Below are 57394 nucleotides of genomic sequence, written 5' to 3'. Positions count from 1 at the left end.
CAGTTCGCGTGGCGATGACGCGACGTGCCGCAAAGCGCTATCACTGGGCTACTTTTCAGGGCTATTTATCAGGGCTGTATATCAGCACTGACTATCAGGACGCCAGTGTATCAAGGCGATGGCGTCAGGTCCCCGGTGTCAGGCTGCTCGATCCTCTATCCCTCTATCCCTCTGTCCCTCTGCCAGTGCCGGAGACGGATGCCTGGTGGCTTTCCGCGACGATTCAGTGGCTATTCATCGTCAGGGTGGCCCTGGCCTGCAAACTTGCCGCCCTGGAAGCGCACCGAAGGGTCATCGGGAGCCAACCGCCCTCCCCTGGCCTCGATCTCGGCACGCCAGGGTTCGGAGCTGTCCCTTGGCACCCAGCCCAGAAAACCTGCTTCGCGATTGTCCCACCATTGTTCGGCGTTGTTGGAGGCGCCGTAGACCACGGTGTAGCCCAGTTCAGGGACGCAGAAGGCGCGCTCGAGCAACGCCATGAAATCCTCGACGCTCATCCAGGTGGCCAGCATGCGGGCATCGGCGGGCTCGGGAAAGCAGGAGCCGATACGCACCGCCAGGGTCTCGACACCGAACTTGTCGAAGTACAGGCTGGCGAGGTCCTCGCCGAAGCCTTTCGAAACGCCATAGAGCGAATCCGGGCGTTTCGGCACCTTGGCGTCCAGCCGCTGATGCTGTGGGTAGAAGCCGATGACGTGGTTGGAACTGGCGAATACCACCCGCGGCTTGTCATGACGGCGCACCGCCTCATAGAGGTGATAGGTGCCCATGATGTTGGCCGGCAGGATCTGCTGCCAGGAACGCTCCACCGATACACCGCCCAGGTGGATAACACCATCGCAGCCTTCCACCAGGCGAGCGACAGCATCGACGTCGGTCAGGTCTGCCGTGACGATCTCTTCATGGCGGGTGTCGTGGGTCACGTCCTGGTCGACGGCGACCATGTCGGACAGGCGGACCTCCTTCGCCAGGCGACTCAAATGAGGTCTCAGAGCGGTGCCCAGGCCCCCGGCGGCGCCGGTGACCAGCAGTCGATTCAACATGTCAGAATTCCTTCTCGGGTGTCGTGTCTCGTGTCTCGTGATACGCGCCTTCAGCGACCGAAGCCGTACAGTTCGGCGGGATTGTCGACCAGGATGCGTTGGCGCTGCTGCTCATTGGCCCAGGCCAGCAGTACGTCGAGTTGGTCAGGGTCGTCGGGGTACTGATCTCGCGGGACACCAACATGGGGCCAGTTGCTGCCCCAGAGGATGCGCTCCGGTGCGTGGTTGATGACCCGCCGGGCGATGGCGCCGACGTCGTCGTAGTCGGGCCCTCCGCTCAGGCTGGTCTCGTAACCGGCGCAGACCTTGAACCAGGCGTTGCCGCGGTCAAGCAGCCTGAGAATGGCATCGACGCGAGGATCATCGGCCGGCACCGGATCGATGAACTTGCCGATATGATCGATGATGTACGGGCACTCGATACGTTCCAGCATCGGCAGGTGCTGGTCGAGCTCGCGGCCATTGAACTGTACCATCAGGTGCCAGCCCAGGGGCGCGATCAACGGCTCGACCTCGGGCAGGCGAGCCAACGGCATGGCGCCTCCGCCCAGGTTCATGATGCGTGCGCCGCGTACACCTCGGCCATGCCAGTCTTCGAGGGTTTTCAAAGGGGTGTCAGGACTGACGGCGGCGACCCCGCGGGCCTTGTCCAGGCCCAATTGGTCGAGCGAAGCAAGCAAGGCGCCATTGTCGAACTGATAGGCGTTGGACTGGGTCACGACCACCCTGTCGAGCCCCATCCAGCGCTGGAAGCGCCGGAGATCCTCGACGGTTGCCAACTCCTTGATCGGCGGCCCGCCTGGCTGGCCTTTGTAGCCATCGAGGAAGAGATGAATATGGCAATCGGTGGCGCCGGCGGGTGCCTTCAGCCTGGGCGCGCGCCCTTCCAGCGGACGGGTATTGGCCGGTATCACTGTCTTGTCTCCTTGAGGGCGAAACGTGTCAGGGCGTCGCGATCGATCTCGATGCCCAGTCCAGGGCCGTCAGGGATATCGACCCAGCCCTGATGATGCTCCAGCGGCTGGGTAACAATTGCCTGGCGGAAGGGATTGTGGGTCCGATCGAACTCCATGATGGGTTCGATCGGCTCACGTCTCGGCGGATTGGGCGGCAGCGCCGCCATGGCCTGAAGGCTGGCGGCGATGCACACGGCGGTGCCCCACACATGGGGAATCAGGCGCACGCCATGAAGCGCCGCCATATCCACGACGCGCCGCATCTCGGTGAAGCCGCCGACGCCGCATATGTCGGGCTGGCAGATATCGATGGCGCGACTGGCCAGCGGCTCCTGCATGGCGTAGCGGCCATGCCAGTTCTCGCCACTGGCGACCGGTAGAGGCTGGCCATCGCGCACCGCGCGATAGGTATGAATCTGCTCCGGTAGTACCGGTTCCTCGAACCAGTCGACGTCGTAAGCCGCCGCCCGCTTGCCGACCTCGAGGGCCTCCAGCAGGTCATAGCCGTGGTTGGCATCGATCATCAGACGCCGATCGGGACCGATGGCCTCGCGCACGGCGGCGATGACCCGAAGATCTTCCTCGACGTTGAAGCCGATCTTGATCTTGACCCCGTGAAAGCCTTCCTCGGCGTAGCCCGCCACCTCCGCGGCGATATCACTGACCCGGTCCACGCCATCGCGACGAAAGGAGCCGGTGGCGTAGGCCTGGACGCGTTCGCGAAAACGCCCTCCCAAGAGCTCCGACACGCTGGCACCGTAGTGCTTGCCCTTGATGTCCCACAGCGCGATGTCGATGCCGCTGAGGGCGGTCATGGTCAGCCCCCGCTGGCCCTGGTCACGCAGCCGGTTGTAGAGCACGAGCCACAGTCTTTCATGCTCCAGCGGGTTGGCGCCGATCAGGGTGTCCGCGTAGGTGGCCACCACCGCGGCGTTGGCCTGGGCCGGACCGAGGCACTCCCCCCAGCCGACGGTGCCGTCTTCGCAGGTGATCTCCACCAGGCAGTGCTGGCGGCGTTCGAAGCGCATGGAAGCACTTTCGAAGGCCTGTTCAAGGGGATGATCCAGCAGATGGGTCTCGACCCTGGCGATCTTCATCGGTGTGCCTCTTTTCCTGTAGGTGGTCAGCGGTGTGTGACGCCTCGTCGAAGGGTGGCTTGGCATGGTCGCCATCACTCCAGCATATTGGGCAGCGCCATGGACAGAGCCGGTACGTAGGTCACCAGCATCAGGGCGGCGAACAACGCCAGGTAAAACGGCCAGATGGTGCGAACGGTCTGTTCGATCTTGATCTTGCCGACCACGCTGCCGACAAACAGGCAGGCACCCACCGGCGGCGTGCACAGGCCGAGCCCCAGATTCATCATCATCATGATGCCGAACTGAATCGGATCCATGCCGAACTGGGCGGCAATCGGCAGAAAGATCGGCGTGCAGATCAGGATCAGCGCCGCCATGTCCATGATCATGCCGAGTGCCAGCAGGATCAGGTTCAGCATCAGCAGGATGGCGAGCGGATTGTCGGTGATCCCGAGCAGCGTGTTTGACAGCAACTCCGGCACGCTATAGAGGGCGAGCAGATAGGAGAACGCCGAGGCGCAGCCGACCAGGATCATCACCAGCGCGGTGGTGCGCACCGACTGGTAGACCGCCTGCTTGAACGATGCCCAGCGCAGCTCGCGATAGACTAGAGCGGTGATGACGATGGCGTAGATGGCCCCGAAGGCGCCTGACTCGGTCACCGTCAGCACGCCTGACAGCACGCCGCCCACGATGATCACCGCGGTCAGCAACCCTGGCAGTGCGGCGGCAAAGCTGATCGCCAGCGCCTGCCAGCCTGGAAAGCGCTCGCCCTGGTAACCACGCTTGACCGCCACCAGATAGGCGGCCAGGGCCAGCAGACCACACATCAGGATGCCCGGCACGATGCCCGCCATGAACAGCTTGGTGATGGACAGGCCGCCGCCGGCCGCCACGGCGTAGAGGATCATGTTGTGGCTGGGCGGAATCACCACCCCGGCCACCGACGAGGTCACCGTCACGTTGACCGCGTAGTCCGCGTCGTAGCCCTTCTCCTTCATCACCGGAATCAGGATGGAGCCGAGCGCTGAGGTGTCCGCCACCGCGGAACCGGAAATGCCGCCGAACAGCATCGAAGAGGTCACATTGACCACCCCGAGCCCTCCGCGCACCCGGCCCACTGCGGCAGAGGCCAGGCGCACCAGGCGCTGGGAAATACCGCCGTGCAGCATCAGCTCGCCGGCGAAGATAAAGAACGGAATGGCCAGCAGGGAAAACACCGAAATGCCCGAGAGGATGCGCTGGAATGCCACGAACAGCGGCAGTCCCTCATAGAGAAAGCCCCCTACTGCTGCCAGTCCTACCGCAAAGGCCACCGGAGCGCCGACCGCCAGTCCCAGGGCAAAGAGTCCAAAAACGATAGCGAGTCCCATGCTCAGTCCTCCTGGGTCGGGTTGTGCCGGCCGCCAAGCCGCTTGACGATGTTGGCCACAGCGAACAGCACCATCAGCGCGCCACAGATCGCCAGCGGCGCGGCACGCCAGCTTTCAGAGAGTCCGAGCATCGGGATAGGTCGTGCCAGGTTGGTCATCATCAACTGCCAGCCCTGCCAGGCCATGAAGCCGCCAAAGGCCACCACGAACAGATCCGCCAGATGGTGCATCAGACCCTTGATGGGCGCCGGCATGTTGTCGCGCAGCAGGTCGATGGACAGGTGGCTGTTGTGACGAACGCCGGCAGCGGCGCCGAGAAAGGTGATGTAGGCCACGCTCAGAAGCGCCGTCTGCTCGACCCAGGTGGGGGTGTCATTGAGCACGTAGCGGCCAAATACCAGCCAGCCAAAGGTGATGATCAGCAACACCAGCAGCACCCCGGCCACCATGATGCAACCATGGGCGATACTGTCGAGGATGCGGTCCAGTCGGCTGGGTGTTTCACGCTTGTAGCGTATGCTTCGTGACTCCGGCGATGCCGGAGGAAAGGCACCACGGCGTACCGTGGCGCCCTCTTGCTCTGACTCGGTTTGCTCGGACCCGACGTCAGAGGTGTCGGTGGGTGCGTTCACGCATCAGCCTCCCCGCCCGCCCCCGGCACCGGGGACGGGGCTCTCGTATCAATGGGATCAGTCGGCCTGAGCCGCGCGAATGTCGTCGACCAGCGAGGCCAGGTCCGGGTTCTCGGCAAGAAAGCCCTCATAGACCGGTTGCATCAGCGCCTGGAATTCTGACTTGTCCGGAACCTCATTGATCTCGACGCCTGCATCCAGCGCCGTTTGCCGACTGGCCGCGGTACGCTCTTCCCACAGTTCACGCTGCTGCTCGGTGGCGACCTGCCCGGCCTCCCGGACCGCCGCCTGGTCCTCTTCGGACAGCTCGTCCCAGGTACTGCGGGCCATGCACAGGCACTCGGGAATGACCAGGTGGTTGGTCAGCGAGTAGTAGCCGGCAACCTCGTAGTGACCGCTGGATTCGTAGGACGGGAAGTTGTTCTCGGCGCCGTCGATCACTCCGGTCGTCAGCGATTGGTAGACCTCACCGTAGGCCATGGGGGTGGCGTTGCCACCCAGCGCATCGATCATGTCGACGTAGAGGTCGTTGTTCATGACCCGAACCTTCATGCCCTCGACATCTTTCGGAGTCTCGACCGGATGGTCGGTGTTGTAGAGGCTGCGCGAGCCTGCCCCGAACCAACCCAGCGCGACCAGGCCCTGCTCCTCCATCGCTGCGGCGAAGCGTTCGCCGATCTCGCCATCCATCAGTTCGTACATGCGCTCTTCACTTTCAAAGATGAAGGGCAGCGAGAGTACGTTGGCCGCCGGCACCATCGGACCCATGGGGCCCATGTTGAAGTTGCCGAAATCCAGAGCACCGTTGCGGGTCTGCTCGATGGCATCGGGCTGATCCCCCAGCACGGCGTTGTGATAGACCTTTGGGGTGATGCGCCCTTCCGTTCGCTCGTCCACCTCCTTGGCGAAGGTCTCCAGCGCAATGCTGTTGGGGTACTCGGGAGGATGAATGTTCCAGCCGCGCCACTGTTCGGCCAGGGCTGGCGTTGCCAGCAAGGCGGTGGTCGCGGCCAGGCCCGCAAGATGGATGGCGCGGGTGAGCTTGCGTGAAGCGGCGGGATTCATGGCGAGTCCTCTGGTTGACCTTGTTGGCGTTGTTGTCATACCCGGTTGGGCAAGTGTCCGGCCCTCTCGTACTGCCATTACATGGCGATGGCCTGAGCCGTTTTCTGGAAACCATGGCATACTATGTATGACAAAGTAGAAGAGAGCACTTCCTGGCTGCAACCCCTTCCTGACACTTTTTGACTAAAGTGCAATGCCACTGTCGAGGTGCGTTAGCCAAGGCGGCCAACATGATCGACATTTTTCGGAAAAGCTCTTTATTTGCGGGCAATAACGATCTGTCCGAAACCTATTTCTGGTGCAAAGACGCCCCGCTGCAGCGGCAGTTGATTTGTAAAATGCTGTCACTTTTGGGCATGGCGCGTGGCCCGCTGTGTCCCTGTGCCGCCTGAGCTGCATAGGCGACGGGAGGTCTCGTGGGACGAGCATGGCCTCGGCTGATAAAGACATTCAGCGCAGACAATATCGATGCAGAACAACGGGAGAATCGGGCGCCGCTGAGCGCCCGAGAACATGACGGAGATTCGTTCGAGGGAAGGATCGAGGCGGCGCGCCAGAACCATCGGATCGGGCGCTGGTCGGGAGTTGGCTAGAAGGCCCAGGCCGCCGACAGCGACACCGTATCGCCATCGAAGCGATTTTCGGATGACACATCGTGAAGCCACTTGCCGATCAAGGTGACCGGCGCCTGGCCGAGTGAGACGCTCTTCATGAAAGCCGGCCCTACCCCCGCCCCGCTACTGCGAAAACCATCTTCCAGGCGATCCGGTACCGGTCCCGAGTCCGACTCGAGCTGTTCGTAAACGTACCCGGCCAGACCCAGTCCGAAGCTTGGCGTCAGGTACTTCGCCGCCAGCACGTCCAGGTGAAACTCGTCGCCGGTGGTGTAGTCGGTGGCATCGTTCTTGAAGTTGAACAGGATGCCCGCGGTCATCGACAGGTCCCATCCGCTTTCGGGCAGCCAACTGTAGGTAATGGTGGGGTCGATCGACCAGTAGTGCCGCCCCAGGTTGATCCGATCATCCTCGTCGTAGCGCCCCACCGGAATATTGATACCCACCGCCGCCGTGGTGTGGTGAGTCCCGTTGGTCCAGTTGAGGGCGACCGGCACCAGGTACGGATCACCGAAGCCGCTGTTGCTTCCGGTGTTGAAGCGTTCCTGGCCTGGAATGCTGGCCTCGAGATCGACGCTGACGTCAAACACGTAGGGAAGATTGATCCCGGCGATGTAGGTGGCGCCGAGCCACTCGACGTCGGTCACCCAGGTCAGCTTGAGCAGGTTGAACCACAGCGTCTGGTCGAGACCCGCCGACAGCCGCCCGCCCAGGGGGCGCGCGCCGATATCGCCCTCGTAGCGCACCAGGTCGTTGCGCGCATAGACCCCGGGTGGCGGGGCCAAGCCTGCGGCAAAGTCGTTATAGGCGCCCGGTACATAGATGCTGCTGCCACCTTCCGAGGCATGAGCCGTCGCTGGGGCCAGCAGTGCTGCACCAAGGATCGGCGCTGCCAGCAGGTAGTGATACATACCGGAGGTCAGGAGTCGGGGGCGACAAATGGCCATGGGGACGGTTCCATTGAGAAGTTTGCTGCAAAGTATAGGTAGCGCTCCGGACTTTTGGGCACAATTTTGACGTGCCTGCCTCCTATGCCCCCACGTCCCCTGCTGCTCTTCCCGTGACGTCTACCTCCAGCGTCGTGCGACTACTTCGGTCAATTGGCCGGATACGACAACGGCGCCTCAAGGGGCGCCGTTGTCGGGTACGGGAAGCGAGTTCCGGTTCAATCCTGGCGGTACGTCCTTACTCGCCGGCGGGCGCGTAGGAGCCATCTTCGCGGTGCACTTCCTTGCCGGTCAGGCCCGGAGTGAACACGCAGGCCAGGTGCATGGTCTTGGAAGCACGCAGCAGGTGCTCGTCATGCTGATCCAGGATGTAGATGTCGCCCGGCTTGATCGGCCAGATCTTGCCGTCGGCCAGGGTCTCCACCTCGCCTTCTCCCTCGATGCAGAACACCGCCTCGAAGTGATGCTTGTAGTGGATGTGGGTCTCGGTACCCTCGAAGATACGGGTGATGTGGAAGGAACACTGACCGCCGTCATCGGCGAGCATCAGGCGGGTGCTGTCCCAGTTACCGTTCTCGGCCTTTACCAGGCGGTCGGTCTGACGGGCTTCTTCCAGGTTGCGAACGATCATCGAATTCTCCGTTGTCGGGTGTCGGGGGCGTCGGCGGTGCCGGGCATCGAAAGGCCCTGTGCGAGGCTTCGAGCGCTGGTGGCGTCCGCAGAAAAAGCGAGGGCGAGCCCTCGCTTTTGATATTGCTCAGGGCAGGATCAGCGGCACCTTGCTGCTGGCGCCTGCCCGCAGATAACCTGCGGGCGTATCCTGTTTCAGCTCAGCGCCTCGTGGGTGCTGCGCTCGAGGATATCGAGACCTTCGATCAGATCCTCGTCGGTGATGGTCAGCGGACACAGGCACTTGACCACCTCACCGTCCTGGCCACTGGTCTCGATCACCAGGCCGTTCTCGAAGGCCTTGGCGGTGATCTTGTCGGCGATATCGCCGCTTTCCACGTCGATGCCGCGCATCAGGCCGCGGCCACGCTCGGATGCCGGATATCCCTTGTCGCTGAGCCAGGCGGCGATCTTCTGAAAGCGCTCTTCCACGATCCGCGCCTTGCGCTGGATGTCACGCTCGAAGGTATCGTCGCTCCAGTACTTGCGCATGGCAGCGGTAGCGGTGACGAAGGCCAGGTTGAAACCACGGAAGGTACCGTTGTACTGACCCGGCTTCCACTTGTCGAGCTCCGGACGCATCAGCACGTGGGCGAACGGCAGGCCGAGTGCGGACAGCGACTTGGAGTTGGTGACGATGTCGGGTGTGATGCCGGCGTGCTCGAAGCTGAAGAACTTGCCGGTACGACCGCAGCCCGCCTGGATATCATCGATGATCAGCAGGATGTCATTGTCGCGGCAGATGCCCTCGAGACGCTTGAGCCAATCCAGGCCGGCCACGTTGATGCCACCCTCGCCCTGGACCGTTTCGACGATGACCGCGGCGGGCACGTCGAGACCGCCGGACTTGTCGCCGAGCAGCTTCTCGAAGTAGTCCAGGGTATCGGTCTCGCTACCCATGTAGCCATCGAAGGGCATGAAGGCTGCACCCTGGGTCGGAATACCGCCGGTCGCCTCGCGGAACTTGCGGTTGCCGGTGGTGGCCAGCGCCCCCATGGTCACGCCGTGGAAGCCATTGGTGAAGGTCACGATGTTGTGACGACCCTTGGCCACACGAGCGAGGCGAATGGCAGCCTCGACGGCATTGGTGCCGGTCGGCCCCGGGAGGTGGACCTTGTAGTCGAGACCACGCGGCTTGAGGATCACCTCTTCCAGGGTCTCCAGATAGTCGCGCTTGGCGGCGGTCCAGAAATCAAGACCGTGGATGATGCCGTCGGTGGCCAGGTAGTCGACCAGCGCCTGCTTCAGGTGCGGGTTGTTATGGCCGTAGTTCAAGGTGCCGGCACCGGCCAGAAAGTCGATGTACTCGCGGCCTTCCTCGTCGGTCAGGCGAGCGTTCTGCGCCTTGGTGAAGACCACCGGGAAGGAACGGGAATAGGTACGAACTTCGGATTCCATGCGTTCGAGGATCTGGGTCTGCATTGCGACCTCCTGTCGGGTTCGTAGGGGAAGTTATCGGGTATCGGTGGCGACGGACGCTGGCGCCCTGTCACCACCCTGGAAGCCGTTAGATACGCGTCGTGTCGAAGGGACCGATGCGCACCAGGTTTTCCGGATCGTGTTCTCCACCCAATTGGTCGGTAGAGAAGTACTCGCGGCTGTTCAACGGCGCCTGCCAGCGATCGGCCAGGCGGCGGAACAAGCCCCAGGAAGCCTGGTTATCCGGTGTGATGGTGGTCTCGAGGTGGTGGACCTCGGCAAATTCAGGGCGGGTCAGAATGGCTTCGACCAGTCTCCGGGCCAGACCGGTACCGCGGGCCTTCTCGCCCACCGCGACCTGCCACAGAAAGTAGGTGTCCGGAGCATTGGACTTCACGTAGCCGGAGACAAAACCGACGATCTCGCCTTCCTCGTTGGTGGCAACGGCACAACTGTCACGGAACTGGGTGGCCAGCAACAGGTAGGCGTAGGCGGAGTTGACGTCCAGGGGCGGGCAGGACTTGACCAGCTCGTAGATGCCCCAGCCATCCTCGGGAGTGGACTTGCGAATAAACAGCGGCGCCGCTTCGTGACCCACCACCGCGTCGGCCACCGTAGGCTTGGCGAGGTCGGCTGATGGTGTGAAGGGCTCAGTGCTTGCGGTCATGTTCGTTATGCTTCGCTGTAGCGAATTTGGACAACCATTATAACAGTCGAGTATGACATTTCAAAATCTGGATTATTCTTAACCCCTGGAAGCATAAAAAAAAATTATGCGAGCGGCGCCAGGCCACGTCTCATGGCGGCTCGGAGCGATCGCTGCCGCTCACCTCCCCTATCCCTTTGGCGTAATCGATTGCCTCTCCAACGAGACGATTTCGTCCGCCTGAAGCAGTATAGTCGGCCCTTTTGGATCGGCGAGAAAAGGCCACAAAAAAGGGCACCCACAGGTGCCCTTTCTGGCGTCGGCCGGTTTCTGACTGTCGTCGTCAGGTACGGGTCGGCGTGCGCATGGTGACGAACTCTTCGGCGCCGGTCGGGTGGATGCCGACGGTGGCGTCGAAAGCTGCCTTGGTCAGGCCCGCACGCACCGCGATGGCGATGCCCTGGATCACCTCGCCGGCCTCCTCGCCGACCATGTGCGCCCCTACCACCACGTCGCTTTCGTCGTCGACGATCAGCTTCATCAGGCAGCGTTCATCGCTGCCGGACAGGGTGTGTTTCATGGGACGGAAGTCGGCGCTGTAGACGCGGACCGCCTTGCACACCTCGCGGGCCTTCTCTTCGGACAGGCCAACGGTGCCGATGTTGGGATGGCAGAACACCGCAGTGGCGATGTTGTCGTAGTTCATCGGCGCCTTGGGCGCGTCACCGTAGTGGTGTGCAACCAGATGCATGGCCTCGGCCAGGGCCACCGGCGTAAGCTCAGGACCGCCGGTCACGTCGCCCAGCGCCAGGATCGAGGGCACCGAGGTCTCGAAGCGATCGTTGACCTGGATGGAGCCGTTCTCGTTGAGCGCGATGTCGAGCTGGTCCAGGCCCAGGCCTTCAAGATGCGGCTTGCGGCCGGTGGCGGACAGCACCGCATCCACCTCAAGGGTCTCGCCGTTGGTCAGGGTGGCCTTGATCCCGCCTTCGACCTTCTCGAGGGACTCGATGTTGGTGTTGAAGTGCAGGTTGACGCCCTTCTTGGCCATCTCGTCGCGGGTGAACTCGCGCACCTCCTGGTCGAAGCCGCGCAGGAACAGGTCGCCGCGATACAGCAGGTGGGCGTCGGCGCCCAGGCCGTTGAAGATGCTGGCGAACTCCACGGCGATATAGCCGCCGCCAAGCACCAGAAAGCGCTTGGGAAACTCATCCAGGTCGAAGATCTGGTTGGAGTTCATGGCCAGTTCGCTGCCGGGGAACGGCGGCACCCAGGGCCAGCCACCCACCGCCACCAGGATCTTCTCGGCGCTGATGGTCTCGCCGCCGACCTCGACATGGTGTTCGTCCACCACCTTGGCGCGACCGTTGATCAGGCGCACCCCGGCGTTGTCCAGCAGCTTGCCGTAGATGCCGTTGAGTCGCTTGATCTCACCGATCTTGTTGTCGCGCAGGGTCGCCCAGTCGAAGCTCGGCGCCTGGTCGAGCTGCCAGCCGAAGCCGCGAGCGTCGTCGAAAGCCTCGTGGAAGTGTGCGGCGTAGGAGTAGAGCTTCTTGGGCACGCAGCCCACGTTGACGCAGGTACCGCCGAGGTAGCGATCCTCGGCGACGGCCACCCTGGCCCCGGTTGCCGCCGCGGTACGGGCAGCGCGGACACCACCGGAGCCGGCACCGATGACAAAGAGGTCATAGTCGAATTGTGACACTTGCGTCTCCTGATTCTGTTGCTGGGGCCCTTGTTGTCGGGACCGCTTTCGGATCATTAGGGGCCTGGCCTACCAGGGACCTGCCTCGAGGCCCACCAGGATGGGAAACCCTCCCATGATACCAGCGGGCTGGCTACCACGGGAGGGTGCTTGACCACCTTGACCGAGGGGGGTAAAAACATGCACCACTTTAGCCATCCACTGCTTGCACGGGGAAAGTTCATGAGTGATATCGACAATCTGCTCGCCAATAATCGGGCCTGGGCCGACAGAATCTGCCAGGAAGACCCTGATTTCTTTGCCCGCCTTGCTCAGCAGCAAAGCCCGGAGTATCTGTGGATCGGTTGTTCCGACAGCCGCGTGCCGGCCAACCAGATCATCGACCTTCCCCCGGGTGAGGTGTTCGTCCACCGTAACGTCGCCAACCTGCTCTACCACAATGACATGAACGCCCTGTCGGTGGTGCAGTTCGCGGTGGACGTGCTCAAGGTACGTCACATCATGATCGTCGGCCACTACAACTGTGGCGGCGTGCGCGCTGCGGTCACCGGCGGCGAGAACGGTATGGTGGACAACTGGTTGCACAGCGTACGCGAACTCTACAGCATGCATCGCTCGGAACTCGAGCATCTGCCGCTGGACGAGCAGGTGGATCGCATGTGCGAGCTCAACGTCAAGTCTCAGGTCAAGACGCTGTGTCGTACCAAGATCGTCCAGCGTGCCTGGCAGCGCGGCCAGGCGCTGTCGGTGCATGGCTGGGTCTATGGCCTCAGTGACGGTCGTGTCACCGACCTGGAATGCAGCGTCCACGGCCTGGATCAGGTCGCCCAGCTCTATCGTATCGATCGCGTCTGCCCGCCCCAGCAGTGACGGCTGGTCTGAACTGACCGATTGACCGCCAGGCGACCCTGGACACCACTGTCGCCTCGGCGCTGTGTCGATTGCCCTTTCGCGCCCCCGAATCTCGTTCGGGGGGCGCTTGCACTTGCGGTTACCTCACTCGTCTCCGCCGGCTACCTCAGCTCCTCTATTTCCCCTTACTTTCCTGTCTGCGCCACCCTTCTCGTCGCTCAGCGCTTGTCTGCCCCTTGAGGACACGCTCCCCGGGCCCATATTCGTTCCTCGCATGGGTGCTGTCACAATTTCGATTGTGTTTAAACGCGACATCTCACTATGTTGATGCAGGACATTGACTAGCCGGCGCTTACAACATTGACCAAGGCGCCCGACTGGCAATTACAACAACCTCAACAAGCAGGAACTCCTTCCATGTTCAAGAAGACCCTTCTGGCCGGTGCCCTCGGTGCCGCCATGCTGACGGCTGCCCTGCCCCAGACCGCACTGGCCGAAAACACCCTGCGCATGGCCTACGACGCCGATCCGGTGTCGCTGGACATCCATGAGCAGCTCTCCGGCGGTATCCTGCAACTGTCGCACATGGCCTTCGATCCGCTGGTGCGCTGGACCAAGGACTTCGAGTTCGAGCCCAGACTCGCCACCGAATGGGAGCAGGTCGACGACACCACCATGCGCATCAGCCTGCGCGAAGGGGTCACCTTCCATTCCGGCAACCCCTTCACCGCCGAGGACGTCGCCTGGACCGTCGAGCGCCTCAAGCGCAGCCCGGACTTCAAGGCGATCTTCGAGCCCATCGAGACGGTCAACGTGGTCGACGAGCACACCGTGGAGATCATCTCCAAGCGGCCCAACCCGCTGCTGCTGAACATGGCCACCTACATCTTCCCGATGGACAGCCAGTTCTATTCCGGCGAGACCGACGGCGGCAAGGCCAAGGACGAGATCGTCAAGAACGGCAACTCCTACGCCTCGCGCAACATCTCCGGTACCGGCCCCTTCCAGGTGACCAACCGCCAGCAGGGCGTTCGGGTCGACTTCGAACGCTTCGATGACTACTGGGACAGCGAGTCCCCGGGCAACGTCGACGCCATCACCCTGACCCCGATCGGCGAGAACGCCACCCGCGTCGCCGCCCTGCTGTCCGGTGACGTCGACTTCATCGCGCCGGTACCGCCCAACGATCTGGAGCGTATCGAGAGCGACGAGGACACCAATCTGGTGACCATGTCGGGCACCCGCATCATCCTGTTCCACATGAACCAGGAGCGGGTCGAGGCCTTCCAGGACCCGCGCGTGCGTCAGGCCTTCAACTACGCGATCAACCAGGAAGGCATCGCCGATCGTCTGATGAAGGGCTTCGCCACCCCGGCCGCCCAGTTCTCGCCAGAGGGCTACTCCGGCCACAACCCGGATCTCGAGCCGCGCTTCGATCTCGACCGGGCCAAGGAACTGATGGCCGAAGCGGGCTATGAGGACGGCTTCTCGGTCAGCATGATGGCGCCCAATAACCGTTACGTGAACGACGCCAAGATCGCCCAGGCGGTAGCCGCCATGCTGGCGCGGATCAACGTCACGGTGGACCTGAAGACCCTGCCCAAGGCCCAGTACTGGGGCGAGTACGATGATCGCGCCGCCGACATGATGATGATCGGCTGGCACTCCGACACCGAAGACTCCGCCAACTTCCACCAGTACCTGACCGAGTGCCCGGACGCCGACAGCGGTGGCGGCCAGTACAACGCCGGCAACTACTGCAACGAGGAGCTCGACCAGCTGATGGTCGACGCCAACCTCGAGGTGGATCTGGAAAAGCGTGGCGAGATGCTGCGTGAACTCGAGCAGGGCCTCTACGACGATGCCGCCTTCATTCCGCTGCACTGGCAGAACCTGGCCTGGGCCTCTGCGGCCAACGTCGACATCGAGCCGGTGGTCAACGTGATGAACTTCCCCTACCTCGGGGATCTGGTCATCGAAGAAGAGTAAGACGACAGGCACCGCCGCGCGGTGCCTGCAAGCTCCCATTCAGCAGCTGCCTCGGCTCCGTGACATGGTCGCGGAGTCGAGCGCCTGTACCCTGGACAATCCCCATGATCGCATTTCTGATCAAGCGCCTCTTTCATGCGCTGCTGGTGATGTTTGTCATCAGCGTGATCGCCTTCGCCATCCAGGACAACCTGGGTGATCCCATCCAGCAGATGGTGGGTCAGTCGGTGCCCGAGAGCGAGCGCGAGGTGCTGCGCGAGGAACTGGGGCTCAACGATCCCTTCCTGGTGCAGTACTTCCGTTTCGCCGTCAACGCCGCCCAGTTCGACTTCGGCTATTCGTACATCTACAACGAGCCGACTACCGAAGTGGTCCTGCGACACCTGCCGGCGACCCTCGAGCTGGTATTCGCCTCGACCCTCCTGATCATCTTCCTGTCGGTGCCGATCGGCGTCTACAGCGCGATCAAGCCCCGCGCCTGGCTGTCCCGTTTCTTCATGGGGGTGTCGATCATCGGCATCTCCATCCCGGTGTTTCTCACCGCTATCGTGTTGATCCAGCTGTTCGCCATCGGCGTGAGCTTCACGCCCTTCCCCGCCGATACCGGCTGGGGCGCCTGGCTCAACGGCCTGCTGTCCACCGAGGGCGGCATGCCGGCCTACGGTCGCGGCGACCCGATCCACGTGTTCGGCACCTGGACCACCAACTTCGCCTCGCTGGAAGGCCTGACCTACCTGGTGCTGCCGGCCATCTCGCTGGCCTCGATCATGCTGCCGCTGTTCATTCGCCTGATCCGCGCAGAGATGCTCGAGGTGATGCAGTCGGAGTACGTCAAGTTCGCCCGGGCCAAGGGCATCTCGATGCGTCGCATCTACTTCCTGCACGCGCTGAAGAACACCATGTTGCCGGTCATCACCGTCGGCGGCGTGCAGATCGGCACCCTGGTGGCCTACACCATCCTCACCGAGACGGTGTTCCAGTGGCCCGGCATGGGCCTGATGTTCCTCGACGCCATCGAGCGCTCGGACATCCCCCTGATCGTGACCTACCTGATGATCGTCGGCCTGATCTTCGTGATCACCAACACCCTGGTCGACCTGATCTATGGCCTGGTCAATCCCACCGTCAAGCTGACAGGTAAGCCCGCATGAGCACCCAGAGCACTGCGACGAGCAGCCGGTGGGAGCGGTTTCGCGACTCCTACCTCTTGTACAGTTTCAAACGCGACCTGATCGCCCAGACCAGTCTTCTGATCTTCGTGGTGATGGTCCTGGCCGCGCTGCTGGCGCCTTGGCTTGCGCCGGCCGATCCCTACGACCTGGCCCAGATCGACATCCTTGCATCCGAGCTGCCGCCGTTCTGGATCGACGGCGCCGACCCCCAGTACCTGATGGGTACCGATTCCCAGGGGCGCGACCTGCTCTCGACCATCCTCTACGGCATGCGGGTGTCGCTGGTCATCGGCTTCGGCGCCGTGGCGCTGCAGGCCACCCTGGGGGTGTGCTGCGGTTTGCTGGCGGGCTATCTGGGTGGGCGCGTCGACGCCTTTCTGATGCGCCTGGCAGATATCCAGCTGTCGTTCTCGACGTTGATGGTGGCCATCGTGGTGGGCGCCCTGTTCAAGGCGATCTTCGGCGGCGCCACCTACTCCGACTATGCCATGTGGCTGCTGGTGCTGATCATCGGCCTGGCCGAATGGCCCCAGTACGCCCGTACCGTGCGTGCCTCGGTGCTGGCAGAGCGCTCCAAGGAGTACGTCGACGCCGCCCGGGTAATGGGCCTGCGCAGCCGGCGGATCATGTTCCGTCACATCCTGCCCAACACCCTGTCGCCGATCTTCGTCATCTCCACCGTGCAGGTGGCCAACGCCATCATTTCCGAGGCGGCGCTGTCGTTTCTCGGCCTCGGCATGCCCGAGACCCAGCCGTCGCTGGGCTCGTTGATCAAGTCCGGCTTCGACTACATCCAGTCCGGTTCCTGGTGGATCACCCTGATTCCGGGCCTGGTGCTGGTGGTGCTGGTGCTGGTGATCAACCTGCTCGGCGACTGGCTGCGCGACGTGCTCAATCCACGACTGTACAAGGGCTGAGGTAGACATCATGGCACTACTCGACGTCAATCACCTCGACGTGCGCTTCGCCCTGCGACAGGGCGACGTGAAGGCACTGCGCGATGTGTCGTTCAGCCTGGATCGTGGCGAGCGTCTGGGCATCGTGGGCGAATCCGGCGCCGGCAAGTCGGTCGCCGCCTTCAGCCTGCTGAATCTGATCGCCAAGCCGGGCTATATCGCCGGCGGCAGCATCACCTTCGATGGCCAGGAACTGACCGGGCTTGGTGAGCGCGCCCTGCGCAAGGTGCGCGGCCACCGCATCTCGATGATCTTCCAGGATCCGATGATGACGCTCAATCCGGTGCTGTCCATCGGTGAGCAGATGGTGGAATGCCTCAAGGCCCACCGCCGTATCTCCAGCAAGGAAGCCCGCGCGATCTCGCTGCGCAAGCTCGAGCAGGTGCAGATCCCGTCGCCGGAAAAGCGCCTGGACCAGTATCCCCATGAGCTGTCCGGCGGCATGCGTCAGCGCATCATCATCGCCATCGCGCTGCTGCTCGACCCGGATATCATCATCGCCGACGAGCCCACCACCGCCCTGGATGTGACCATTCAGGCGGAGATCATGGCGCTGTTGCTGGAGCTGTGCGAGAAGCACAACGTCGGCCTGATCCTGATCACCCACGATCTTGGCGTGGTCAGCCAGGTAACCCAGCGCATGCTGGTGATGTACGCCGGCCGGGTGATCGAGCAGGGCCCGACCCGAGAGATCATCAATGATCCGCAGCATCCCTACACCCAAGGGTTGATCAATGCCCTGCCCCAGATGGCGACCCCGGGCGAGCGGCTCAATCAGATACGCGGCAGCATGCCGTCGTTGAGCCAGCTCCCCAGCGGCTGTCCATTTCATCCGCGCTGCGACTTTACCCAGCGCCAAGACGGCAGCGAACGGACACCCTGCAAGACCGAGGTACCGGCCTTCGTGCGCTCCGGCAACTGTGAGGTGGCCTGCCATATGGTCGCCGAGATGCAGGATGCCGAACGCATCGTGGCCAGGGAGGACAACTCATGAGCCAGACCACTCAGGCAGCCGTCAAACCGCCGACCGAGCCGATTCAGCAGGACGGCCCCGCCGACATGAACCCTGCCGCTGGAGGCGACAGCCTGCTCGAGATCCGCGGGCTGGAAAAGCGCTTTTCGCTGTCCGGGGATTTCCTCGAGCAGCTCAAGTTTCGGCGTGGTCGTATCGTGCGCGAGCAACAGCACGTGCACGCGATCAACGGGGTCGACCTGGACATCCGCCGCGGGGAGTCGCTGTGCGTGGTGGGCGAGTCCGGCTGCGGCAAGTCGACGGTAGCGCGCACCGTAATGGGCCTGCTGCGGCCCAGCGCCGGCGAGATCCATTACGACGGCGAGCGTATCGATCATCTCGATTCGAAAGCATTGCTGCCTTTCCGTCAGCGCATGCAGATGATCTTCCAGAACCCCTACGCCTCGCTCAATCCGCGTATGACCATCCAGCAGACGCTGGAAGAGCCGATCCGCCTTCACCACCCCGACTGGAAGCCACAGCAGGTCGTCGACAAGGTCCACGAGGTGATGGGCTCGGTGGGCATCGCGCCGGACTGGGGCTCGCGCTACGGCCACGAGTTCTCCGGTGGCCAGCGACAGCGCATCGCCATCGCCCGGGCGCTGGCGGTGGATCCGGAATTCATCGTCGCCGACGAGCCGATTTCGGCGCTGGACGTGTCGATCCAGGCCCAGGTGCTGAACCTGTTGATGGAAGCCCAGCGCGAACACCATCTGACCTACCTGTTCATCACCCACGACCTGGCGGTGGTGGAGCATTTCGGTACCCGGGTGGCGGTGATGTACCTGGGCCGCGTGTGCGAGGTGGCGCCCACGGCGACGCTGTTCGCTCGCCCGCGTCACCCCTACACCCAGGCGCTGATGTCGGCGATTCCACGCCTGGAGGACGACCGTCCCCAGCACCTGCGTCTGCAGGGCGAGGTGCCGACCCCGGTGAACCTGCCCTCGGGCTGCGTGTTCCACGGGCGCTGCCCCCACGCCAACGAGCGCTGCCGCCGGGAGATTCCCCGTCTGATCGCCACCGATGAGGGCGGCCAGGTCGCCTGTCATGGCGTCGAGGAAGGTCGTCTGTCTTGACCGCTGCCTTGACCTCCATCGCCTTCACCTGCAACACGCCGACGCCGGGTACGCCCGGCGTCGGGTTATCTGGCACAATCGACGTTTCGCAGGACAGGTGACACTTCCATGGAAATACGTTGGCTGGAAGACTTTCTCGCCTTGGCCCGCACGCGTCATTTTTCCCGTGCCGCCGAAGAACAGAACGTGACTCAGCCCACCTTCTCTCGGCGCATCAAGCTGCTCGAAGAGGAGATGGGCACCACCCTGATCAACCGTCAGACCCTGCCGCTGTCACTGACGCCGGCCGGCGAGGCCTTCCTCGCCATGTGTCACGACGTCACCCGGCGGGTCGACCTGACCCGCCAGCGACTGGCGCAGATGGCCGAGGAACAGGCCGGACAGCTACGCCTGGGGGCACCCCAGAGCCTGCTGGCGCAGTTCCTGCCCCAGTGGCTCAGCGGCTGGCAGTCGCCACCGCCGCTGCAGCCCTACCTGCGTGCCACCGCCTGGCTGGTGGGCGACTATTTCCAGGGACTTGCCTCCGGCGAGATCGATCTTGCCCTGTGCTACTGGCCGACCAGCGGCAATCCGCTGGAGCTGGCCAACGAGGACACCGATTATTGCGTCATCGGCCGCGAGCGCTTTATGCCGGTGTGCCTGCCGGATGCCAGCGGCCAGCCTCGCTTTGCGCTGGAAGGCGGCAAGGGGCGCGCCCTGCCATTGATCGCCTATCATCCCCGGGGCATGATCGATGCCGCCATCCGCTCCCACCTGGACCGACTCGGCGACGCCCCTACCCTGACGGTGCTCAACGAGAGCGTACAGAGCGGCAATATCCGAGAACTCGTCGCGCTGGGCTATGGGCTGGGCTGGTTGCCCGAGCGCAGCCTGGGCGAGGCGCTGGCCTCCGGCGCGCTGGTGGCGGCAGGGCCGCCACGCTGGACGGTGTCCTTCGATATCCGCCTGTATCGCCACCTCTCGACCCGTCGCGCGGCGGTCGACGCCGCCTGGCAGGAGCTGTGTGCTCACGCCCTCGAGACCGAGGCTCAACCATGATGCCCCCGACCACCCAGCGGAGACCTAGCCTTGCCCCAGCCTGACGCCCGTTCAAGCTTGTCCCCTGCCACCTCGGGCCTTCGCGCGGATGCAGCGACACCGGGCGGCTTTCGTGCCGCCCGCTGGCTGTCCAATCCGCATGTCCAGACCCTGCTGCCGAGGGTACTTCGTCCCGCGGAGGTGGACTGGCGACAGGAATTTCTCGACCTGCCCGACGGTGACGAGGTGGAGCTTAGCTGGGTGCTGCCGGAACCCGATGACCAGAGCGCCCCGCTGTTCGTGCTGTTCCATGGCCTCGAGGGGGGAATCACCTCGCCCTACGCGCACGATCTGCTGGCGGCCGCCAGAGACCAGGGCTATCGGGCGTTGCTGATGCACTTCCGTGGCTGTGGCTCACGCCCCAACCGCTTGCCGCGCGCTTACCACAGCGGCGATACCGGCGACGCCAAGGTATTGCTTGAGGTACTGGGCGATCGCTATCCCGAGGCACCCAAGGTCGCCGGTGGCGTGTCGCTGGGGGGCAATATGTTGCTTCGGCTGGTCGCCGAAGAGGACGCTAACTCGTTGGGGCTCGACGCCGCGGTGGTGATCAGCGCGCCGCTGGATCTGGCGGCCTGCGCCCAGCGCCTGGGCGAGGGTTTTTCGCGGGTCTACGAACGCCACCTGCTGGCCTCGCTCAAGCGCAAGGTGATACCTCGGCTCGAACGCGGCGAGCTTTCCCTCAAGGTCAGCGTCGAGCAGGTGCGCCGGCTGAAGCGCCTGCGCGACTACGACGACGTCATCACGGCGCCGATGCACGGCTTCCGGGACGCCGATGACTACTATGCCCGTGCCTCCAGCGGCCCGGTGCTCGATCGGGTGGCCGTTCCCACCCTGATGCTGCATGCCCGTGACGATCCTTTCATGCCGGCCGACCTAATCGAGCGTTTCCCGGCTCGCTCGCCGCTGGTGACCCTCGAAGTCGCCGAACGCGGCGGCCATGTCGGATTCATGGAGCCAGGCCCTCGCCGCCCTCGCCCTTGGCTTGGCCGACGGCTGGCGCGCTACCTGCAGGAATTGTCGCTGACACCAGACTCAGCAGTTATGCAGGACTGCCCATGATGCCACTAGGGTGAATCCGTCTCTGCTTGCAACATCTGAACCGTCGGCTGCGGCTTCTTGCGGGCCTGTGCCAAATCATAGTTTGTCTGCATGGCGAGCCAGGCGTAAGCGGTGCTGACGCCTGCGGTTTCCAGGCGCAACGCGAGCTCAGGACTGATTCCCGCTCTTCCATTCAAGACCCGTGACAAGGCGACGCGTGACATCCCTAGTGGCTCGGCCGTTTCCTTTACCGATAGGCCAAGCTCCTCGATGACATCCTCGCGCAACAGCTCTCCGGGATGCGGAGGTTCATTCATCATGTTCTTGTCTCCTTATCTTGAAGAAACTGAAGACTTGGCGTTCCCCAAGCGGGGAAGTATCCGAGACGTCGATAGCCACGGGCGCTTTTCGGACAGCGCCTAGTGGTAATCGAGATAATTGACCAACTCCACATTTGCGTCCGCGAAGCGAAACGTCACGCGCCAATTACCGTTGACACGGATAGACCAGCAGCCTTTAAGCGCCCCCTTGAGCTGATGCAACTTGAATGAGGGCAGGTTGAGATCCTCCGGCCGACAGGCGACATCGAGCAGCGCCAGGATGCGTCGAAGCTTGGACGCGTGGGTGGCCTGGCCCCGGCCATGGCCGGGGCTCTTGAGCTTTGCGCGGTGTGTTGCGTGGGGTGCTGCGCGCTTGGTCACTGCAGTTCCGGTGGGTCTCCCGGCAGGCTCCAGGTGTAGATCAGGTCCACCGCCTGGGCGGCGCCGGAGACCGCTTCCAGGTAGAGACTCCGCCACAGCTGGTAGGTCAGGGTCAGCTCGGCGATGGGCGAGAAGATGCCGACGCCGTAGCCCACCTCCAAACGGTCGGTGAGACGGCCGCTGACCACCACCTGACTGCTCTCGCCACTGCCGGAGGTATCCAGCGACAGGTCCTGGATGCCGAAGGCCTCACCCATGGCGCCTACCGCCCCCCCGGTCTTGCCCAGGGTCAGGCCGATCAGCGCCGAGGTCAGGGCGCCGCTGGAGTCGCCGCTGTCATCCGGCGCCCGACCGCGCAGCACGTAGGACAGCGCCCGAGACTCGTCCATCGACGGCTCGGAGAAGATCTCCAGATCGGGCTGGCTGGCGGTACCGGTGACCTTGAGACCGGCGATCACTCCGTCTTCGGTGCTGGCCGGGTTACGGATGGCTTCGAAGTCCAGCGTCGGCAGACTCGGCGGGCCGGCGAAGATCAGCTTGCCCTGGCGAATCTGCAGATCCTGTCCGTAGGCGCGGAAGCGGCCATCGACCAGGCTGACGTCGCCGAACAACTGAAGTGGCCCGTTGTTCTGGCGCACCTCCAGATCCCCTTCCAGCTCGGTCTGCAGACCGTAGGCGCTCAGGCGCATGTCGGGTCCCAGCAGCAGCCGTACGCGGATGTCGATGGCCATGCCCGCCTCGGCCATGGCCTCGGCGGTGGATTCTCCGACCGGATCTTCCTGGGCCCGCCGTTCGGCCTCCTTGGCCTCCTCGTCCATCTCGCGGGTGATGATGATCTCGTCACCGCTCGGGGTGACCGCGGACGCCGGAACGTCACCGACCTTGAGCCTGGCCCAGGGGATCCGCACTTCGCCACGAACTCGCAGTCGCGAGGGGTTGGCGGTGATGGTCAGGTCCGGGGCCAGCTTCAGCTTGCCGAAGGCCGGCATGGCGGCGAGCAGTGGATCCTGCACCGCGGACAGCGCCATGTTGGCCTCCCAGCTACCGTCAGGCCAGGCGGCGTCACCGGTGATATTCAGGCGCCCTTCCTCGGCGTCCACATGGCCGGAAATCCGCGCGCTGTCGCCGGACAGTGCGATATCCAGCCGACCATCGGTGACCGCCAGGGGGATATCACCACCGTGGACCCTGAGCCCGGTCAGGCTGATGTCGCCACTGAGATCGGGTGCTTCACGGGTTCCGGCGATACGGATGGTGCCGCCAAGACTGCCCTCGAGTTCATCGAGGCCGGCCGCCAATGGCTGATAGGGTGCCAGGCGCACGTCGGTAATGGTCAGGGTGCCGTCCAGGCCACCGCGTCCCATGGGATCGTCGATGGCCAGGGCCAGGTCGATATCGCCGCTCTGGGCCAGTGACAGCGCCAGGTCCATGTCGATGCGGGCCTCGCTGGCGTCTGCACTGAGCGACATGCTGGTGGCAGGCACCGACCAAGGCTGGCCATAGGCGTCCTCGCCGGTCACGCTGACCTCGCTGTCGACCTGGACGTCGGCCTGCCAGCGACTGCCGCCGGTCGACCAGCCAGCGACGACACGAGCGCCGGTGTCGCCGTCGATGGCCCAGCCCTGAGGCAAGGCCTCGTTGACCAGGTCCATGGGCAGCTCATTGATCTCGAGGGTCAGCGAGCCGGCGTCCGCCGAGGCGCTCAGCGGCTCGCTGATGCAAACGGCGCCGCCCTGGCGACGTGCCAGGCAGAAGGGCTCGGCCTGGACCGACCCCGCGGCCAGGTCGGCCTCGAAGCTCAGCGGATCATCGAGGGCGATATCGCCCTGGGGCAGCGTGACCTCCAGCGGCGACAGGGTGCCCTTATAGCGGTCGCGGGCCTCGTTCATGGCCCCGTCAAGGGCCAGCACCAGACGGTTGAGTGGCCCCTCCTCGCTGCCCTCCACGGTGAGCTCCAGGCGGTGATCCGACAGCCGCCCATCGAGATCCACGGCGATATCGGAGAATCGCTGACCGCCGGCTTCGACCTGTCTTGCCTCAAGATCAATATCGAGCTCGGGGTCGTCGATACCGGCCACACGGCCGGACAGCGACAGTTCGCCGACACGATTTTCCTCAAACGCTACCCCGCTGCCGTTCAGGGCCAGGTCTAGCTGAGGCGCCTGGAGGCTGCCGCTGGCGGTGATGTCACCGGATAGCTGGCCGGCAAGCCCCGGATACAGGCTCGCCATGTCCGGCAGTGATATCTCGGCGTCGACGTCGAGGTTGGACTCGCTGACCTGGCCGACGGCCTGGATGCGATTGTCGCCCTGGCGGAAATCGAGGCTGTCGATGTCCCACTGCATATTGCTGTTGCCGGCGAGCTTGGCCTCCAGCGACAGCGGTCGGCCATCGAGGGTACCCTCGATATCCAGCGCCGGCACCTCCACCCGCCACCCCTCATCGGTCTGGGTGAACGCCACCTGCAGGGTGCCGTCGATATCCCCCGCGAGCCCTTCGACGAAGGGTTCCGGATTAAGGTCCGTGAGGGTCGCTGCCGCCTCCACCGAGACGCCGTCAGACCAATCGACACGTCCCTCGGTGCTGAGCGCGCCGGCACCCTCCGGTGCGACCTCAAGAGGCGCCCAGGCAAACTGTGAAAGATCCCCCTGCCCCTGAAGGGCCAGGGTGGTTGGCGGTACATCCGGACCCTCGGCGGCCAGGGCCAATTTCAGCGTATAGCCGGTCAGGGAACCCTCGATGGCGAGATCCAGATCGCGGGCGATCCACGGCTCCACCTCGGCCGTGGCAGCGGTGGCATTGTCCGCTTCGGGATTACTTGCTTCAGCATTGTCTGGCGCGCTTGTCTCGGCGTCGCTCACCTCGCCAGCCTCTTCGACACCTTCAGGCAGGGGGCTGTCCATGCCAGGCAGCGGCCATTGCAGTCTGGGGCTCTGGAAGGTGGCGCTGAAGGGCAACGTGGGGTCGAGGGCGTCGAGTCGGGCGACCAGGTGGGTGTCCACCGGGCCTGAGGTCTTCAGGTCGATTTCCAGGTCGGCAAGACTGCCGGCTGCACTCAGCTCGACCCGTTCGCCGGACAGCGCCGGAAAGATTTCCGGCAGGTACAGATCGGCGGCAAAATTGAGCTCCAGCGGGTAGTCGCCGCTCAACGTGGCGCGGGCCTGGAGCTCGGCGTCGGCATCGGCGGAGGCCACCGCCAGGGGCTCGATGGTAACGGTCTGGCCGCGGGCATCGAGACTCAGGTCCAGACGCTCGACGTGGTAGTCGAAGGCCCCGTCGACGGTGGTGTCCTCGACCACCAGCTCGGGTACTTCAATGGCCAGTGGCAAGGTGACCTCGGGCAGCACCAGACGCTCACGCTCATCCAGCGGGATGTCATCGGCCTTGGCTGCGGCCCCTTCCATCTCGGCGGCGGCCTCGCTCGGCAACGGCGAGCGCACCGCGATGGCGGCGTCGATGGCCTCGGCGCTGACGATGGGCCCTTCATGTTCGGCGTCGCTCAGGGCCAGCATGGCGCCGGGCGTCAACGGCAGGGTCAGATGAAGACCCGCCAGGCGCGTAGGTCGAACGCTAAGGGTATCGCCCTCGGCCACCGCCGCGGTGGTGAAGCTGTCCCAGGCCAGTCGGGTGCCGTCGGCCAGTTGCACGGCGACGTCCTCGACCGCCAGCTCACGGATCTCGACGGGAAACGGCAGCGCCAGGGGCCCCGGCTCGGCACTGGTCGGCTCGGGTTCGACGGGAGGCTCCTCCGCGGCTTCGCTCTCGCCCAGGCGGACGTCGGTACCCGACGCCCTCAGGTAATCAAGACACAGCCGGCCATCAAGAACGCAGTCCTCTGCCCAGGACAGCGACAACGCATCTACCGACAGCCGCAGACTGCCCATCTCCATGCGAAAGCCATCCAGCGCAAAGGTGTCGAGCAGCGCGCCTTCGACCGCCTCGTACTCGAGAAAGCCCATGCGCTGGCCCTGATCCAGCGCCATTCGGGTACCCCAGGGACTCAGCACCAGGCCGCCAATCAGCAGCACCAGGCCAACCAGGGTCAACGGCAGCCAGATCAGAAGACGTGTCAGGGCCCACAGGGCGCGTCCTTTTCTCATTGAAGCCTCGTGTCAGGGGCCAGCGGCATCGGGTTCAAAACTCGGGCCCGATGGCGAAGTGCAGCCGGAAATTGTCGTCTTCGTCATCGAAGGGATGGGCGACATCGAATCGGATCGGGCCGACCGGAGAAATCCAGCGCACGCCCAGACCCGCGCCCTTGTTCAGGTCGCCCGGCCACCACTCGGAGAAGGCGTCACCGACATCGAAGAAGGCCGCGCCCCACCACTTGCCGGTGATTCGGCGCTGGGCCTCGACGCTGGCGGTGAACTCGTGCTGACCGCCTTCCAGGTCGCCGTTCTCGTCTTCCGGCGACAGCGACTCGTAGCTGTAGCCACGCACGCTGGAGTCACCACCGGTAAAGAAGCGAAGCGAAGGGGGAATCTTCTCGAAATCGTCGGTATTGATCGCGCCGACACCCAGTCGGCCGATAAAGCGGTTGTCGTCACCCAACTTGCGGATCCAGGCGGTATCGCCGGTCATGCGGAAAAACTCGGCGTCAGAGCCCCAGGCGTCGCTGGAGTACTGCAGTTCGAGATTCTGGCGATCGCCCCAGGTGGGAAACTGAGGGTTGCGGGTACGGGTGCGTGACCAGCTTACCCCGGGATAGAGCAGCAGTACCTGGTCGGACTGGTCACCCTGGGTGAAGTCCTCGTAGGTGGCGCGAAGATAGACCGTCTGCTCCCAGTCATTCTCGAACACCCAGTGCCGACCAAAATCGACAGTACTCTCGAAGCTTTCGGTGTCCTCGATGTCCTGCTTGCGCAGCCCGTACTGCAGTCGGTAGCTATCGTTGAGTGGATCCTCCAGCGGGATCTTGTAGGTGCCGCTGAACTGCTGATCCGGTGCCGACAGGTATAGCTGATTGGTCCAGCTATGGCCGTAGCGGTTGACCCAGGGCTGCTCCCAGGAGAACTGCAGGCGCGGCCCCACATCGGTGGCGAAGCCGATACCCGCCTCGAACTGGTGACGATCCGCCGGCGTCACGCTGACATCGATCGGCATGGTCGGGAATTCCGGCGGATACAGTCCAAGCGCCACCGCCAGAGCGTCGCGGCTGATCCGCGGCCCCTGGTACGGCGTCGGGATCTCCGCGACGTCCACCGAGTACCACCAGTTATCGTTCTCGGGCAGCGCCAGGGAGCCCTTCTGGCGTTCCAGGCGGGGGCGTACCGTCAGCGAGCCGAACCATTCGGTCTCGCTTAACTGGTTGTTGAGTTCGGCGACGTCGCTTGCCAGGTAAGGATCGCCGTAGTCGAAGGGCACCAGATTGCGCAGGCGTTCCTCGACGATGTGATGGCCCTTGAAATTGACCCTGCCGAAGCGATAGCGCGGCCCGCTGTCCATGCCCAGGTACAGCCGAGCGCTGTTGGCCCAGGGGCGAATTTCCATGCGCTCATCGGTGAACTGCCAATCGAAATAGCCTCGCTCCACGGTCAGGCCCTGCAGCCTGCCCTTGAGACTCTCGTAGGGGGCGTGTTCGAGGATGTCGCCTTCCTCTTGCGGATAGGCATCGATCGCCAGCTGAAAGGGGGCGTCGTCGCGGGCGTCGCCCTCCAGGGTGAAGTCGATCACTTCCAGCTTGACCGGCTCCCCCTTGTCGATGGTGAGGAAGACTTCCTGGGGCTCGTCATCGCGGTCGAAACGCATCTCGATCTGCGGTTCATAGTAGCCGTAGACCCGCATCGCCTCCTGGGTCAGTCGAACCACCTCGTTGCGCAGCCGCTCCACACGATACTGGCTGCCGTCGAGCCCTTGCAGGTAGACCTCGACATTGTTGGCCATATCCCCTTCGATACCGACGATCTCGGCATCCATGCCCAGGGCCGGCACCGACACCGAGACCAGGCAAAGGGCGGCCCCTGATCGACGGACGAAAGGACCCAGACCCGAACGAGCGGGAACGCGATTTTCCATAATAGACTGGCTTTCCTGACGTGGGTGCTGGATCAACGCAGCGCCTCCAGTTGGGCGCTGAACGCGAGCTGGGACTGACGCAGTTCGCGAAGATCGGCGCCAAGCGACCGGGCGCTGTCATCCAGCGCATCCAGGCGCTGCTCGAGCCTGGCTTCCATTGCGCGACGTTCCTCCGCACCATCTTGGCGCGATTGGCGCAGGCCTTCAACGTCCTCGTCCAGGGAGGCAAGCCGCTGCTCCAGGGTGTCGAACCGCGGCAACAGCTGTCCCAGTCGGGTGTCCAGACGCGTCACCACCTCATCGACCCTGGTGGTCAGCGACCCCAACCGGCCGGCAAAGGACTCGCGGGCATCGTCGAAACGGTCCATGCGGGCCTCCAGGGCACCTCGAGCATTGTCGCCGGCTCGTTCAACGGCACCCAGTGATGTCCGGGTCGCCGCCAGCGTATCGGCGATGGAAGCGACACGCTCTTCGACGTCCTGCAGAGTGTCGGCGTTGTGGCTGTGTTGGTCCAGCGTTGTCTGTGCCTGTTCGGAAACAGTGTTTCTTATATCCTCTGCGGTCGACTCGAGTCGCTGGGCCAGGGCATCGTCACGCTGTTCGAGTTCGGCCACTCGACGCTGGATGTCGGCCACCAGGTCCCCTTCTCCCTGCTCGGCATCGAACCGCGCATGAATGTTGGACAACTCCCCCCTCAAGCGGGTCAGCTCACCCTCGAGCCGCTGACGTTCCTGCCAGGCCAGCCAGCCAGCGGCCCCCACTGCACAGATAATCAACAGCACCAGTAGCCATAACGGCCAAAGTCTAGGCGCCGGGGGCCGGCGATAGCGAGCGGCGGATACACTCTCTCCTGGATCGGGTACGATAGCGCCCGGACGGCCGACTTCCGGTGGATGCCCCATGAAACTCTCCTTGCGGTTCAGCGTGTGGCACTGTGGCACCGGATGGCATCGCTGGCTCAGGGCCGATCACGTGCCACGGGCCTTGGCGGCCAAAGTTGGCTGATAGTGTAAGGTTTTTTACCATATTTACGCACGGCAGACGGATAACGCGTTAGCGCTATCCCTATCAACGCCTTGCTGTGGGGCACCTGCCATACCTCGCTTCACCATGACGTTCACGACCCCGGAGTCCCCATGATCCTTGAATTGCCCGCGCTGCCCTTCGATAGCCACCAACTGGAACCTTACCTCTCGAAGGCCTGGGTCGAGGAGCGCTATCAGGGGGACCATCAACGTCATCTGACAGCGCTCAATCGTTGGGCGAGCGGCTCAGGCACGGCTTCGAGATCCCTCGAAGACGTAATGTCAAAGGCCCATGGTGAGGTCCTCGAACATGCGGTCGAAGCCTGGAACCTTACCCTGTTCTGGCACTGCCTGTTACCGCGCCCGGCAGCGCCGGAGGGTCGACTGAACGAGGAACTGACACAGACGTTCGGCTCCTTTACAGGATTGAGAGAGGCGATGCACGGGCGGGTCGAGGACGAACTCGAGCAAGGGAACCGGCGGCCAGGCTGGCTGTGGCTGTTGCACTCCAACCGTGGCATGAGCCTGATGATCAGTGCCCGTGGCCAGCGGCTTGATGCCGCATCGGGCAGGCCGCTGCTGGTCCTGGATCTTGGCTGTGGAAAGTCTCCGGTGGAGCAACTCTGGCCGCTGATTCACTGGGACCTTGTCGCCCAGAATCTGGGCGACTGTCATTGACCGATGACACCTCGAGCAGCTCGGGTCGGGCCAGGCCTGGTCTGGTCTGGTCTGGTCTGGCCAAGACAGAACAAGACAGAACAAGACACCAAAGCAAAGAGCGCAGTAAATGCTGCGCTCTTTACGGGACAGGCCCGGTGTCGGCCCACGGTTTTGCTGTCAGACCCTGAGCGATATATCAGGTTGCCGGGTCGGCACGTCGGCCGATGCCGCGATAGTGAAAGCCCTGGGCGGCGACGTACTGGGGATCATAGATATTGCGACCATCGAGGACCAGGGCGCCCTTCAGCTGTCGCTTGAGCGCCATCCAATCAGGATTCCAGTAGGCCTTCCACTCGGTGACCAGCATCAGCGCATCGGCGCCATGGCAGGCGTCTAGCGGGTCGTCCTGATGCAGGCTCAACAGCGGGTGGTCACCGACCACCGCACGTACGGCAGGGAGGGCAGCGGGGTCATGCAATCTAACGTGCACACCCTGGGCCCACAGGGCACGCAGCAGCGTCAGTACGGGCGCATGATCGATGCGTGCGGTGCCGGGCTTGAAGGCAGCCCCCCAGATGGCCACGGTACGACCTTCCAGACGCCCCTGATAGTGGGCCCACAGCTTGCGGAACAGCGTCTCCTTCTTGTGCTCGTTGATCTCGAGCACCTGGTCGAGCAACTCGGAGTGGCGGCCGCTGGCCGACTGGACATCCACCAGGCCCACCAGATCCCGGCTGAAATTGGGGCCACCGAAGCCACAACCGGGGTAGAGGTATTCATAGCCGATGCGCTGATCTGCCCCCATGCCCTGACGCACATACTCCACGTCCACGCCCAGGGTGTCGGCCAGACCGGCCATCTCGTTCATGTAGCTGATACGGGTCGCCAGCATGCCATTGATGGCCAGCTTGGTCAGCTCCGCGGCCCGTCGAGGCATCCGCTTGAACACCTCGTGACGCCGATTGAAGGCGCGCATCAATTCGCGCACCTGGCGCTCGGCGTGGTCATCGTCGCAGCCCAGCAGCCAGCTGCGGGCGCGGGTAAAGGTCTCCCAGGCGCGCCCTTCCTCGAGGGTGTCAGGAAGCGCCACCGAGGTCACATTCTGGCCCTCGAGCAGAGACTCGAGCCGCTCGGTGTCCCCCACCGGAAAGGTCGCGTTGTTGACGATGATGGCCCCGTCGGCAAGACGAGAGGCGTTTTCCTCCACCAGACGGCTGGCATCGTCGCGCTGGGTCGGTGACAAGGCCAGCCACAGCACGTCGATTTCCGGGCCGTCGGCCTCGCTGTTCCGCTCCAGGGTCAGATGCCCGGCTTCCATGGCCTCTGTCAGGTGTTGCAGTACCGAAGGCTCGCGGATCAGCCAGTCGCTATCCTTGAGCTCGCTCCAGTGTCGATCCAGCGGTTGCCAGCAGACGTCATGTCCTACCCAGGACAGCGCGGCAGCAGCGGTGGCTGCCGAAAGCTCACTTCCATGTATCACGACCTTCATGACGTCAGTCCTCGGCGGCGTAGCGTTTCAGCAGCTCGGTGAAGCCCTCTCCGTAGCGGGAGTGGCGCCGACCGTAGGCGAGAATCGCCTCCAGGTAGCCGAGCTGATGGCCGCAATCGTAGGTGGTGCCCTGCATGCGATAGGCGTCCACGCCTTCTGCGACGCGCAGCTCCTCGATGGCATCGGTCAACTGGATCTCGTTGCCGGCGCCGGGCGGGGTCTTGGCCAGCAGCGGGAAGATACGACCCGGCAGCATGTAGCGTCCGATCACCGACAGGTTGGAGGGCGCCTCCTCGACCTTGGGTTTCTCGACCAGGCCGGAAAGCTCACAGGACTCACCGGGCTCGGGAGACTCGCCCTTGGGTGCGACGATGCCGTACTTGTAGACCAGCTCGCGTGGAACTTCTTCCACCATCAGCTGGGAGCGCCCGGTGCGTTCGAAGGCATCGATCATGCCGGCAAGGTCATTGCGCTCAAGGCCATCATCGTCGACCAGCACGTCCGGCAGCAGCACGGCAAAGGGCTCGTCGTCACCGATCACCGGACGGGCGCACAGCACCGCGTGGCCGAGGCCCAGAGGTTCTGGCTGGCGCACGCTGATGATGTTGACGTCGGCAGGGACGATGGCGCGCAGCTCCTCGAGCAGCTCGGTCTTGCCCTTGGCCTCGAGCCCGGCCTCCAGTTCAAAATGCTTGTCGAAGTGGTTCTCGATGGCGCTCTTGGTGCCGTGGGTCACCAGCACGATGTCACGAATGCCTGCCGCGACGGCCTCCTGTACCACGTACTGGATCACCGGGCGATCGACGATGGTGATCATTTCCTTGGGGATGGCCTTGGACGCCGGCAGACACCGTGTGCCAAAACCTGCGACAGGGAGAACGGCCTTGCGGATCATGGAGACTTCCTTCTTCTCGAAAATGGGTTCGGCTGACCCCCATGGCGATCTGGGCCATGGGACTCGGAACAGGGAATGCGTAGAATAGCGTACCAGACGAACTCGGTCCGCTGACATCGGCGGCATGGAACGCCCTGGAGATACAGATGAGCACATCCGATACCCCTTCCGCCAACGTGGACCACAACGAGATCGACAAGTTCTCGGCGCTGGCCGAACGCTGGTGGGATCCCGAAGGCGAATTCAAACCGCTGCATGCCATCAACCCGCTGAGACTCGACTTCATCGACGCCAGAGTGGGACTGGCCGGGCGCGAAGTGCTGGACGTCGGTTGCGGCGGAGGCATCCTCTCCGAGGCCATGGCACGCCGCGGCGCTCGGGTGACCGGTATCGATCTGGCCGAGGCGTCGCTCGCGGTTGCGCGTCAGCACGCCGATGAGCAGGGGGTCGCTCTCGAATATCGCTACATCAGCGTCGAAGACATGGCCGAGGAAGCTCCGGAGCGTTTCGAAGTGGTGACATGCCTGGAAATGCTCGAGCACGTGCCCGACCCCGAAGCCATCGTGCGTGCCTGCGCTCGACTGCTCAAGCCCGGCGGACAGCTCGCGCTGTCGACCATCAATCGAAACCCCAAGTCCTACGCCCTGGCCATTCTCGGCGCGGAGTACGTGCTCGGCATGGTACCTCGTGGTACCCATGACTACGCCCGTTTCATCCGCCCAGCCGAACTGGCCCGCTGGTGCCGTGACGCTGGACTCGAGATCGAGGAGCAAAGTGGTCTGGTCTACCACCCGATCACTCGTCAGTTCTCGCTATCCGCCAACGACGTCTCGGTCAACTACCTGATGCTCTGTCGCAAGGAGACCGCGTGAACGATTCGCTACCTCACGCCCTGCTGTTCGACCTTGACGGCACCCTGGTGGATACCGCCCCTGACCTGGCCCAGGCCACCAATCGATTGCGCCGGCTGCATGGTCTGGACGAGCTGCCCTACCCTGCCATTCGCGCCCAGGTGTCCAATGGTGGCAGCGCCCTGGTCACCCTGGCGCTGGGGCTCGAAAGCGAGCACCCCGACCACGCTGCGGCGCGTCAGCAGCTGCTCGACCTCTACGCCGAAGCGGTGGCCGAACACAGCCAGGTATTCCCGCCGCTCGATCGTCTACTGCTCCACTGGGATGGCCTCGACCGGCCCTGGGGGATCGTCACCAACAAGCCACGTCTGTATGCCGAGCCCTTGGTCGAAGCGCTGGGACTCGCGCCGGGCGTCATGCTCTGCGCAGACGACCTGCCGGTGAAGAAGCCACATCCAGAACCACTGCTGGAGGCGGCCAGGCGCCTCGACGTCGCGCCCGAGGCGTGCTGGTATCTGGGCGACCACGTGCGCGACATGCAGGCGGCAAAAGCCGCGGGCATGCCGGCCATCGCCGTGGGTTATGGCTACATTGCCGAGGAAGAAGATTACCGGGACTGGCCGGCCGACCGCTGGTTCGATACCGCGGAGGCGGTTCTCGAAGCGCTGAAAAGGCACTGAGAGTCTAATGAGAGGACGCTGAGAGGCCACTGAGACGTTGCTGGAAGCCAGACGTCGACGAGCCAGGGCGGCGGCCGAAGCCCTGCACGACGACGCGAGGCGCGACCTGAGCTTCGCTGGCGCTGGGGTCGGGATCGGCAGTTTAGGCGGTGAGACGCAAGGAACGGCGGGCCGATCGGCTCGCCGTTCCTTTTGCAACGCTCGTTGAACGCTTCACTTGCCTGTGACGTCAGCTTCTCGGCGGCTGGGCGTCGAAGGCTTCCCCGTTGCGGCCCTTGCTGTCAGGGCCCATCAGCCACAGATAGGTCGGCATGATGTCCTCTGCGGTCCGCAGGCTCATGGGGTCCTCGCCCGGGTAGGCGCTCTTGCGCATGGCGGTGCGGGTCGCCCCGGGGTTGAGGGTATTGATCCTCAGGGTCCCCAGATGATCGATCTCCTCGGCCAGTACCTGGGCAAAGCCTTCGGTGGCGAACTTGGAGACCGAATAGGCGCCCCAGTAGGCCCGCCCCTTGCGGCCAACACTCGACGAGGTAAAGATCACCGAGGCGTCGGCAGACTTGGTCAGCAGTGGCAACAGCGCCTGGGTCATCCAGATGGGCCCGTTGATGTTGACCTGCATGACCTGATCCCACAGTTCTGGATTGTACTGCTCGAACGGAGTGATCCGGCCTAGCTGCCCGGCGTTGTGCAGGATACCGTCGAGCCGGCCGAACTCCTTGTCCAGCGCTTCGGCCATATCGTGGTAATCCTTGAGCGTCGCCCCTTCGAAGTTCAACGGGAAGATCGCCGGTTGCGGACCTCCGGCGGCCTCGATCTCGTCATACACCTTCTCGAGCTTGGCGGTGGTACGGCCCAGCAGAATCACGGTGGCCCCGCGACGTGCGTATTCGATCGCCGCGGTGCGCCCGATGCCGTCTCCGGCACCGGTCACCAGCAGAATGCGATCCTTTAGCAGGTCTTGAGGTGCCTGGTAATCAATCTTGCACTCGGTCATGGCGCTTCCTTGATCAGGCCCCGGCCTGACGCAAATAGTCATCGGCAAGAGATGCCGCATTGCTGTCAGGATAGTCCTGCTGGACGGATTCCAGAAGTGCGTGGCCGCCTTCGGTATCTCCCTGCCGTGCTTTCAGCAGTCCCAGCTTGTACATGGCGTCGGGAACCTTGCTGCTGTCGGGAAAACGGTCCAGTACGGTCTCGAAGGCATCGGCGGCATCGCCAAAGGACGACTGTGCCGAATGCAATTCACCGAGCCAGTAGTAGGCGTTGGCGGTCAGGCTGGAGTCGGGATAACGATCGACGAAGGTATCAAAGTCGCTGATCGCCTGATCGAAGTCTCGCGACTGCACCTTGGAGAACGCCGACTGATAGGCCTCCCTGGCATCATCGCTGGCCTGGCCAGAGGACGATGAGGATGCTCCGCTGCCGCTGCCGCTGCCGCTGCTGTCTGCGGATTCGCTCGGCGGCTCCGTTGCTTCACTCGGGGCGCTTGGTGGCGCTGCCTGGCGCGGCAACTCGGACATGCGCTGATCGAGGTCCATGTACTGCTGGCGACTCTGCTGCTTGAGCTGATCGAGCTGGTAGCGCAGTTCTTCGATCTGCCCGCGCAATTCTCGCAGCTCGCGCTGGTGCTGCTCGACCTGGTTGAACAGTGCGAGATTGCCGCTGGCCTGGGCCTGGGTGGCCGTCTGATCGTAAAAGCTGTTGCCACCGCTGAGGTCTCTGACGACCGGCTGCTGAGCCAGTGCAGGTGACAGGATGGCGGGTACCATGACGGACAACGGGAGCACCAGGGCTCCCGCGCCGCACAGTCCCTTAAGACTGTGTCTCATTGACTTCTCCCACGTCCGACGTCAGTGGCTTTCAGTAAGCAAAGACCACACGGCGGTTCTGTGCAAAGGCATCCTCGTTGCTGCCGCGAGCTGCGGGGCGCTCTTCGCCGTAGCTCACCACTTCCATCTGCGAGGGATTGACGCCCTGCAGGCGCAGGTAGCGCTCGACGGACCCGGCACGACGCTCGCCAAGCGCGAGGTTGTACTCGCGGGTACCGCGCTCGTCGGTGTGGCCCTGCAGCACGACGGAGGCGTTGGGGTTGCTGCTCAGGTACTGGGCGTGGGCGTTGACCACCGATTCGAACTCGGGACGGATGGCGTCGCTGTCGTAGTTGAAGTAGATGGTGCGCACTTCCGGGATGCGGCCGTCGGCCATCTGGCCGGCACCGTCGGTGCCATAGCCGGAGCCGCTGACCTGGCCGCTGCCGGCGGTGCCGGTACCGACGCCGGTGCCACCCATGGTACCGCCGGTACCGGTGCCTGCGGCGCTGCCGTCCTGGGTGCCGCCGGTGCTGGAACAGCCAGCCAGAACGGCCAGGGAAGCGGCGATGGCCAGCGAACGGGCGTAGGGCTTGAGAAACATCGTGTCACTCTCCTTGCGTGATGCATCAAAGTCGATTCATCGGCATATGGCCGTCGAATCAGTTCAGAAACGGGGACCAGGCCGGCTCACGGACATCGCCCTGGGCGGCGGGCAGACGGAACTGCGCACGTCCATCGGCGGTGACCGCTCCCAGCACCCCGGTGCTACCCTGCTGGGTGGCGAAGATTACCATGGTGCCATTGGGCGCGATACTGGGAGATTCGGCCTGCTGGGCATCACTGATTTCCACCAGACGCCCGCTCTCGAGGTCCTGCTTGGCCACCTGATAGCCATTGTTGCCGCGGTGGATCAAGAACAGTGTTTCGCCGTCCGGCGACAGGCGGCCACGAGCATTGTAGTTGCCGGTGTAGGTCAGACGCTCGGCCTCACCACCGGACACGCTCTGGCGATAGATCTGGGGGCCGCCCGAGCGGTCCGAGGTGAAGATCAGGGAGCGGCCGTCCGGCGCCCAGGCCGGCTCGGTTTCGATGCTCGAGGAGTTGGTGACACGCTGAACGTTGCGCGAGCCGATATCCATCACGTAGATCTCGGGCTGGCCATCCCGGGACAGCGCCATCGCCAGGCGACGACCATCCGGCGACCAGCTCGGTGCGCTGTTGAGCCCCTCGAAGTCGGTCAGCTTGACGCGCTGACCGGTGGCCAGATTCTGCACGTAGATGGCCGGCCGTTCAGTCTCGAAGGACACATAGGCCAGCTTGCCGCCATCCGGCGACCAGGCCGGTGACATGATCGGTTCATCGGACGTCAGGACCTGCTGGCTGTTGCGCCCATCGGCGTCGGCCACATAGAGCCCGTACTGGGTGTTGTCGCCCACCCCCTGCGAGGTGACATAGGCGATGCGGGTCGAGAAGGCGCCGCGAATGCCGGTGATCTCCTCGAAGATCTGGTCACTGATATAGTGCGCCGCGCCGCGCAGATCGGAACTCGATGCCGTGACCGTCTCGCCCAGCAGCCGGCTCTCGCCGCTGACGTCGAGAAGCTCGAAGCGCACCTTGACCTGGCCACCCTCCTGACTGGTGCTGCCGACCACCAGGTAGCGCGAGTCGAGACTGCGCCAGTCACCATAGGTGACCTCTTCGCTGGACGAGGGCTGGTTGAACATCTCTGAGCGCGGCAACGGTTCGAAGTAGCCGCTGCGCTCCAGGTCATCGGAGACGACCTGGGCGATATCCTCGGGTAGTCCCCCCGCCTGGTCGGTGAAGGGCACCACCGCGATCGGTGTGGCCCTTTCGTTGCCACGGGTGATATCGATGGTCAGATCGGCCTGGGCCGCTGGCCCGGCCAGCCATACCAGCATGCCTGCCACGACAGCAAGCAGGCGCTTGGCAAGGCTCGTGTGAGCGACGGTCATGCTGACCCTCCTGGTCCACCAACTCGCATTCAAGGCTCTCATCAGCGAATGTCTCCCGGTCTGAATCGCAGATTGAATTGACGATAGTCGCGTTGCACGCCGCTGGGAAGGTCTCGCAGTTCGGTGAACGGAGCTGCAGACTCCACCGCCTGGATGGCGGAGTTGTCGAAGGCGGCGTTTCCGCTCGAACGTGTGACCGTTGCAGCAAATACTTCACCCGAGGGCCCCAACCTGACCTGTACCTCGGCGGTGGTGCCGTCGCCCACATTGGGCGGGATGACCCAGGCCTGCTCCACCGCACGCCGCACCAGCTGGATAAAGCCATTGGCGGCCTCGTTCCCCTGTTCGGCGTTGGAGACGGCACTGGAATCGCCCTCGATGATCCGCTGAAGCTGCCGCTCGGCCTCTTCTCTGGCCTTCTGTTCGGCGGCCTCGCGGGCCTGGCGTTCGGCTTCTTCCTGTGCCTTGCGCTCGGCTTCCTCGCGGGCCTGACGCTCGGCTTCTTCTCGTGCCTGACGTTCGGCCTCTTCCTGTGCCTTGCGCTCGGCTTCCTCTCTTGCCTGCTGCTCCGCTTCCTCTCTTGCTTTCTGCTCGGCTGCCTCGCGGGCCTGACGTTCGGCTTCTTCCTGTGCCTTGCGCTCAGCCTCCTCTCTTGCCTGCTGCTCGGCTTCCTCTCTTGCTTTCTGCTCGGCCTCCTCGCGGGCCTGGCGTTCGGCCTCCTGCTGTCGCGCCGCCTCTTCCTCACGGCGTCGCTCGGCTTCGGCCTGGCGCTCCTGCTCGGCCTGCTGGCGAGCAGCCTCACGCTCGGCTTCCTCTTCGGCCTTGCGCTGGGCGGCGGCTTCGGCCTCGGCGGCCCGCCGTTCGGCTTCCGCCTGGGCTTGTTCGGCAGCTTCTTCCCTTGCCTGCTGCTCCGCTTCCTGCTGAGCCTGTTGTTCTGCCGCCTGACGCTCGGCCTCTTCGGCGGCCTGCTGCTCTGCGGCCTCACGGGCCTGACGTTCGGCCTCCTCCTGAGCCTGGCGCTCGGCTTCTTCCTGAGCCTGACGTTCGGCCGCGCGTGTGCGCGCCTCGGCCGCCTGCTGAGCCTGATCGGTACGTGTCTCGGTGCTGATCAGGGTAGCCTGCACGATGGCGTTGTTAGGCGCCTCGGGTTCACTGCTCGGCCACTTGATCACGCTGATGACCAGAATGCCCAGGTGCAGCGCAACGGCCAGCACCGTCGGCAGACCATAGCCAACTCGCCCGGCGGAACGCTTGAGTGTCTTTCGCCGCTGTGGTTTCGCCATGAGCGCTCCTAACCGTCCTGGGGCGGGGGTTCGGAGATCAACCCGACGTTGGCGACGCCGGCCACCTGCAGCGTGCTCATCAAGGTCACCACCTGGCCGTAGGAGACGTTGCGATCACCCCGCACCATCACCGGCGTACCGGGGTTGCGCTCGAGCAGAATGACCACGCGGTCACTCAACTCGTCCAGGCTGACCTGGGTCTCGTCGCCACCGAGGCTGATGAAGTACTGCCCTTCCTTGTCCACCGAGACGATGATCGGGTCGGTGTCTTCGGTGTCCTCGATCGGCTCCGAGGTCGCCTGAGGCAGGTCGACCTTGACCCCCTGGGTCAGCATCGGCGCGGTGATCATGAAGATCACCAGCAGCACCAGCATGACGTCGATAAAGGGGACCACATTGATTTCCCCCATGGGCTTGCTGCGCCCACGGCGATTGAAGGGTCCAAGCATGCGGCGTCTCCTTGATCAGGCGGCGCCGGCGTCGGGCCGGCCCTGCAGGTTGCGGTGCAGGATGGAGTGGAACTCCTCGGCAAAGTCTTCGTACTTGCCCAGCAGGCGCGACGATTCCGCCGACAGGCGGTTATAGAAGATGACCGCGGGGATCGCTGCAAACAGGCCCATGGCGGTCGCGACAAGCGCCTCCGCGATCCATGGTGCCACCGTGGCCAGGGTCGCCTGCTGGGCCATCGACAGCGACTGGAAGGAGCCCATGATGCCCCAGACGGTGCCGAACAGGCCGATATAGGGGCTGGCCGAGGCCACCGTGGCGAGGAACACCAGGTGCAGGTTCAGGCGTTCTTCTTCACGTGACCAGGCCACCCGCATGCTGCGTTGGACGCCGTCGAGGATCGCCTGGGGGCTGCGGGTCTTCGGCATCAACCGATTGAACTCGCGAAAGCCGGCGCGAAAGATGTGCTCGGCGCCCTGAGTCTCGCCCTCGGCCGGGGCGTCTCGATACAGCTCGTTGAGGTCGACGCCGGACCAGAAGCGGTCCTCGAAGGCGCGATGCGCCTTGCGTGCACGGCGCATCACGAAGCTGCGCTGGAACACCACGATCCAGGAAAGCACGGAACCGATCAGCAACAGCAGCATGACAAATTGCACCACGCCGCTGGCGTTCATGATCAGATGGGGAATGGACATGGAGTCGTTCACGGAAATCCTCGTCTCGGGTCAGTCGTTGGAAGCGTCGAAGGCCTGATCGTCAGGGGCCATGCCGAAATGGGTCCAGGCCTGGCGCGTCACCACCCGGCCTCGTGCGGTGCGCATCATCAGACCTTGCTGAATCAGGTAGGGTTCGATCACGTCCTCTATGGTGTCGCGCTCCTCGCCGATGGCCGCCGACAGCGAATCCACGCCCACCGGGCCACCGTCGAACTTCTCGAGCATCGCCAGCAGCAGGCGACGGTCCATATGGTCGAGGCCATGGTGGTCGACGTGCAGCATGTTCAGCGCCTGATCGGCCACCTCGGCGGTGATGTGCCCTGCCGCCTTGACCTCGGCAAAGTCACGAACCCGCCGCAGCAGCCGGTTGGCGATACGTGGCGTGCCACGGGAGCGCCGGGCCACCTCACGGGCGCCGTCCGTGTCGGTGTGTACCTCGAGCAGGCGCGCCGAGCGTGCCACGATCTCGGTCAGCTCGTCGATGGCATAGAACTCGAGGCGCTGCACGATACCGAAACGGTCGCGCAGCGGTGACGTCAGACGGCCGGCTCGGGTGGTCGCTCCGACCAGGGTGAAGGGGGGCAGATCGAGCTTGATCGAGCGTGCGGCCGGGCCCTCACCGATAACGATATCCAGCTGGAAGTCTTCCATGGCGGGATAGAGGATCTCTTCCACCACCGGCGAAAGTCGATGGATCTCGTCAATGAACAGGACGTCACCGGCCTTGAGATTGGTAAGCATGGCGGCCAGGTCGCCGGCACGCTCGAGCACCGGCCCGGAGGTCGAGGTCAGGCCCACGCCCATCTCGGTGGCGATGATATTGGCCAGGGTGGTCTTGCCGAGTCCAGGCGGGCCGAATACCAGGGTGTGGTCGAGACTCTCGTCCCGGGCCCGGGCGGCGTGGATGAAGATCTCGAGCTGCTCCCTGACCCGGGGCTGGCCGATATAGTCGGCCAGGCGCCTGGGGCGGATGGCGTGGTCCACCCGCCCTTCTCCTTCCTGCGGATCGGCGGCGATCAGTCGGTCGGTATCGATCATGGTCAACCCGCCATGCGGCGCGCCAACGCCGCCTTGATCATGGCTTCGGTGCTGCCCTCATCCTCGAGGCCGGACAACATGCGGCTTGCCTCGGTGGGCTTGTAGCCCAGACTGACCAGCGCCGCCTCGGCGTCAGCCAATGCCGTCTTGCCGGATACCGGTGTGGACGGCTGAGCGTTCCCTTCAAGCGGCAGGCTGTCGGGATGCTGCCAGTGGGGAAAGCGATCGCGCATCTCGATCACCAGACGTTCGGCCGTCTTCTTGCCGACGCCAGGCAGACGTGTCAGCGCCTTGACGTCGTCTTCCATCACGCAGCGGATGAAGGCGTCCTCGTCCATGCCGGAGAGAATCGCCAGGGCCAGCTTGGGGCCGATACCGTTGACCTTGATCAGTGCGCGAAATAGCGCGCGCTCCTGCTCGCGGGCAAAGGCATACAGCAGATGGGCATCGTCGCGCACGGTCAGATGGGTGTACAGCGACACCCGCTCCCCGGCGCCCGGCAGGGCGACCAGGGTGGTCATGGAGGCTTCCATCTCGTAGCCGACGCCATTGACGTCGACCACCAGCCAGGGTGGTTGGGTTTCGAGCAGTGTGCCCGTGATGCGTCCAATCATGGCGCGAATACTTCCTTGATCTCGGCGGTAAAAGTGATCGCCAGTGTACCTGAGACGGCGGTCACGAATCGCGGGAGCTGCTACCCTGCAAGCGTACCTTGCATCCCACTATACGGTGGCAGCCTGGGCCCCGCCAGCACAAACAAACGCTGTTCGATAATGCTTCCGTCGCCACTTTGCGACAGCCTGAACGTCAGCCGATGCAGCAACAACAACCCGACGCATCAGCGTGAAAAAACCTAGGGGCGATACTGGCGCCAGGACGTCCCCTTGCCGCCCCCCCTGGAGCCGCTGGGCCGCCCACCGAAGGAGCCCTGGGTGATCAAGCCACGTGACGCGTAGCAGTGCGTCAGGGCGATTCCCAGAGCATCGGCGGCGTCCGCCTGGGGCGTGCCAGACAGTCCCAGCGTCGCCGTGATCATGTGCTGCACCTGGGTCTTGTCGGCACCACCGCTGCCGGTGACCGCCTGCTTGATCTGGCGCGGCCCATACTCGTGCACATCCAGGCCGTGATTGGCGGCGCAGACGATGGCGGCACCCCGCGCCTGGCCCAGTTTCAGTGCAGAGTCGGCATTTTTCGACATGAACACCTGCTCGATGGCGAAGGCCGCGGGACGGTGGATCCCGATCAACTCGCTGATCCCGGCATAGACCTGCGCCAGACGCTGGGCCAGGGACTCATCCTTGAGGCGGATGCAGCCACTGGAGATGTAGCGCGGCTGCCGCTCGCTGGCGTCGAGTACCCCGTAGCCGGTGATACGCGAGCCAGGATCGATCCCCAGCACGATCATGCCGAGTTCCCCGGCAGGTCAGCGCTCCAGTTCGGCAAGAATGGCATCATTGAAGTCCGCATTGGTGAAAACATTTTGCACGTCATCGAGGTCTTCGAGGTGATCGATCAGGGCGAGCACACGGCGCGCGAGATCGGCATCCTCGATGGGCGTGGTGGTATCGGCGAAGAGTCCGACGTCGCTGTAGACGGGCTCAAGCTCCGCGGCCAGCAGGGCATCCTTGACGGCACCGAAGCGCTCCGGTGATGTCACCACCTCAAGGCTGCCGTCTTCGTCGGTCAGGATATCCTCGGGCTCTGCCTCCAGGGTGGCCGCCATGGCTGCCTCCTCAGAGGTTCCCGGTGCCAGGGTCAGTCGCCCCTGGTGATGGAACATGAAGGCGACCGATCCGCTGGTGCCCAGGTTGCCGCCATGCTTGGAAAACGCGTGTCGCACATCTGAGACAGTTCGATTGCGGTTGTCGCTCATGCACTGCACCAGGATGGCGACGCCTTCCGGACCATAGCCCTCGTAGGTGATCTCCTCCATGTCATCGCCATCATTCTGCCCTGCCCCGCGATCCACCGCCCTCTGGATCGTGTCCTTGGTCATGTTATTGGACAGGGCCTTGTCGATGGCGGCCCGCAGACGCGGATTGTCAGCGGGTTCGGGCCCGCCCTGACGAGCGGCCACGCCCAGCTCGCGGATCAACTTGGAGAATATCTTGCCGCGCTTGGCATCCTGAGCGGCCTTGCGATGCTTGATGTTCGACCACTTGCTATGTCCTGCCATGGTGCATCCCGTTGGTTGCTGGAAGCCGACGCTTCGCACGTCGCCGGGCGATATTGGAAGACAAGGCCCTGAAGGAGCCTGCCAAAAGCACCTGAACCCGGCGCTGGATCAAATGCGCGCCACAAAGCCCGCCACCTGATCACCCGTTGTGCTAGCGTCGGGCGCTTGATTTATCGCGCATTCTACCGCGCGTGCAGCTCACCAGCGAATCCAGCTCAGGAGTGACGAATGACGGATGTGGCCATCATTGGTGCAGGGCCAGTGGGCCTATGCCTGGCGCGAGCACTGGCCGGTGCCGGCTTGAGTGTGGCACTGATCGATCGAATCGATCGCCCTCGACTGGCCGAGCCCAGGCCCGATGGGCGCGAGATCGCCATGACCCAGGCATCCTGCGACCTGCTTGCCGACATTGGTGTGTGGCAGCGGATCCCCCAGCACGAGGTGGCACCGCTGACACATGCCAAGGTGTTCAACGGACAGTCGTCCTTTGCCATGGACTTCGACTCCGGCGACGATCGACCACTGGGCTTCATGGTGCCGAACCATCTGATACGCCGCGCCGCCCTCGAGGAAGCCGAACGCATGGACGGCATCGACTGGCACTTCTCGGCGCTGGAAAGCATCACCAGCGACCCCGGTGCGGCGCGTCTGGCACTGGAAGACGGTACTCGACTGTCGGCACGTCTGGCGGTGGCCGCGGACAGTCGCTTCTCCGAGTCCCGCCGCCAGATGGGCATCGCTGCGCGCATGCGCGACAACGGCCGCAGCATGCTGGTGTGTCGGGTTCGCCACCAACGCGCCCATGACCAGTCTGCCTGGGAGTGGTTCGACCACGGCCAGACCCTGGCGCTGTTGCCATTGCACGAACACCTGTCGTCGGCGGTGGTGACCCTGCCCAGCCAGCAGATGTCGGAGCTTACCGCGCTGCCGCCCGAGGCACTGTCGCAGGCGTTGACCCATCGCTACGGACGCAGGCTCGGCGCCATGACCCTGGAGGGCGAGACCCACGTCTATCCCCTGGTAAGCGCCTACGCAGAGCGCTTCGTGGCCGAACGCTTTGCCCTGGTCGGTGACGCCGCGGTGGGCATGCATCCGGTGACGGCACACGGCTTCAACTTTGGCGCCCAGAGTCAGCACCGCCTGGCCCGCCGGCTGATCCGTGCCCACCAACTCGGACAGGACATCGCCGACCCGCAACTGCTGAAGCGTTACGAGCGCGAGCATCGGCTGGCCACCTGGCCGCTGTATCAAGCCACCCAGGCCATCGTTGGCCTCTACACCGATGACGGAGTGCCGGCACGAATGGTCCGTCACCTGGGTCTGCGCCTTGGCGACCGACTGGCACCGGCGCGTAGAATGATCGGACAGCATCTGACCGAGCCTCATGGTGGCTCACCGCTCACGCCTCTATCGTCTCTATCGCCTCTCACCACCCTTCCGTCGCTGGCCCGTCGCACGGCGTCTTCCTTGCCGTCACCACTGTCCAGGCTGCTGGGCTGATCACCCATCAACGACAAACCCCCGCCGATGGGCGGGGGTTTGTCGGTACAGCGCGATAGCCTAGGGCTTGTCTGAAAAGTGCCTGCGCTCGGTAATACGGCGTTAAAAATCGGCTGGTGCGCCAGCCCGGTCAAAATGCTCATTTACACCCCGTAAACTGCGCTTTCTCACCGATTTTTGCCTTGTCTAACCTTCGCTCGTCGACTTTTCGGACAGCGCCTAGCGTTATTCGCTGGCTTCGGGCTTGGCCTTCTGACGCAGGCGGATACTCAGATCCTTGAGCTGGTCGTTGCTGACCTCGCCAGGGGCGTCGGTCATCAGACAGGCTGCACTCTGGGTCTTGGGGAAGGCGATGACCTCACGGATGGTACGAGCGCCGGTCATCAGCATGACCAGGCGATCGAGACCGAAGGCCAGACCACCGTGGGGCGGCGCACCGTAGTGCAGCGCGTCCAGCAGGAAGCCGAACTTCTCGCGGGCTTCTTCTTCACCGATACCCAGGATCTCGAATACCACGCTCTGCATGGCCTGATCGTGGATACGGATCGAGCCGCCACCCAGCTCCGTCCCGTTGAGCACCATGTCATAGGCACGCGACAGGGCCTCGGCCGGGTTGGCCTTGAGCTCCTCGGGGCTACACGCCGGCGAGGTGAAGGGGTGATGCAGCGGGCTCAGGCGACCGTTGTCGTCGGCCTCGAACATCGGGAAGTCGACGACCCACAGCGGCGCCCAGGGCTGGGTGTAGAGATCGAGATCCTCACCCAGCTTGACCCGCAGAGCCCCCAGCGCCTCGTTGACGATGCGCGCCTTGTCGGCACCAAAGAAGATGATGTCACCGTCTTCGGCACCCACACGATCCAGCAGGGTCTCGATCACGCCTTCCATGAACTTGACGATCGGCGACTGCAGGCCCTCGATGCCCTTGGCACGCTCGTTGACCTTGATCCAGGCGAGGCCCCGCGCGCCGTAGATACCGACGAACTTGGTGTACTCGTCGATTTCCTTGCGCGACAGCTTGGCGCCACCGCTGACCTTGAGTGCGGCGACACGGCCGTCATCGGCGTTGGCCGGACCGGAGAAGACCTTGAAGTCCACCTCCTTCATCAGGTCATCGACGTCGGTCAGCTCCAGCGGGATGCGCAGGTCCGGCTTGTCGGAGCCGAAACGATGCATCGCCTCATGCCAGGTCATGCGCGGGAACTCGCCCAGATCCACGTCGAGCACGTCCTTGAACAGGCCCTGCACCATGGACTCGGTGATGCGCATGATGTCGGCCTCTTCGACGAAGGATGCCTCGAGGTCGATCTGGGTAAATTCCGGCTGACGGTCGGCACGCAGGTCCTCGTCACGGAAGCACTTGGCGATCTGGTAGTAGCGATCGAAACCCGCCACCATCAGCAGCTGCTTGAACAGCTGAGGCGACTGCGGCAGCGCAAAGAAGCTGCCGGCGTGGGTCCGGCTCGGCACCAGATAGTCACGTGCACCTTCCGGGGTCGCCCGGGTCAGCACCGGCGTCTCGATGTCGAGGAAGCCCTCGCCCTCGAGGAAGGCCCGCACGCTATGGGAGATGCGAGAGCGCAGACGCAGCTTCTCGATCATCTCCGGGCGACGCAGGTCGATGTAGCGGTGCTTGAGGCGAATTTCCTCACCCACCTTGCCGTGCTCGTCGAGCTGGAACGGCGGCGTGGCGGCGGTGTTGAGCACCTCCACTTCCTTGGCCAGCACCTCGATCAGGCCGGTCGGCATGTTCGGGTTCTGGGTTCCCTCGGGACGCATGCGCACTCGGCCCTGGATGCGCAGCACATACTCGCTGCGGGCGCGGTCGGCATTGGCGAAGGCCTCGGCGGTATCGGGGTCGACCACGACCTGGGCGATACCGTCACGATCGCGAAGGTCGAGGAAGATCACCCCACCGTGGTCACGGCGGCGGTGTACCCAGCCGCACAGGCTGACCGTCTGGTCCACCAGGGTTTCGTTGAGCTGGCCGCAATAATGGCTGCGCATGTTGGTTCCTGTCATGTTGCGTGAAGGTAAAGGCAATTCGTTGGATCAGGCAGCGGCGCCGTCACCGGAAGCGGAGCCACCACCGGAGGAGGCACCGCCTCCGCCGCTGTCACCCGCCAGGTTCTTCTTGGTGCCACCGGTCTTGAAGTCGGTCTCGTACCAGCCGCCACCCGCAAGACGGAAGCCAGCCGCCGAGACCAGGCGGTTCAGTTCGGGAGCTTCGCAGGCCGGGCAGTCGGTCAAGGGAGCGGCGCTCATGCGCTGCAGCTTCTCCAGCCGATGGCCACAGGCCTTGCACTGATATTCGTAGATGGGCATGGTTCTAGGTCTCCGTTCGCATTGTTCCTGCGGGGCGGGAAGCCGGCGTCTGATCTGCCTGACACACCCTCGATCACGCCGCTTCCGATCCCGACATGCGATATAGGGCCGGCCAACAGCAATTCCAAGCCCAAATCAAAGGGGCGCATTATAGCGTGCTGAGCGCCTCAAGGCCCAGCCCTGTGCACCGATCTTCGCCACCAGACTCACCACACCCACCAAACACAACAGGAGAAGCGATGAAAGCTGTATTACTGGACGCCGACAGCCTGGGTACCGACATTGACCTTGGACCGCTGCGCGAGCAGCTCGAGAGCCTCGAGGTTCACCCCACCAGCACCCCTGCCGAGGCGCGTGAACGGCTGGCCGGCGCCGACGTCGCCATCGTCAACAAGGTGGTGCTGGATGCCGATACCCTGAACGCCCTGCCCTCCTTGCGGCATATCTGCGTACTGGCCACCGGCACCAACAATATCGACATGGAGGTGGCGAAAGAGCGTGGCATCCGTGTCGACAACGTCAACGCCTACGGAACCGCCAGTGTCGCCCAGCATACGCTGATGCTGATCCTCGCCCTGGCCACTCGCCTGCCCCAGTACCAGCGCGACGTGGCCGAGGGCCGCTGGGGAGAGAGCCCGTTCTTCTGTCTGATGGACCACCCGACCCTGCAACTCGAAGGCAAGCATCTGGTGCTGGTGGGACAGGGTGAACTGGGCTCCAAGGTGGCCGCCCTGGCCGACGCATTCGGCATGCGGGTGAGTTTCAGCGCGCGACCAGGCAACGAGGCCAATGACCGGCGCCCGGCACTGGCCGAGCTGCTGCCCGAGGCCGACGTGGTCAGCCTGCATTGCCCGTTGACCGAACACAGTCGTCATCTGCTCAACGCCGAGAACCTCAAGACCATCAAGAAAGGCGCCCTGCTGGTGAACTGCGCCAGGGGTGGAGTGATCGATGAAGAAGCCGCTCTGGCCGCCCTGCGCGAAGGGCAATTGGGAGGCCTTGCCGTCGATGTCCTTCCCGCGGAGCCGCCTCGTGATGGCCACGCCCTGATTGACGCAGTCAACGAGTCGCCGCGCCTGAACCTGCTGGTCACCCCGCACAGCGCCTGGATCACCCCTGAAGCGCGACAGAACATCGTCAAGCTGACCGTCGACAACCTGCGGAACGCTGCGCAAGAGAGCTGACGCCGTCCATGGCGGGCACGGAAGACCGTGCCCGCCTGACACCAGGCCATTCTTGGCACCCTGCCCCTTGCCTGCCCCTTGCTGAGCTCTCTCCAGGCTCTCGCCACGCCCTCGTCACGCTTAGGCCAGGCTTATGCAACGTTATCGCGCCCCTGATCGGCATGTTCGGGCGAGTTTAGCGAATGCGAAGCTTCCCAACGGCCTGTCCTTATCGCCTATGAGTAACAACTCGATGCATTTGGCACATTCGGATTTTGTTGCACCCAAGATAACGGTATAACTCTGAAAACAAGGTAACAGCCTCGTTATCGATGGCGGTTCCACTCTTGCGTCGACCCGGCATCACTCCGATACTTCGCGCTGAGCCCACCCCCTCATCGGACACCCCATGCTGTACAACTACGGGTCGATCAATCTCGACCATGTCTATCGCGTTCCCCATCTCGTTCGCCCGGGGGAAACCCTGGCGAGTCATGAGCACCGAGTCGGCCTTGGAGGCAAGGGAGCCAATCAGTCACTCGCGCTGGCCAAGGCCGGTGGTCAGGTGGCTCACTGGGGTAGCCTGAATGCCCAGGATGGCTGGGCCCGCCAGCAGCTTGCCGATGCCGGGGTCGACGTCAATGGTATTGCCGAGGTGGCCGCCCCCTCCGGCCACGCCATCATCCAGGTCGACGACGGCGCAGAGAACGCCATCCTGCTGTTCCCCGGAGCCAATCACCACCACTCGGCCAATGACCTTTCCAGGCTGATGGAGGGCACTCAGGCCGGCGACTGGCTGCTGCTGCAGAATGAATGCAGCGCCCTGGCCGATGCCATCCGGCTCGGACATGAAAAGGGACTGAACATCGCCTTCAACCCGGCGCCGATGAGCGACGCCGTGCTGGACCTGCCGCTCGACCGGTGCGATCTCCTTTTCGTCAATCGGGGCGAGGCCGCCTGGCTGGCCGGTGTTGCAGAGGATACCGATGCCGACGCCTTGCTCACCGCCCTTTCCGAGCGCCTGCCCAGCACCCAACTGGTGCTGACGCTCGGAGGCGAAGGCGCCTGGCATCAGCACGGCGGTCAACGCCAGTTCCAGGCGGCGAGTCGGGTCGAGGCGGTTGACACCACCGCCGCCGGGGACACCTTCATCGGCTACTATCTGGCCACGATGCAGGAACAAAAGACCGTGGCGGATTGCCTGGCGCTGGCCTCCACCGCCGCCGCCCTCGGCGTTCAGCGCCAGGGCGCGGCCGCCAGCATTCCGACCCGCGACGAAGTCGACACAGCGCTGGCGAGCGGCCAGCACGCCATCCGTTGAGACCTTCAGGCCAATCACAGGAGCTTCCGTGAGCACCCCGATCATCTTCGATACCGACCCGGGCGTCGACGACGCCCAGGCCATCGCCATCGCCCTGCGCCATCCCGACATTGAGCTGCTCGGCATGACCACCACCTTCGGCAACGTCGACATCGAGACGGCGACCCACAATGCCCTGCTGCTCGGCGAGATTGCTGGCCAGCCGGTGCCGGTGGCCCAGGGCTCGGCCTGCCCCATGGTCAAGCCTCGTCATCCGGCACCCAAGCATATCCATGGCGACAACGGCCTGGGCAATATCAGCCTGCCCGAGGTCAAGGGACAGGCCGATGCTCGCAGCGCCCCCCAGTTTATCGTCGACACCGTGCGCCAGCGTCCGGGCGAGGTCAGCCTGGTGGCGGTCGGTCCGTTGGGCAACCTTGCCGCAGCGCTGCAACTGGACCCCGAGATCACCCGCCTGGTCAAGCAGGTGGTCATCATGGGCGGATCCATTCGCGAAGGCGGCAACGTCACCCCGGTGGCAGAAGCCAACATCTTCAACGATGCCCACGCCGCGCAGCGCGTACTGACCGCCGACTGGCCGCTGACTCTGGTGGGGCTCGACGTGACCCATCGCTGCATCCTGACGCCGGACCACATGGCCCGCATCGAGGCAGGCCAGGGCGAGCTCGGCAAGATTCTGGCCGGCAGCTACGACTTCTATCGCGCCTTCTATCGTGAAGCCCTCGGCATCGACGGCTGCTGCCCCCATGACAGTGTGGCCCTGGCCTGGCTACTGCGCCCGGACCTGTTCGAGACCACCCGCGGCCACCTGGGTGTGGTCACCGAAGGGCCGGCCGAGGGGCAGACCATCCTCGCGCCGGAAGGCAGAGGCTTTATCGCCGACCGCTGGTCGCAGACACCCGTGGTCAACGTCTGCATGAAGGTAGACGGCAAGGCCGTCAGCGACTGGATCGCGGACACCCTGGCCTGAACGACTCAAGCCAGCAAAAGCCCCGGGCGGGCACGACACTGTCCCTCGACAATATCCGTCGTGCCCGCCCGGGGCTCCTTTCCCTCTGAATCTTTCACGTCAAGCAGCCGGGGTCGACGACCCCGGGCACTTTTCGCACAGCCCTAGCCCGTCGTGAAATCCTGCGGCAGCTCCGCAAGGGTCACCTCACGGATGGTGACCTGGGTCACTTCGGCCTGCTCGGGCCCGTATTCAAGCCAGTCGGCGACCCGTTCCACCGCGTCACGAGGCCCACACAGCAACACCTCGACACTGCCGTCCGGCAGATTGCGGGCATACCCTGCAAGCCCCTCTGCCTCGGCTTGCTGCCTGGTGGCAAAGCGATAGCTCACGCCCTGTACTCGCCCTTCCACCAGGGCCTCCAGGCATAGGGTGTCATCGGACATCGTGGCTGCCTCCTGCTGCTCGTCCATTGGTTCCTCTCTGGCGACATCGGCATCCTGAACCGTATCATCGACGCTGACCTCGTCATCTTCGTTGGCCTGACGACTCTCCACCGTGCCAGCAGTCTCCACTTCCCCTGCCTCCAGCTCCGCCTCATGCTGACGCTCGCGAGCCTCCTGCTCGAATTCCCGTTCTTCTTCGGCGCTCAACTGGGCCCGCACGCTCTGCTGATCGAGCAGTTCCTGCTTGACCAGTACGGCGCTGTTGCGCGGGATGATGGGCTTGTGCCGGGCGAGTAGATGGACCTTGGTAAAGGCGGCACCAAACAGCAGGATCAGCGAGGAGTAGTAGACCCACAGCAACACCACCACCACCGACCCCGCCGCGCCGTAGGTCGAGGCCGTTGCGTTGTAGGCCAGATACAGCGCGATACCGGTGCGCCCTATCGAGAACAGCAAGGCCGTGACAACCGCACCGACGATGACGTCGCGCCAGCGCAGTACCACGTCGGGCAACACCTTGAAGATGGTGGCAAAGAGCGCGGCGATCACGCCGATCGACACCAGCAGCTCCACCCCTCGTGTCAGCAGGCTGACGTAGGGCAGCACATCATCGGCGGCCTTCAGTGCCGCCCTGACGAACACCCCGAGCCCCACCGATACCAGCAGGATAAAGCCGATCGCCAGCACGATCGTCAGTGACAGCATACGATTCTTGACGAAGATCCACAGACTGTTGCTGCTGGGGCGTGCCGCGACGCCCCAGATGGTGTTCAGCGAGAACTGCATCTGGCCGAACACCGTGGTGGCACCAACCGCCAGGGCGGCAAAACCCAGCAGCGTCGGCAACAGGCCGGACTCCTGGATGCGCGACTGGGCGACGGCATGCTCGATGGCGGTGGCCGCCTCGGGGCCCATGGTGCCCTGCAACTGGGCGAAGATTTGCCCCTGTGCCGCCTCCTCGCCCAGCACCACACCGATCACCGTCACCGCGATGATCACCGTCGGCGCCAGCGAAAATAAGGTATAGAACGCCAGCGAGCCGGCGTAGCTGAAGGCGTTGCGCTCCAGCCACAACGCCACCGAGCGACGCAGCACCCCCCACCAGAAGGCGAAAAACTGAATGATCATGGCGTTCCCTCGTCATTATCGTTGCCCTCAGCATACCTAACACCGACGGTATACGCAGGAACATGCGCCAACGCGACACCCTGGCGCAGCCAGTTCATCACGACCGGATCGTCGTGACGGGTTGATCGAGCCACCTTCGTCTAGTTCCTTCATCTATCCTGGGAGCCTTTCTGTTTGCGCAGGTCTGTTTGCGCCTGCCAGTCAGCGCCACCATAATGGCGGCGACGTTTTCCAGGAGCCCTCCATGCCCACCGATCTGGCCACCTCTCCGCCGCAGACCGAGTTCGACTGCCTGGTGTTCATCGGACGCTTTCAGCCCCCGCACCTCGGCCATCTGGCGGTGATTCGGGCGGCCCTCAAGCAGGCCAGACAGGTCATCGTGCTGGTAGGCTCCGCCTGGCAGGCGCGCTCGCTGCGCAATCCCTGGCGTTTCGACGAACGCCGCCAGATGCTGCGCAGCGCCTTCGACGAGGACGACAACGCTCGCCTCGAGATCGTGCCGCTGCTGGATGCGCTGTACAACGACGATGTCTGGGTACACGACGTCCAGCGCAAGGTGCGCGATCTGGCCCATCCCGAGAGCGCACGGTTGCCACGCATCGGGCTGATCGGCGCCAGCCGCGGTCAGTCGAGCTATTACCTGTCACTGTTCCCCCAGTGGGAGTCGGTGAGCGTACCGTTGGTCGAAGCGATCTCCGCCAGCCAGATTCGAGAACGGCTATTTCGCTCCGAGGGCTCGGCGGTTGAGTATCTCTCCACCAACGCAAGCCACGATCTTCCACCGGGCGTGGTGGAACATATCCGCCGCTTCATGAGTGGCAAGCCCTACCGCCAGCTCGGCGAAGAACAGCAACTGCTCGACCAGTACCGTTCGGCCTGGGCCCAGGCGCCCTACCCGCCGATCTTCGTCACCGTCTGTGCAGTCGTGGTGCAGTCGGGCCATGTGCTGCTGGTGCGGCGCACCTCGGCGCCCGGCAAGGGACTCTATGCCCTGCCCGGGGGCTTTATCAGCGCCCAGGAACGACTGATGGACGCCTGTCTGCGCGAGCTGCGCGAACGCATTCGGCTGAAGGTGCCGGAGCCGGTGCTCAAGGGATCGCTACGCGGTCAACGGCTATTCGACGAGCCGCACCGAAGCTGGCGTGGGCGAACCCTGGCCGAAGCCTTCTACTTTGCCCTGCGACCGGATCAGAACCTGCCGAGGCTGAAACCCGTCAAGGGTGGCGACCATGCCCGCTGGGTGCCCCTGGCGGAACTCGAGCCAGAAAGCCTGTTCGAGGATCACTTCTTCATCATCCAGAACTTTCTCGGACTGCCTGCCGATCGACGCGCCTGACGCACCAGGCAAACCCACCAATAAAATGCCAGAGCGGGCAGGGAAACGTTCCCTGCCCACCGATCCTACGTCCCGGCAGCCGTCACCTAGTTATCAACCGTCCTCCGCCAGCAGTGCCAACGCCTCGAGCAGATTCGGGTCCAGGTCATTCGTCTGGCGGTAGGCCTGACCGAGCTGCTCACTGAATCCTGGCGCAATCTTAGATGATGGCTCGCTTCGTTCACTTACCTCGAGTCGCACCTTGTCCAGGTTCAGCGACAGGCGGTAGTGATGCTCTTCACCACCACTACCTCGGCTATCGATATCCAACGTCACCTTTTCCAGAGCCGCCGGTCGATCGATCAGCAGCTGACCGATAGAAGGACGCTGGATCCAGTCCGGCAAGGCTCGGCCCCCAGGTAACGACACCTTGATGTCGCGCTGTCCATCCGGCAGCTTGAGCCACGCCCGCTCGTTCTCGACCAGAGCCTCCAGCGTCGCTCGGGCATCGCTGCTTGCCCACGATGTCGCTCGCACGGCACCGGGATGAGCCAGCGACCTGGCCTCCTGCAGCATCGAGGAGTTCCAGGTACTGGATTCTCTCGGCTGATCCTTGTCTACCACCTCCATTTCGGCGTCGGTCAGCGCCGAAATACCATGGACCGCCGCTCTGACTGCCCCATCCGCAGACAGATCGGCAAGGCCACCGAGTCCTGCCATCTGATTGACAGCCTCATGGACTGCCCCATCGGCATGTATCGAGGGGGCGCCGTCGCCCGGGGCAGTACTCACCGACAAGACGTCAGCTGCACTGTCGCCGATGTAGAAGCCCTCTGGAGACTCCACCTTCACCGAGACGGTGACGTATGTGACGCCTCCCTGCCCATCAGACACCGCAACGACAAAGCTGTCGCTGCCGCTGAAGCCCGCATCCGGTACATAGAGGAAGGAACCATCCGGGTTCAGGGTGAGCTGCCCGTGTGCCGGCCCCTTGTCCAGCCCAAAGGCCAGATCGTCACCATCGACGTCCGACGCTATCACCTGACCAGTCGCGGGTTCACCGCTTCCAGTGACGATCGGCTCCGCCTTTCCCGCAGGAGCGTCATTGACAGGTTCCACCAAGACGTTGACGACCACGGTGGTGGTGGCGCCGTAGGTATCCGTCACGGTGACGCTGAAGCTGATATCGCCCGTGACATCGGGATCCGGCACGAAGGTGAAGGTGCCATCCTCATTGAGAATGACCGTACCGCCGTCGGGTTGATCGTCGAGGCTGAAGGTCAGATCATCGCCATCCACGTCCGTGGCAACGACGCGCCCGTCCACCGGGGTGTCCTCGGGGGTCACAACGGGATCGGCGCTGGCCACCGGGGCGTCATTGACCGGCTCCACCAAGACGTTGACGACCACGGTGGTGGTGGCGCCGAAGGCGTCCGTCACGGTGACGCTGAAGCTGATATCGCCCGTGACATCGGGATCCGGCACGAAGGTGAAGGTGCCATCCTCATTGAGAATGACCGTACCGCCGTCGGGTTGATCGTCGAGGCTGAAGGTCAGGTCATCACCATCCACGTCCGTGGCGACGACGCGCCCGTCCACCGGGGTGTCCTCGGGGGTCACAACGGGATCGGCGCTGGCCACCGGGGCGTCATTGACCGGCTCTACCGAGACGTTGACGACCACGGTGGTGGTGGCGCCGAAGGCGTCCGTCACGGTGACGCTGAAGCTGATATCGCCCGTGACATCGGGATCCGGCACGAAGGTGAAGGTGCCATCCTCATTGAGAATGACCGTACCGCCGTCGGGTTGATCGTCGAGGCTGAAGGTCAGGTCATCACCATCCACGTCCGTGGCGACGACACGCCCGTCCACCGGGGTATCCTCGGAGGTGACGATGGGATCAACGCTGGCGACAGGGGCGTCGTTGGCCCCCAGCACGGTGATGGTCAGCGTCGCGGTGGCAACAGTGCCATCGCTATCGATGATGGAATAGCTGAAGGTCTCGGTCAGCGTCTGCCCAGGCTTGAGCGCTTCCACCACGGGGTTGTCGTTGTCCAGCGTATAGGAATAGCTGCCGTCCGCATTCAGCACCAGGCTGCCGTAACGACCTTCCACCGGCTCGCCGACGCCGCCCTCGGGCGATGTCTCACCGTCCCCGACCGCCGAGACCATGCCATCGACGGCAACACCATCAGCACCATAGCTGTCATTGAGGATGACGTTACCGTTGCAGTGGCTTCCCGGCTCGGTGCCTTGCTCGACCGCCTCTGCGCCGTCATTGTCGGCGACAGGGCCGTCATCGATGATGGCGATGGCCAGGCTGCCGATATTGTCGGTGGTCTCGCCCTCCACGTCGGTGACACTGATGGCGAAACTGTCATTGACCGCACCGTCTGAATGGTTGGCCCGGGACGTCAAGGTGTAGGTGTAGCCCACCTCACCGGTGGCAGAATCGTAGTAGCGTAGCACCAGGGTGCCATAGTCGCCGACCACTTCGATGGGGTGGTTACCACAGTCCTTGAGCTGGTCCAGGCTGATACGGGTCCCTCCCAGGGTCAGCCGAGACAGGCTGTCCGCCGGCCCCAGGGTAAAGGTGCCGCTGTGGATGAAGCCGTTGCCTTCATGGCTGCCGCCCGTCAGACCGGACTCGTTCACCGCACCGTCGGTGGTGGCATTGCCGTTTCCTGCATCGCCCCCTCCTGAGCCACCGTCGCCATCACCCAGCCCACCTACGCTGACCTGGTCGTCCACCGGCGTGACCTTTAAGTCGAGGGTGGCGGTGCTGGTACCACCCGCACCATCGCTGACGGTGTAGCTGATCGGCGGCAGCGTGCCATGGTAGTTCAGCGCCGGCACGAACCGATAGCTGCCATTGGCGCTGATGGTGAGCTCTCCGACCCCGTCGATGACGGCGGTCTGTCCCGCCAGGAAAGTCCCCTCCAGGCCATCGACACTGAAGCCCGTAATACTGAGGCGATCGCCCTCGATATCGCTGTCGTTGGCCAGCAGACCATCTTCGGCGGCGACCGTCAGAGCCGTGTCCTCGGCGATCGTGGCCTGGTCGTTCTCGGCGGACGGAGCGTCATTGACCGGTGTCACCGAGACATCGACCTCCACCGTGACGGTGGCACCAGAAGGGTCGGTCACGGTCACGGTGAAGCTGGTGTCTCCGTGGAAATTGTCATCCGGGGTGAAGGTGAAGTTACCGTTCTCGTCCAGGGTGACGGTGCCACCCTCGGGCTGGGCATCCAGTGTGTAGGTAAGGTCGTCCCCGTCCACATCGGTGCCGACGATCTTGCCATCGACCGGAGTATCCTCGCGGGTGGTGACCTTCTCCGCCGTTGCCGTCGGAGCGTCGTTGGCGCCACGAATGGTGATCGTCAAGGTGGCGGTGGCAAGATCGCCGTCGGCATCACGGATCTGGTAGGCAAAGGATTCTTCTAAGGTCATGCCGACCTTTAGCTTATCTACTTTGGCATTGGCGTTGTCCAGCGTATAGGAGTAGCTGCCATCTGCGTTGAGGGTCAGGCTGCCGTACTTGCCCTCCAGCGGCACCCCCAGCTTGCCGTCCACGCCGACGCTGACCACCGCCCCATTGGCGGCTTCGCCATCGGCACCCGGGCGATCATTGGCCCACACGCTGCCGCTGCCGGCAGCACCGTCCTCGTCGACGGTACCGCTGTCATCTGTCGCACTCGGGGTGTCATCGATGATCTTGATCGCCAAGGTACCGGCATTGGCGCTGACCTCGCCCTCCACATCGGTCACGCTGATCACGAAGTCGTCGCTGACAGTCCCCGTGGCATGATCCGCATTTGAGGTCAGCCGATAGCGGTAGCTCACCGTACCGGTGGCACGATCGTAGCCTTCGATGGTCAAGGTGCCGTAGCGGCCTTCGATCACTATGGGCGACGACGCGCTGGCCTCGAGTTCAGCGAGGCCGATGCTGCGACTGCCCAGGGTGAAACTCTCAAGGCTATCGGCCGGTCCCAGGGTGAAGCTGCCGCTGTGGACCAGCCCATTGCCTTCGTCACTGCCTCCTGCCAGACCGGCCTCGTTGACGGAGCCATCACTGATGTTGCCACCCGCACTGCCATCGTTTCCGTCACCGAGCCCGCCAAGGTTAACCTGGTCATCCACCGACGTGACAGTGATGTCGAGAGTGGC

The 57394-nt window shown here is 63.9% G+C and carries 50 protein-coding genes and 1 pseudogene (1 of these 51 cut by a window edge); 17 read left to right on the top strand and 34 right to left on the bottom strand.

Annotated elements, in window-relative coordinates:
- Positions 1-230: 230 nt before the first annotated feature.
- From NKF27_RS10130 to NKF27_RS10105, 6 genes are all read right to left on the bottom strand, one after another.
- Positions 231-1043, bottom strand: a complete 813-nt coding sequence (locus NKF27_RS10130; protein ID WP_253556328.1) for an NAD(P)-dependent oxidoreductase — start codon at positions 1041-1043, stop codon at positions 231-233.
- 50 nt (positions 1044-1093) lie between these two features.
- Positions 1094-1957, bottom strand: a complete 864-nt coding sequence (locus NKF27_RS10125) for an amidohydrolase family protein (RefSeq protein WP_222516809.1) — start codon at positions 1955-1957, stop codon at positions 1094-1096.
- Positions 1954-3096, bottom strand: coding sequence for a mandelate racemase/muconate lactonizing enzyme family protein (locus tag NKF27_RS10120; protein WP_045992071.1), 1143 nt, complete (start codon positions 3094-3096; stop codon positions 1954-1956). The genes NKF27_RS10125 and NKF27_RS10120 overlap by 4 nt, the downstream gene beginning before the upstream one ends.
- Before the next feature lie 74 nt (positions 3097-3170).
- Positions 3171-4451: a TRAP transporter large permease gene (locus tag NKF27_RS10115; RefSeq protein ID WP_253556326.1), complete on the bottom strand. Its 1281-nt coding sequence runs from the start codon at positions 4449-4451 to the stop codon at positions 3171-3173.
- A gap of 2 nt (positions 4452-4453) precedes the next feature.
- Positions 4454-5083: a TRAP transporter small permease gene (locus NKF27_RS10110; protein WP_231498708.1), complete on the bottom strand. Its 630-nt coding sequence runs from the start codon at positions 5081-5083 to the stop codon at positions 4454-4456.
- 57 nt (positions 5084-5140) lie between these two features.
- Positions 5141-6148: a TRAP transporter substrate-binding protein gene (locus NKF27_RS10105; protein ID WP_045992069.1), complete on the bottom strand. Its 1008-nt coding sequence runs from the start codon at positions 6146-6148 to the stop codon at positions 5141-5143.
- A 230-nt stretch (positions 6149-6378) separates the two neighbouring features.
- Between NKF27_RS10105 and NKF27_RS10100 the strand changes: the two genes are divergently transcribed.
- A complete protein-coding gene (locus NKF27_RS10100) occupies positions 6379-6540 on the top strand; it encodes a hypothetical protein (protein WP_253556324.1) in 162 nt (53 codons plus the stop codon).
- Between the two features lie 197 nt (positions 6541-6737).
- Here NKF27_RS10100 and NKF27_RS10095 read toward each other — a convergent pair whose 3' ends face one another.
- The 5 genes from NKF27_RS10095 to gorA all read right to left on the bottom strand — a co-directional run bounded on the left by NKF27_RS10095 (position 6738) and on the right by gorA (position 12148).
- Positions 6738-7673 carry a transporter gene (locus NKF27_RS10095; RefSeq protein ID WP_253556323.1) on the bottom strand — a complete coding sequence of 312 codons (936 nt, stop codon included), beginning with the start codon at positions 7671-7673 and terminating at the stop codon, positions 6738-6740.
- Between the two features lie 274 nt (positions 7674-7947).
- The gene (locus NKF27_RS10090) at positions 7948-8340 is read right to left on the bottom strand and encodes an ectoine synthase (RefSeq protein ID WP_045992068.1); all 393 of its coding nucleotides are present in this window, start codon (positions 8338-8340) and stop codon (positions 7948-7950) included.
- A gap of 194 nt (positions 8341-8534) precedes the next feature.
- Positions 8535-9800 (bottom strand): diaminobutyrate--2-oxoglutarate transaminase, encoded by a 1266-nt coding sequence (gene ectB, locus NKF27_RS10085; RefSeq protein ID WP_045992067.1) that lies wholly within the window; start codon positions 9798-9800, stop codon positions 8535-8537.
- 85 nt (positions 9801-9885) lie between these two features.
- Positions 9886-10464 (bottom strand): diaminobutyrate acetyltransferase, encoded by a 579-nt coding sequence (gene ectA / locus NKF27_RS10080; RefSeq protein WP_045992066.1) that lies wholly within the window; start codon positions 10462-10464, stop codon positions 9886-9888.
- Between the two features lie 322 nt (positions 10465-10786).
- Positions 10787-12148: a glutathione-disulfide reductase gene (gene gorA / locus NKF27_RS10075; RefSeq protein ID WP_253556322.1), complete on the bottom strand. Its 1362-nt coding sequence runs from the start codon at positions 12146-12148 to the stop codon at positions 10787-10789.
- A gap of 222 nt (positions 12149-12370) precedes the next feature.
- Between gorA and can the strand changes: the two genes are divergently transcribed.
- From can to NKF27_RS10035, 8 genes are all read left to right on the top strand, one after another.
- Entirely contained in the window at positions 12371-13018 is a 648-nt protein-coding gene (gene can, locus NKF27_RS10070) for a carbonate dehydratase (RefSeq protein ID WP_045992064.1), read from the top strand.
- A 399-nt stretch (positions 13019-13417) separates the two neighbouring features.
- Positions 13418-14989 (top strand): ABC transporter substrate-binding protein, encoded by a 1572-nt coding sequence (locus NKF27_RS10065; protein WP_108133617.1) that lies wholly within the window; start codon positions 13418-13420, stop codon positions 14987-14989.
- Between the two features lie 104 nt (positions 14990-15093).
- Positions 15094-16140: an ABC transporter permease gene (locus NKF27_RS10060; protein WP_045992062.1), complete on the top strand. Its 1047-nt coding sequence runs from the start codon at positions 15094-15096 to the stop codon at positions 16138-16140.
- Entirely contained in the window at positions 16137-17078 is a 942-nt protein-coding gene (locus NKF27_RS10055; protein ID WP_253556321.1) for an ABC transporter permease, read from the top strand. The genes NKF27_RS10060 and NKF27_RS10055 overlap by 4 nt, the downstream gene beginning before the upstream one ends.
- 10 nt (positions 17079-17088) lie before the next feature.
- Entirely contained in the window at positions 17089-18111 is a 1023-nt protein-coding gene (locus tag NKF27_RS10050; protein ID WP_045992060.1) for an ABC transporter ATP-binding protein, read from the top strand.
- Between the two features lie 65 nt (positions 18112-18176).
- Positions 18177-19205, top strand: coding sequence for an ABC transporter ATP-binding protein (locus tag NKF27_RS10045; protein ID WP_253556453.1), 1029 nt, complete (start codon positions 18177-18179; stop codon positions 19203-19205).
- Positions 19206-19313: 108 nt separating this feature from the next.
- A complete protein-coding gene (locus NKF27_RS10040; protein WP_108133614.1) occupies positions 19314-20243 on the top strand; it encodes a LysR family transcriptional regulator in 930 nt (309 codons plus the stop codon).
- A gap of 30 nt (positions 20244-20273) precedes the next feature.
- Entirely contained in the window at positions 20274-21344 is a 1071-nt protein-coding gene (locus NKF27_RS10035; RefSeq protein WP_253556320.1) for a hydrolase, read from the top strand.
- 5 nt (positions 21345-21349) lie between these two features.
- Here NKF27_RS10035 and NKF27_RS10030 read toward each other — a convergent pair whose 3' ends face one another.
- The 5 genes from NKF27_RS10030 to NKF27_RS10010 form a co-directional block, all read right to left on the bottom strand.
- Positions 21350-21643 carry a HigA family addiction module antitoxin gene (locus NKF27_RS10030; protein WP_367399261.1) on the bottom strand — a complete coding sequence of 98 codons (294 nt, stop codon included), beginning with the start codon at positions 21641-21643 and terminating at the stop codon, positions 21350-21352.
- Positions 21644-21742: 99 nt separating this feature from the next.
- A complete protein-coding gene (locus tag NKF27_RS10025) occupies positions 21743-22024 on the bottom strand; it encodes a type II toxin-antitoxin system RelE/ParE family toxin (protein WP_253556319.1) in 282 nt (93 codons plus the stop codon).
- Complete coding sequence (locus NKF27_RS10020; RefSeq protein ID WP_253556318.1) at positions 22021-26124, bottom strand: translocation/assembly module TamB domain-containing protein; 4104 nt, start codon at positions 26122-26124, stop codon at positions 22021-22023. Before NKF27_RS10020 ends, NKF27_RS10025 begins: the two co-directional genes overlap by 4 nt.
- Before the next feature lie 34 nt (positions 26125-26158).
- The gene (locus NKF27_RS10015) at positions 26159-28039 is read right to left on the bottom strand and encodes an autotransporter assembly complex family protein (RefSeq protein ID WP_253556317.1); all 1881 of its coding nucleotides are present in this window, start codon (positions 28037-28039) and stop codon (positions 26159-26161) included.
- Between the two features lie 32 nt (positions 28040-28071).
- Complete coding sequence (locus NKF27_RS10010) at positions 28072-28941, bottom strand: hypothetical protein (protein ID WP_253556316.1); 870 nt, start codon at positions 28939-28941, stop codon at positions 28072-28074.
- Between the two features lie 234 nt (positions 28942-29175).
- Between NKF27_RS10010 and NKF27_RS10005 the strand changes: the two genes are divergently transcribed.
- On the top strand, positions 29176-29742 hold the full coding sequence (locus NKF27_RS10005; protein ID WP_253556315.1) for a hypothetical protein: 567 nt from the start codon (positions 29176-29178) through the stop codon (positions 29740-29742).
- 178 nt (positions 29743-29920) lie between these two features.
- Here the strand turns inward: NKF27_RS10005 and NKF27_RS10000 are convergent, their stop codons facing one another.
- Entirely contained in the window at positions 29921-31213 is a 1293-nt protein-coding gene (locus tag NKF27_RS10000; RefSeq protein WP_253556314.1) for a nucleotide sugar dehydrogenase, read from the bottom strand.
- A 4-nt stretch (positions 31214-31217) separates the two neighbouring features.
- Positions 31218-32108 carry a UTP--glucose-1-phosphate uridylyltransferase GalU gene (gene galU, locus NKF27_RS09995; RefSeq protein ID WP_253556313.1) on the bottom strand — a complete coding sequence of 297 codons (891 nt, stop codon included), beginning with the start codon at positions 32106-32108 and terminating at the stop codon, positions 31218-31220.
- A 146-nt stretch (positions 32109-32254) separates the two neighbouring features.
- Between galU and ubiG the strand changes: the two genes are divergently transcribed.
- Positions 32255-32980: a bifunctional 2-polyprenyl-6-hydroxyphenol methylase/3-demethylubiquinol 3-O-methyltransferase UbiG gene (gene ubiG / locus NKF27_RS09990; RefSeq protein ID WP_253556312.1), complete on the top strand. Its 726-nt coding sequence runs from the start codon at positions 32255-32257 to the stop codon at positions 32978-32980.
- Positions 32977-33639 carry an HAD family hydrolase gene (locus NKF27_RS09985; RefSeq protein WP_222516818.1) on the top strand — a complete coding sequence of 221 codons (663 nt, stop codon included), beginning with the start codon at positions 32977-32979 and terminating at the stop codon, positions 33637-33639. The genes ubiG and NKF27_RS09985 overlap by 4 nt, the downstream gene beginning before the upstream one ends.
- 229 nt (positions 33640-33868) lie before the next feature.
- On the opposite strand, the gene NKF27_RS09980 is transcribed toward NKF27_RS09985, so the two are convergent.
- From NKF27_RS09980 to NKF27_RS09930, 11 genes are all read right to left on the bottom strand, one after another.
- Entirely contained in the window at positions 33869-34633 is a 765-nt protein-coding gene (locus NKF27_RS09980; RefSeq protein WP_045992050.1) for a YciK family oxidoreductase, read from the bottom strand.
- Between the two features lie 13 nt (positions 34634-34646).
- Positions 34647-35468, bottom strand: coding sequence for a tol-pal system protein YbgF (ybgF, locus tag NKF27_RS09975; RefSeq protein WP_253556310.1), 822 nt, complete (start codon positions 35466-35468; stop codon positions 34647-34649).
- A gap of 31 nt (positions 35469-35499) precedes the next feature.
- The gene (gene pal, locus NKF27_RS09970; RefSeq protein ID WP_045992086.1) at positions 35500-36051 is read right to left on the bottom strand and encodes a peptidoglycan-associated lipoprotein Pal; all 552 of its coding nucleotides are present in this window, start codon (positions 36049-36051) and stop codon (positions 35500-35502) included.
- Positions 36052-36109: 58 nt separating this feature from the next.
- Positions 36110-37369 carry a Tol-Pal system beta propeller repeat protein TolB gene (gene tolB, locus NKF27_RS09965; protein WP_253556450.1) on the bottom strand — a complete coding sequence of 420 codons (1260 nt, stop codon included), beginning with the start codon at positions 37367-37369 and terminating at the stop codon, positions 36110-36112.
- Between the two features lie 95 nt (positions 37370-37464).
- A complete protein-coding gene (gene tolA, locus NKF27_RS09960) occupies positions 37465-38706 on the bottom strand; it encodes a cell envelope integrity protein TolA (protein WP_253556309.1) in 1242 nt (413 codons plus the stop codon).
- An 8-nt stretch (positions 38707-38714) separates the two neighbouring features.
- Complete coding sequence (gene tolR, locus NKF27_RS09955) at positions 38715-39155, bottom strand: protein TolR (RefSeq protein WP_108133603.1); 441 nt, start codon at positions 39153-39155, stop codon at positions 38715-38717.
- A 15-nt stretch (positions 39156-39170) separates the two neighbouring features.
- A complete protein-coding gene (gene tolQ, locus NKF27_RS09950) occupies positions 39171-39860 on the bottom strand; it encodes a protein TolQ (RefSeq protein ID WP_253556308.1) in 690 nt (229 codons plus the stop codon).
- 18 nt (positions 39861-39878) lie between these two features.
- Positions 39879-40907: a Holliday junction branch migration DNA helicase RuvB gene (gene ruvB, locus NKF27_RS09945; RefSeq protein WP_222569022.1), complete on the bottom strand. Its 1029-nt coding sequence runs from the start codon at positions 40905-40907 to the stop codon at positions 39879-39881.
- A gap of 2 nt (positions 40908-40909) precedes the next feature.
- A complete protein-coding gene (gene ruvA, locus NKF27_RS09940) occupies positions 40910-41521 on the bottom strand; it encodes a Holliday junction branch migration protein RuvA (protein ID WP_045992044.1) in 612 nt (203 codons plus the stop codon).
- Between the two features lie 239 nt (positions 41522-41760).
- Positions 41761-42312 (bottom strand): crossover junction endodeoxyribonuclease RuvC, encoded by a 552-nt coding sequence (gene ruvC, locus NKF27_RS09935; RefSeq protein ID WP_253556307.1) that lies wholly within the window; start codon positions 42310-42312, stop codon positions 41761-41763.
- A gap of 18 nt (positions 42313-42330) precedes the next feature.
- A complete protein-coding gene (locus NKF27_RS09930) occupies positions 42331-43083 on the bottom strand; it encodes a YebC/PmpR family DNA-binding transcriptional regulator (RefSeq protein ID WP_108133600.1) in 753 nt (250 codons plus the stop codon).
- 228 nt (positions 43084-43311) lie between these two features.
- Between NKF27_RS09930 and ubiM the strand changes: the two genes are divergently transcribed.
- Positions 43312-44583 (top strand): 5-demethoxyubiquinol-8 5-hydroxylase UbiM, encoded by a 1272-nt coding sequence (gene ubiM, locus NKF27_RS09925; RefSeq protein WP_253556306.1) that lies wholly within the window; start codon positions 43312-43314, stop codon positions 44581-44583.
- 225 nt (positions 44584-44808) lie between these two features.
- On the opposite strand, the gene aspS is transcribed toward ubiM, so the two are convergent.
- Together aspS and NKF27_RS09915 are read right to left on the bottom strand one after the other, a co-directional pair.
- Complete coding sequence (gene aspS / locus NKF27_RS09920; protein ID WP_108133598.1) at positions 44809-46587, bottom strand: aspartate--tRNA ligase; 1779 nt, start codon at positions 46585-46587, stop codon at positions 44809-44811.
- A gap of 45 nt (positions 46588-46632) precedes the next feature.
- Complete coding sequence (locus NKF27_RS09915) at positions 46633-46905, bottom strand: FmdB family zinc ribbon protein (RefSeq protein WP_045994967.1); 273 nt, start codon at positions 46903-46905, stop codon at positions 46633-46635.
- Positions 46906-47144: 239 nt separating this feature from the next.
- Here NKF27_RS09915 and NKF27_RS09910 point away from each other — a divergent pair, with 239 nt between their 5' ends.
- The 3 genes from NKF27_RS09910 to NKF27_RS09900 all read left to right on the top strand — a co-directional run bounded on the left by NKF27_RS09910 (position 47145) and on the right by NKF27_RS09900 (position 50359).
- On the top strand, positions 47145-48089 hold the full coding sequence (locus tag NKF27_RS09910; RefSeq protein ID WP_253556305.1) for a D-2-hydroxyacid dehydrogenase: 945 nt from the start codon (positions 47145-47147) through the stop codon (positions 48087-48089).
- A gap of 388 nt (positions 48090-48477) precedes the next feature.
- Positions 48478-49389: a ribokinase gene (locus tag NKF27_RS09905; protein WP_253556304.1), complete on the top strand. Its 912-nt coding sequence runs from the start codon at positions 48478-48480 to the stop codon at positions 49387-49389.
- A 28-nt stretch (positions 49390-49417) separates the two neighbouring features.
- Positions 49418-50359: a nucleoside hydrolase gene (locus NKF27_RS09900; RefSeq protein ID WP_253556303.1), complete on the top strand. Its 942-nt coding sequence runs from the start codon at positions 49418-49420 to the stop codon at positions 50357-50359.
- A gap of 143 nt (positions 50360-50502) precedes the next feature.
- Here NKF27_RS09900 and NKF27_RS09895 read toward each other — a convergent pair whose 3' ends face one another.
- The gene (locus NKF27_RS09895; protein ID WP_253556448.1) at positions 50503-50784 is read right to left on the bottom strand and encodes an acylphosphatase; all 282 of its coding nucleotides are present in this window, start codon (positions 50782-50784) and stop codon (positions 50503-50505) included.
- Between the two features lie 231 nt (positions 50785-51015).
- Positions 51016-51912 (bottom strand): annotated as a pseudogene (locus NKF27_RS09890) (YihY/virulence factor BrkB family protein); the annotation flags it as partial.
- Between the two features lie 244 nt (positions 51913-52156).
- On the opposite strand from NKF27_RS09890, the gene NKF27_RS09885 reads away from it, so the two are divergent.
- A complete protein-coding gene (locus NKF27_RS09885; protein ID WP_253556302.1) occupies positions 52157-53248 on the top strand; it encodes a bifunctional nicotinamide-nucleotide adenylyltransferase/Nudix hydroxylase in 1092 nt (363 codons plus the stop codon).
- 93 nt (positions 53249-53341) lie between these two features.
- Here NKF27_RS09885 and NKF27_RS09880 read toward each other — a convergent pair whose 3' ends face one another.
- Positions 53342-57394 carry the final stretch of an Ig-like domain-containing protein gene (locus tag NKF27_RS09880; protein ID WP_253556301.1) on the bottom strand. 9870 nt of this gene lie beyond the right edge of the window, so only the last 4053 of its 13923 coding nucleotides appear in the window; its start codon lies beyond the right edge, outside the window; the stop codon is at positions 53342-53344.

The sequence above is a fragment of the Halomonas sp. DN3 genome, assembly GCF_024137905.1.
GTDB classification, from domain to species: Bacteria; Pseudomonadota; Gammaproteobacteria; order Pseudomonadales; family Halomonadaceae; genus Halomonas; species Halomonas litopenaei.
This window is presented reverse-complemented; position numbering and strand designations above follow the sequence as displayed.

Bases quoted from the DNA above. Each gene is read 5' to 3' on its own strand.
- NKF27_RS10130 (WP_253556328.1), bottom strand. From the start codon at position 1,043: ATGTTGAATCGACTGCTGGTCACCGGCGCCGCCGGGGGCCTGGGCACC.
- NKF27_RS10120 (WP_045992071.1), bottom strand. From the start codon at position 3,096: ATGAAGATCGCCAGGGTCGAGACCCATCTGCTGGATCATCCCCTTGAA.
- NKF27_RS10115 (WP_253556326.1), bottom strand. From the start codon at position 4,451: ATGGGACTCGCTATCGTTTTTGGACTCTTTGCCCTGGGACTGGCGGTC.
- NKF27_RS10105 (WP_045992069.1), bottom strand. From the start codon at position 6,148: ATGAATCCCGCCGCTTCACGCAAGCTCACCCGCGCCATCCATCTTGCG.
- NKF27_RS10100 (WP_253556324.1), top strand. From the start codon at position 6,379: ATGATCGACATTTTTCGGAAAAGCTCTTTATTTGCGGGCAATAACGAT.
- NKF27_RS10095 (WP_253556323.1), bottom strand. From the start codon at position 7,673: ATGTATCACTACCTGCTGGCAGCGCCGATCCTTGGTGCAGCACTGCTG.
- NKF27_RS10090 (WP_045992068.1), bottom strand. From the start codon at position 8,340: ATGATCGTTCGCAACCTGGAAGAAGCCCGTCAGACCGACCGCCTGGTA.
- ectB (WP_045992067.1), bottom strand. From the start codon at position 9,800: ATGCAGACCCAGATCCTCGAACGCATGGAATCCGAAGTTCGTACCTAT.
- ectA (WP_045992066.1), bottom strand. From the start codon at position 10,464: ATGACCGCAAGCACTGAGCCCTTCACACCATCAGCCGACCTCGCCAAG.
- can (WP_045992064.1), top strand. From the start codon at position 12,371: ATGAGTGATATCGACAATCTGCTCGCCAATAATCGGGCCTGGGCCGAC.
- NKF27_RS10065 (WP_108133617.1), top strand. From the start codon at position 13,418: ATGTTCAAGAAGACCCTTCTGGCCGGTGCCCTCGGTGCCGCCATGCTG.
- NKF27_RS10060 (WP_045992062.1), top strand. From the start codon at position 15,094: ATGATCGCATTTCTGATCAAGCGCCTCTTTCATGCGCTGCTGGTGATG.
- NKF27_RS10055 (WP_253556321.1), top strand. From the start codon at position 16,137: ATGAGCACCCAGAGCACTGCGACGAGCAGCCGGTGGGAGCGGTTTCGC.
- NKF27_RS10050 (WP_045992060.1), top strand. From the start codon at position 17,089: ATGGCACTACTCGACGTCAATCACCTCGACGTGCGCTTCGCCCTGCGA.
- NKF27_RS10045 (WP_253556453.1), top strand. From the start codon at position 18,177: ATGAACCCTGCCGCTGGAGGCGACAGCCTGCTCGAGATCCGCGGGCTG.
- NKF27_RS10040 (WP_108133614.1), top strand. From the start codon at position 19,314: ATGGAAATACGTTGGCTGGAAGACTTTCTCGCCTTGGCCCGCACGCGT.
- NKF27_RS10030 (WP_367399261.1), bottom strand. From the start codon at position 21,643: ATGATGAATGAACCTCCGCATCCCGGAGAGCTGTTGCGCGAGGATGTC.
- NKF27_RS10020 (WP_253556318.1), bottom strand. From the start codon at position 26,124: ATGAGAAAAGGACGCGCCCTGTGGGCCCTGACACGTCTTCTGATCTGG.
- NKF27_RS10015 (WP_253556317.1), bottom strand. From the start codon at position 28,039: ATGGAAAATCGCGTTCCCGCTCGTTCGGGTCTGGGTCCTTTCGTCCGT.
- NKF27_RS10010 (WP_253556316.1), bottom strand. From the start codon at position 28,941: ATGGGGCATCCACCGGAAGTCGGCCGTCCGGGCGCTATCGTACCCGAT.
- NKF27_RS10005 (WP_253556315.1), top strand. From the start codon at position 29,176: ATGATCCTTGAATTGCCCGCGCTGCCCTTCGATAGCCACCAACTGGAA.
- NKF27_RS10000 (WP_253556314.1), bottom strand. From the start codon at position 31,213: ATGAAGGTCGTGATACATGGAAGTGAGCTTTCGGCAGCCACCGCTGCT.
- galU (WP_253556313.1), bottom strand. From the start codon at position 32,108: ATGATCCGCAAGGCCGTTCTCCCTGTCGCAGGTTTTGGCACACGGTGT.
- ubiG (WP_253556312.1), top strand. From the start codon at position 32,255: ATGAGCACATCCGATACCCCTTCCGCCAACGTGGACCACAACGAGATC.
- NKF27_RS09980 (WP_045992050.1), bottom strand. From the start codon at position 34,633: ATGACCGAGTGCAAGATTGATTACCAGGCACCTCAAGACCTGCTAAAG.
- ybgF (WP_253556310.1), bottom strand. From the start codon at position 35,468: ATGAGACACAGTCTTAAGGGACTGTGCGGCGCGGGAGCCCTGGTGCTC.
- pal (WP_045992086.1), bottom strand. From the start codon at position 36,051: ATGTTTCTCAAGCCCTACGCCCGTTCGCTGGCCATCGCCGCTTCCCTG.
- tolB (WP_253556450.1), bottom strand. From the start codon at position 37,369: ATGCTGGTATGGCTGGCCGGGCCAGCGGCCCAGGCCGATCTGACCATC.
- tolA (WP_253556309.1), bottom strand. From the start codon at position 38,706: ATGGCGAAACCACAGCGGCGAAAGACACTCAAGCGTTCCGCCGGGCGA.
- tolR (WP_108133603.1), bottom strand. From the start codon at position 39,155: ATGCTTGGACCCTTCAATCGCCGTGGGCGCAGCAAGCCCATGGGGGAA.
- ruvB (WP_222569022.1), bottom strand. From the start codon at position 40,907: ATGATCGATACCGACCGACTGATCGCCGCCGATCCGCAGGAAGGAGAA.
- ruvA (WP_045992044.1), bottom strand. From the start codon at position 41,521: ATGATTGGACGCATCACGGGCACACTGCTCGAAACCCAACCACCCTGG.
- ruvC (WP_253556307.1), bottom strand. From the start codon at position 42,312: ATGATCGTGCTGGGGATCGATCCTGGCTCGCGTATCACCGGCTACGGG.
- NKF27_RS09930 (WP_108133600.1), bottom strand. From the start codon at position 43,083: ATGGCAGGACATAGCAAGTGGTCGAACATCAAGCATCGCAAGGCCGCT.
- ubiM (WP_253556306.1), top strand. From the start codon at position 43,312: ATGACGGATGTGGCCATCATTGGTGCAGGGCCAGTGGGCCTATGCCTG.
- aspS (WP_108133598.1), bottom strand. From the start codon at position 46,587: ATGCGCAGCCATTATTGCGGCCAGCTCAACGAAACCCTGGTGGACCAG.
- NKF27_RS09915 (WP_045994967.1), bottom strand. From the start codon at position 46,905: ATGCCCATCTACGAATATCAGTGCAAGGCCTGTGGCCATCGGCTGGAG.
- NKF27_RS09910 (WP_253556305.1), top strand. From the start codon at position 47,145: ATGAAAGCTGTATTACTGGACGCCGACAGCCTGGGTACCGACATTGAC.
- NKF27_RS09905 (WP_253556304.1), top strand. From the start codon at position 48,478: ATGCTGTACAACTACGGGTCGATCAATCTCGACCATGTCTATCGCGTT.
- NKF27_RS09895 (WP_253556448.1), bottom strand. From the start codon at position 50,784: ATGTCCGATGACACCCTATGCCTGGAGGCCCTGGTGGAAGGGCGAGTA.
- NKF27_RS09885 (WP_253556302.1), top strand. From the start codon at position 52,157: ATGCCCACCGATCTGGCCACCTCTCCGCCGCAGACCGAGTTCGACTGC.